Source organism: Ramlibacter rhizophilus (genome assembly GCF_004681965.1).
Lineage (GTDB): Bacteria > Pseudomonadota > Gammaproteobacteria > Burkholderiales > Burkholderiaceae_C > Ramlibacter > Ramlibacter rhizophilus.
In genome coordinates this window covers 169,147-224,096 of sequence record NZ_SMLL01000009.1, presented here as the reverse complement: position 1 = coordinate 224,096, position 54,950 = coordinate 169,147, and the positions used below count along the sequence as shown (strand labels likewise).

Here is a 54,950-nt window from a genome sequence, read left to right as displayed (position 1 = left end):
GCTTCAAGATGGTGCTGGCCGGCCGCGCGATCTACGGCGAGGAGATCCAGGCGCTGCGCCGCGCGATGGAAGGCGAACCGCCGGCCCCGGCCGAGCCCGGCAAGGTGCGCAACATCAACGTGCTCGCGCCCTACCGCGACCGCATCGTCTCGGACGTGAAGCTCGCCCGGCCAGTGAAGATCGTGGTGGACTGCGGCAACGGCGTGGCCGGTGCCTCGGCCCCGGCCATCTTCCGCGCGCTGGGTTGCGAGGTGGTGGAGCTCTTCTCCGAGGTGGACGGCAACTTCCCCAACCACCACCCCGACCCCAGCAAGCCCGAGAACCTGCGCGACCTGATCGCGGCGCTCGCCTCCACCGGCGCCGAGCTGGGCCTGGCCTTCGACGGCGACGGCGACCGCCTGGGCATCGTCACCCGGGGCGGCAACACCATCTATCCGGACCGGCAGATGATGCTGTTCGCGCGGGACGTGCTCTCGCGCGTGCCCGGCGGCACCATCGTGTTCGACGTCAAGTGCACCCAGCGCCTCGCGCCCGCCATCCGCGAGGCCGGCGGCACGCCGCTCATGTTCAAGACCGGCCACTCCCTCATCAAGGCGAAGATGAAGGAAATCGACTCGCCCCTGGGCGGAGAGATGAGCGGGCACATCTTCTTCAAGGAGCGCTGGTTCGGCTTCGACGACGGGACCTATGCGGGCGCCCGCCTGCTGGAAATCCTTTCGCGCGAGCAGGACCCCAGTGCCGTGCTGGATGCGCTCCCCACCAGCCACTCCACGCCCGAGCTGAACGTGCGCTGCGAGGAAGGCGAGCCGCATGCGCTGGTGGACAAGCTGGTGGCCAGCGCCCGCTTCGACGCGCCGGCCGAGGTTTCCACCATCGATGGCGTGCGGGTGGACTGGCCCGACGGCTTCGGCCTCATCCGCGCCTCCAACACCACGCCGGTGCTGGTGCTGCGCTTCGAGGGCCACACGGCCGAGGCGCTGGAGCGCATCCGCGGCGACATGCTGGCGCTGCTTCGCAGCGTCAAGCCCGACGCGCAGATCGCCGAAGCGGCGCATTGAGCCTGCAGGCGAATGCCTTGCGCATCCTGATCGTCAAACTCTCTTCGCTGGGCGACGTGGTGCACGCCATGCCGGCCGTGCAGGACATCCGCCGGGCGCTGCCGCAGGCGCGCATCGACTGGGTGGTCGAGCGCAGCTTCGCGCCGCTGGTGGAGCGCTGCGAAGGCGTGCGGCGGGTGGTGCCCTGCGAGCTGCGCAAATGGCGGCGGTCGCCGCTGTCGGGCGAGACGCGGCGCGGCTGGCGCGAGCTCAAGCAGGCGCTGCAGCGCGAGCCCTACGACGCCGTGATCGACCTGCAGGGCCTGACCAAGTCGGCCCTGGTCGCGCGCTGCGCCCGCCTGGCCGAAGGCGGGCGCCGCTATGCGCTGGCCAACCGCACCGAGGGCTCCAGCTGGGAGGCGCCCACGCGCTGGGTGGCCGACGTGGTGGTGCGCATCGAGCCGCGCATCCACGCAGTGGCGCGCTCGCGCGAGCTGTGCGCGCGGGCGCTGGGCTACACGCTGCAAGGCGAGGAGCGCTTCGGCCTGGTCGCCGCCGCCCCGCCGGCCGCCGACGGTGACGAGGTCGCCTTCGTGCACGGCACCTCGCGCGTCGACAAGCTCTGGCCGGAGCCGCACTGGATCGAGCTGGGGCGCAGGCTGCTCGCCGAGGGATTTCGCATCGGCCTGCCGCACGGCAGCGAGATCGAGCGTGACCGCGCCGAGCGGCTGGCCTCGGCCATCGGTGAAGGCGCGCAGGCCTGGCCGCGGCTGGACCTGGGGACGCTCACCGACCGGCTCGCGGCCGGCGCCGGTGTCATCGGCGTGGACAGCGGCCTGTCGCACATCGCCACCGCGCTCGACCGGCCGCACGTTCAGATCTACAACGTGGACACCGCCTGGCGCACCGGGCCGGTGGACCGCCCGCGCCAGCGCAGCGTCTTCGCCGAACCCACGCCCACGGTGGAGGCGGTCGAAGCGGCCTGGGCGCAGGTGCGCCGGGCATGATCCGGGGCCTGTATTCGCTGCTCATGTCCGGTGCGCAGCCCCTGCTGCGCCGCAAGCTCCGGCGCCGTGGGCGCGAGGAGCCGGGCTACCTCGAGGCGGTGGAGGAGCGCTTCGGCCGGTACCGTGTGCGCGCCGAGCCGGGCGCCCTGTGGATCCACGCGGTGTCCCTGGGCGAGACGCGCGCGGCCGGCATCCTGGTCGACGCCCTGCGCCGGCTCGACCCCTCGCTGCGCCTGCTCGTCACGCACGGCACCGCCACCGGCCGCGCCGAAGGGCAGGCCCTGCTGCGCGAGGGCGACACGCAGGCCTGGCTGCCCTGGGACACGCCGGAGGCCGTCGCGCGCTTCCTGGACCACTTCCGGCCCCGCGTCGGCGTGCTGATGGAGACGGAGGTCTGGCCCAACCTGGCGCTCGCCTGCGCCGAGCGGGGGCTGCCGCTGGCGCTGGCCAACGCGCGCCTGTCGGACAAGTCCCTGCGGCAGGCGCAGCGCCTGGCCTGGCTGTCGCGGCCGGCCTATGCCTCGCTCGCGGCCGTGTGGGCGCAGAGCGAAGCCGACGCGCAGCGCCTGCGCGAAGCCGGCGCGCGCGTCAGCGGCGTGCTGGGCAACCTGAAGTTCGACGCCGAGCCCGATGCGCAGCGCCTGGCCCAGGGACGCGCCTGGCGGGCGGCCACGGGTGCCCCGGTCGTGATGTTCGCGAGCTCGCGCGAGGGCGAGGAGCGCGAGTTCCTGCGCGTGCTGCGCGCGCAGCTGGACATGGCGCGCTCCGGCCGCGGCCGCCGCAACACCGACCGACTGCTCGCCGAACGACCGGTGCAGTGGCTGATCGTGCCGCGCCATCCGCAGCGCTTCGAGGAGGTGGCGGGCATCGCGCGCGCGCACGGCTTCAGCGTCTCCTGCCGCAGCCAGTGGACTGACGAGGGCCCGGCGGCGGCCGAAGTCTGGGTGGGCGACACCCTGGGCGACATGGCCCTGTACTACGGCCTGGCCGACGTGGCGCTGCTGGGCGGCAGCTTCGCGCCCCTGGGGGGCCAGAACCTCATCGAGGCCGCGGCCTGCGGCTGCCCGGTGGTCATGGGCCCGCACACCTTCAACTTCGCCGAGGCCGCCACCGCCGCCGAGGGCCAGGGCGCGGCCCTGCGCGCCAACTCCATCGAGGACGCGCTGCGGCACGCGCTGGTGCTGGTCGCCGACGAGGCGGGGCGGCGTTGCATGGTCGAACAGGCCGGGCAGTTCGCGCAGGCGCATCGCGGCGCGGCCCTGCGCTGCGCGCAGGCGCTGCTGGCGCTGGGGCCGCCGGACGGGTGATCGGATTCGAATCGACGACGAGGGAGGAGGAAAGAAATGCAAGCCAGTTCATCGATGCACCGCAGCCCCGGTCTGGCACCCCGCGGCCCGGGCCGCGAGCGCAAGCAGTCCGCGGCGGACCGCAGCGGTGGCTCGCCCAGCCTCATGGAACGTGAGGGCTTCCATGCCGCGCACGAGGGTGCGCAGGAAGCGTCGCAAGCCGCTTTCGCGCTGCTTCGGCAGCGTCGCGCGCAGGCGCTGGCCTGCCCCGCGAAGACGGCCCGCGCGGCCATGCTGGCGCGGGCGGCGACGGGGCGGACCGCGAGCACGGGGCGGACTTCGATGTCGCCGGGTCTGCTGTCGCCCGCCTCCATCGAGGGCCGTCTCACCGGCAGCGGGGGCTCGGACCGCAAGGTGCTTCCCACACCGAGACCGGTAAAGCCGATTTCCCTTGTCGGCAGCACCGCCCTTGCGCCAGGGCCGAGCCCCGAAACCGCAGACCGGCCCCGGGTTTCGATCGCGGCCCTGCTCCACGCCAGGGCGGACGGCGTTTGCAATGAGGAACTCGCCACCGTGGCCCAAGCCCTGGTGGAGGCCGAAAGTCGCGGTGCGGACGAGGCTTTCTTTGCGGACCTGGGTGCAGCCCTGATGGAGCATGTCGGCGTGCGCCTGGCTTCGCGCGCCGAAGCGGCGGAACTGATCTCCGGCGCCCTGCGGGCGCTGGAGAGTCAGGGTGGGCAGATCGGCGGGTTGATCCGCGGCGCCTGCGTCGCGGCCGTCAGATCCTGGCATGAGGACGAACTTGGCGAGTCCTTCGCGCCGACCGGCGCCGACCTGCTGCTCGACCGGATCGAGGCCCTCTTCACGGCGCTGGGGAAGGCCAAGATGTCCGCCCCAAGCTTGGCGCAGCTCCTGGCCTGCCTCGAAGACCTGGGCGCCTTTCTCCCGGACGAATCGCCGGGTTTGCCGCCCGAGCTGCACGAGCGCCTGGGCGCACGCATCGGGCGCCTGCTCGGTGGGCGTCGCCTGCCCGCGCGATTGCGGCAGCAGGTGCTGGCCCACGTGCTGTCCCCGCGGCGCCCGCTGGACGAAACCCGTCGCAGCCACGAGCTGTTCGGCGTGCTCGTGGCCTGCGAGGCGTGGGACTGGGCCGTGGCGGAGCACCAGGCGCTGATGAAGGCCATCGCCACCGCGGGACTGCCGGCGGATGCCGTCGGCGCGCTGGCCTGGAGCCTGGGCCTGAACTGCCTGTGCCGATCGCCGGAGGAGGCGGGATGGCTGAAGCATGGCGACCACCTGGTGCTGGACTCGCAGGCCGACCCGCAGGCCGTGTTCACCGCCGTCCTGCGTCGTGCGGCGCACCTGGAGGACACGAGGGTGGTCGAGCGCTTGGTCGAAGGCCTGCACACGGTCGCCGAGATGCTGGGGGCCGGAGCCCCGGAGACCGACAGCCCCGTCCGCGCGCTGCGTGCCGCCATGCGCGCCTGCGCGCCGGCGTCGGCCGCCCCGAAGCGCCTGGAGGCGCTGGCCCAGGCGCTGGTCCGCGCTGATTCGCGGGGGGAAGCGGCGGGTGAGGTGGCGCGCTTCTGCGCCCTGGAGTGGGACGACTGAACAGCCGGCCCGGACCCCCCGTCTTTCCACATGACCCACCCAGCTGCAGGAGCCGCATGAGCGAAGCCATCAGGAAAAGCCTGTTCGTCGGAGGACCGCACGCGCCGAGTCGCGCGGCGGAAAGTGCCATGCGACCACCGCCCGGACCTTCGAGCCGGGCGCGGTGCGCCGGCCAGGCTGCCGCCCCCAGCGGCAAGCCGCTGTCGCAGCGCCGCGTGCAGGTGCCGGGCGCGCGTCCACCGGCCCAGGAGGCAGCGCCTCGCCCTGGCATGTCCCGGCTCTTGAGCGGGTTCGGCGAGCTGGAGGCGCGCACCTACGTGAACCTCCAAGGCGGCTGGCGTATCCGCGACGCAAAGACCTGCACGGCGCTCCTCCCGGCCCTGCTGGAGGACGTGCTCGAGCGCGTGCACCGCGACAGCTGGGGCCGCATCGGCGAGGCGGTGGCCCTGAAGCTGGGCGGCTGCGCCATGCCGTCCACGCTTCGCATCGCCGCTTCGCGGCTGCTGCTCGCGCAGCCGGGCGATGCCTGGTTCCTGCCCACGGGGGCGGTGCGCCTGATGGCCGGCTTCATGAGCGGTGCGTGCAAGGAGAAGGACGACAAGAGTCACCATGAGCTGGTCACGGCGATGTTCGAACTGGTCGTGAGCGACCTCCCCGACGCGCGGCCGGCTTCGCGCGAACGCCTGCACGAGCAGATCCGGACGGTGGCACTGGCCGGCCTTCATCCGCGCTACCAGGCCAACACCCGCTGGGTGGAGCGCGGGCCGGTGCGCGACGTGTCGTCCTGGATCGATGGCGTCGCCAGGCTGCATGCGGTGCTGCGGCGTGACCGTCGCCTGGGCGAGGAAGACCCGGCACGGGCCCTGGCTTCCGTGTGCGAGGGCGCCGGCGGTGCCGTCATCGAAAGCGGCTGCCGGGAGCAGCTCCTGGCCTATGCCGCTGCCGGCGGCGGCGAGCTGAGCGCGCATGCGCGCGGCCTCATGGCCTATCACCTCGCCCTGGCGAGCCGCCTGTTCGAACGCCCGGGTGAATCCGAGGCCTGGCTGCTGCCGCTGGCGCGCGGCGCGGGGGGCGACGTGGAGGCACTGGGCATGATGGCCTGGGGCATCGGCCTGCACCTGTGCGACGAAGACCCCTTCATGGAGGACTGGCATGAGAACGACCGGCACCTCCTCACCGACAGCGAGGCGCCGCGCCAGGAGGTGATCACGGCGCTGGTGCGCCACATCCGCCCGCTGCCAGCGGACTGCCGCGAACGCCTGTTTGCGGGGCTGGAGAAGGTGGCTGCGCTCCTGCCTGCACGGGAGGGGAAGGCCGGCGAGGGCGCGGCGCCATCGGGTGCGGAATGCTTGAAGAGTGCCTTGGCTGCTGGTGAAGCGTGCGAGGCGACGGAGGAGTCGGATGAAGACTCGCCGCGTTCAAGCGAAGCGCGGGCTGCGGGCGCAGCCCCCGCGCTGGCGTCGCAAACCTCCGCCCCTCGAGGGTGATGACGGCGCACGGTGCGCCGAGCGACCGGTGCGCCTCAGCGCCCCGTGCCGTCCACCACCCTCAGGTCATCCGGCGTCAAGGTCCCGCTCGCCTGCCGCAGCCGCAGCTTGCCGAGGAGCACGTTGTAGCGGGCCACGGCCATGTCGCGCTTGGTCTGGAACAGCTGGCTCTGGGCATTCAGGACGTCGATGTTGATGCGCACGCCTACCTGGTAGCCCAGGCGGTTGGCATCCAGGGCGCTCTGGCTGGAGGCCTCGGCGGCTTCCAGGGCGCGGACCTGGCCAGTGCCCGAGACCACGCCGAAGTAGGCCGTGCGCGTGGCCTGGGCCACCGAGCGGCGGGCGTTGTCCAGGTCGGCTTCGGCCTTGTCTTCCAGGGACAGGGTTTCGCGGATGCGGTTCTGCGTGGCGAAGCCGGCGAAGAGGGGCAGGTTGAAGGTGACGCCGATCTGGCCGTTGTGCGTGCGCGAGCTCAGGGGCGAGTTGACCGTGCCGCCGGCGTTGTTGGTGCGGTTGGCGCTGGCCGTGAGGTCCAGCGTGGGCTTGTTGCCGGCGCGGGCCTTCTCGGTTTCCAGGCGCGCCACCTCCAGGTTCAGGCGCGCCTGCTCGATGGCGGGGCTGGCGTCCTCGGCCATGCGCACCCAGGCGTCCACGTCGTCCGGCTGCGGCGGCGTGGCCGCCACGGGTGCGGGCAGGGGCTGGGGCTGCGTGTCGCTGCGGCCCACCAGCGTGTCCAGCGCCAGGCGGCGCACGCGCAGGTCGTTCTCGGCGGCAATCTCCTGCGCCAGCACCAGGTCGTAGCGGGCCTGGGCCTCGCGCGTGTCGGTGATGGTGGCGGTGCCCACCTCGAAGTTGCGCTTGGCCGAGGCGAGCTGCTCGCTCACCGCGGCCTTCTGGGCGCGCACGAACTGCAACGTGTCCTGCGCCGCCAGCACGTCGAAGTAGGCCTGGCTCACGCGGATGATGAGGTCCTGGCTGGCCGTCTCCAGCTGCGCGGCGGCCAGGCCCAGTTGCCGGCGGCTCTGCTCCCAGGTGGCGACGTTGGCGGGGCGGTACAGGGGCTGCGCGGCCGAGAGGCTGAGCCCGCGGGTGCCGAAGCTGCGGTCGGTCACGGGGTTGTTGCTGCCGAAGTCCGAGCGATTGAGCACGCCCTGGAGCCCGAGCTGCGGCAGGAGGCCGGCGAGGGCCTGGTCGGCCCGAAAGACGTTGGCGTCGTACTGGGCCCGGGCGGCCTGGAAGGCGGCGTCGTGGCTGCGGGCGAGCTGGTACAGCTCGGGCAGGCTCTGGGCGCCCGCTGCGCCTGCGGCCAGCGTTCCGAGGAGGGCCAGTGATCGCAGGCAGAAGGGCGCCAGGGTGTTCATCGCTCCGTCCTTGCTACTTTTTATGTCGTGCCGGTCAGTATCGCGGCACGTCCGGGTCGCGCTCCAGCGTCCAGGCGTCGATGCCGCCGGCAACGTTCGCCACCTCGTCGAATCCGTTGCGCGCGAGAAACATCGCCACCTGCAGGCTGCGCATGCCGTGGTGGCACAGGCACGCCACGGGGCGCGCCGGGTCGAGTTCGGCCAGGCGCTGCGGGATCTGGTTCATGGGGATGTGCAGCAGCTCGAAGCCCTGCGGCCGCACGCTGGCGCGCTGCACTTCCAGCGGCTCGCGCACGTCCAGCACCAGCGGCTGCTGGCCGGCGTGGGCCTGGAGCCAGTCGTCGAGCTGTCCGGGGCGGATCTGGGGGACCATCTTCAGAACCGGAAGCGCGAATGCTCGGGGAAGTTGCGCAGGCGCGGCGCCACCGTGTCCCAGCGCTGGGTGGTGCTGAAGCTGGACGGTCCGGTGCGGGTGATGAGGGTGGCGCGCATCATGGGCGCCTCGCCGACGATGGCCATGAGGCGTCCGCCCTGGGACAGCTGCTCCATGAGCGCATGCGGCACCTCGGCCACCGAGCCACTGAGCACGATGACATCGAAGGGTCCTTCCCCGGGCAGGCCGCGGGAGCCGTCGGCCTCGCGCACCTCCGCGTTGCCGATGCCGGCGCGCACCAGGTTGTCCCGGGCCATGGCCGCCAGCGCGGGCTCTATCTCCAGCGTGGTCACCTTGAGCGAGAGCTTCCCCAGGAGCGCGGCCATGTGGCCGGAGCCGGCGCCGACCTCCAGCACCTTCTCGTAGGGGCGCGGGTCCACGTCCTGCAGCATGCGGGCCTCCACGCGCGGGGCCAGCATGCAGCGGCCGCTGGCCAGGGCCTCCTCGGTGCCGCCGAGGAGCGGCACCTCCATGTCCACGAAGGCCAGCGCGTGGTGCGCCTCGGGCACGAAGTCCTCGCGCCGCACCTGCGAAAGCAGTTCCAGCACGCGCGGGTCGAGCACATCCCAGGGGCGGATCTGCTGCTCGATCATGTTGTAGCGGGCCAGTTCGCGCGCCTGGGTGTCGGATGGCGAGGGCAGGGACGTGGTCATGGGGTGGATGCGGTGCCGGTGGCGATCAGGACAAACCCGCGATTCTAGGAGCGCTGCCGCGCCGGCCCTTCGGGGGCGCGCAGGCCGGACAGCAGGACTTCGGCCTGCGCATCGACGTAGCGCAGGGGATCGATGGACTCGCTCTCGGGCAGGCAGGCGGCCAGGGAGTGCTTGTTCAGCAGCAGGAAGATCATGGGCGCGATGACCGCATAGACGGCGCAGTCGAGGTCCGGCACCTGGAACTCGCCGCGCGCGATGCCGCGCTCCAGGATGCGGCGGATCAGGTCCTTGCCGGGGGCGATCACCTGCTGCTGGTAGTAGGCCAGGGCTTCGGGGAAGTTCTGCGCCTCGCACAGCATCAGCTTGGTGATGCCCGAGGCCGGCGTGGCGCCGATGCGTTCCCACCAGGAGCGCATGCAGTAGCGCAGCATGTCGGCGCTGCTGCCCTGGAAGGCGTGGAATTCCTCATTCCACTCGACGAATCGGCCGGCGATGTTCTCTCGCACCACGGCCTGGAACAGGTCTTCCTTGGACTGGAAGTACACGAAGAGCGTGCCCTTGGACACACCCGCGCGCTGGGCGATCTCCTCCACGCGGGTGGCGGCGTAGCCCTTTTCCACGAACAGCGCCAGGGCCGCCTCGATCAGCTGGCCGGGGCGGGCGTGCTTGTGCCGGACGCGGCGGCCGGCGGTGGCTTCGGACGGGGTGGCGGGCAAGGCGGGGAGTTGTTGACTGACCGGTTAGTAATGTAGTGCGGCATGGCCGGCGCCGGCAAGGCGCGCGACTGCAACGAGTGATTCAGCGCCAGCGTGCCAGCTGCCAGGCCAGGAATTCCCGCAGGATCTGCCGCGACGCCAGCAGGGCGTGCGCCGACGGCAGCCATTCGACGAAGGCCCGGTCGCGCGGGACGATGAAGCCCGTGGGCGCGGGCAGCACCTCGAAGCCCTGGCGCTGGAACTCCAGCGTCGCGCGCGGCAGGTGCCAGGCGTCGCTGACCAGGGCGATGCGCCGGATGCGGCTGGCCCGCAGCAACGGTGCCAGCCGTTCGGCGTTCTCGCGGGTGTCGCGCGACTGGCCCTCGACCCAGCGGATGTCCACGCCGAAGTCCTGCCGCGCGGCCAGGCGCGCGGCTTCGGCCTCCGTGGCCACGGCCCGGCCGGCCCAGCCGATGCCGCCGCTGAAGGCCAGGGGGAGCTGGGCGCTGCGGGCCAGGCGCACGCCGTAGCGCAGGCGCTCCAGCGTGGGGGCCGAGGGCTGCGGCACGCCGTACTCGCGCGCTTCGGGGATCACCCCGCCGCCGAGCACCACCACGGCTTCCACGCCCGCGCGCCGCAGTTCGACCAGGCCCACCGGCTCGACCTGCGGCAGCAGCCGCCGCGCCAGTTCCACCGTGACGGCATGCGTGCTCAGGACCCACAGCAGCGCGAGGCCGGCCAGGCCCAGCACCAGCCCCGAGCGGCGTCCGCGGCTGGCCAGCAGCAGGCCCAGCAGGGCGAGCAGCAGCGGCCCGGCCGGGGGCAGGACCAGGGTGGCCAGGAGAGTGCGCAGGTCGCCGACTTCCATACGGGGGCGAATGGTAGCGCCACGGTTCGCGGCTACAGTGGCGGGTTCGAGTCGTCGCGAAGGAGAGTGCGAATGAGCGAGTCCCAGACGCTGGTGCTCGGAGGCGGTTGCTTCTGGTGCACCGAGGCCGTGTACGTGAAGGTGCGCGGCGTGACCGACGTGGAATCCGGCTACAGCAATGGCCAGGCCGAGCGCCCGAGCTACGAGCAGGTGTGCACGGGGACCACCGGCCACAACGAGGTGGTCAAGCTGGAATACGACCCGCAGCAGGTCAGCACCCGGCAGCTGCTGGAGATCTTCTTCGTGATCCATGACCCCACGCAGCTCAATCGGCAGGGCAACGACGTGGGCACGCAATACCGCAGCGGCATCTACTTCACCACGCCCGAGCAGCAGCAGGTGGCCGAGGACATGATCCGCGAGATGAGCCAGGACAAGCTGTTCGGCGCGCCCATCGTTACCGAAGTGCAGCCGCTGTCCAACTACTGGCCGGCCGAGGACTACCACCAGGACTTTTTCGAGAAGAACCCGCACCAGGGCTACTGCATGGCCGTGGCCGCGCCCAAGGTGGCGAAGTTCCGCAAGACCTTCGCGGAACTGGCGCGGTGATCCGCACGGGCGGCCTGCGCCTGCGGCATGCGGGGGCGCCCGAGCTGGCCTTCCCCGACCTGGACCTGCCGCAGGGCGGGCTGCTGCTGCTGCAAGGCGTCTCGGGCAGCGGCAAGTCGAGCTGGCTCTCGCTGGTGGCCGGGCTGCGCCTGCCCTCGGCTGGCGCGTTGCTGGTGGCCGGGCAGGACCTCGCGGCGCTGAGCCCGGCCGGGCGGGATGCCTGGCGCGGTCGCCACGTGGGGCTCCTGCCGCAGCGCCTGCACCTGAGCGACGCCCTGGACGTGCGGGGCAACCTGGCCCTTGCCTTCCACGCGCTGGGGCGGCGCGTGGACGAGGCCGCCATCCGCTCGGCCCTGGCTTCGCTGGGCGTGGACGCGCTGGCGGCGCGCCGGCCGGGCCAGTTGTCGGTGGGCCAGGCCCAGCGCGTGGCCCTGGCCCGCGCGGTGCTCATGACGCCGGCCGTGCTGCTGGCCGACGAGCCCACCGCCAGCCTGGACGACGAGGCGGCCGCCGCGGCCCTGGCGGCGCTGGCGCAGGCGCGCGAGCGCTGCGACGCGACGCTGGTGGTCGCCACCCATGACCGGCGCGTGCGCGAGGCCTGGCCGCAGGCCCGCGTGCTGGCGCTTGCCCGGCCTGCGGAGCCCGCGGCGTGAGCACGCTCTCCCTCTCGCTGCGCTACCTGCTGTCGCGGCCGCTCGCGGCCGTGCTCAACCTGCTGCTGCTCACGCTGGGCGTCGCCTCGGTGGGCTTCGTGCTGCTGGTGGGCGAGCAGGTGGATCGCGCCTTCGAGCGCGACTTGGCCGGCATCGACCTGGTCGTCGGCGCCAAGGGCAGCCCGATCCAGCTGATCCTCTCCGGAGTCTTCCACCTGGACGTGCCGCCCGGCAACGTGCCGCTCGCCGACGTGCAGGCCCTGGCGCGGCACCCGATGGTGGGGCAGGTGATTCCGCTGTCCATCGGCGACAGTTTCCGGGGCTTCCGGATCGTGGGCACCGAGCCGGCGTACCTGGACCTGTACCGCCTGCGGGTCGCCGGCGGGGCGGGGGGCGAGGCGGCCTTCGCTCCCATGCAGGCGCTGCTGGGGCATGCGGTCGCGCAGGCCACCGGCCTTGCGCCGGGCCAGCGCTTCATCGGCCAGCACGGCCTGTCCGGCGGCCATGCGCATGGCGACACGCCCTACACCGTGGCCGGCGTGCTGGCGCCCTGCCACTGCGTGGCCGACCGGCTGGTGCTCACCGCGCTGGAATCGGTGTGGCGCGTGCACGAGGACGCGACGGCGGCCGACGCGGAAGACCGCCGCCTGCTGCAGGCCGAGCGCGAGGTCACGATGGCGCTGGTGCGCTATCGCACGCCGCTGGCCGCCGTCACCGTGCCGCGCTGGGTCAACGGCAGCACGCCCATGCAGGCGGCCGCGCCGGCCGTGGAGGTCACGCGCCTGCTGCAGTTGCTGGGGGTGGGCACGCGGGTGCTGCACGGCTTCGGGCTGGTGCTGCTGGCCAGCGCCGCCTTGTCGGTCTTCATCGCCCTGTGGAACGCCGTGCGCGAGCGGCGGGCCGACCTGGCCATGCTGCGCCTGCTGGGCGCGCGGCCCATGCGGGTGGCGGCACTGGTGCTGTGCCAGTCCTTGTGGCTGGCCGTGGCCGCGTGCGCACTGGGGCTGCTCGCGGCTCATGGGGCGGCGGCTCTGGTAGCCTCGCTGCTCGCCGACGGACGCTCGCTTCCGGTCACGGCCTGGGTCTGGGTGCCCCAGGAAGCGTGGGTCGTGGCGGGTGCGCTGGGACTCGCGCTGCTCGCCGCGCTCATCCCGGCCGCCAGCGCCTACCGGACCGACGTCGCCCAGCTGCTGCAATCGAACCCCTGAACGCTTTTCGGATGAAACACCTGCTCATCGCCCTGCTGCTCGCGCCGCTCGCCCTGGCGGCCCAGGACAAGCACTCGAACGAGGACACGCGCAAGGACATCCAGCGCCACCGCGCCATGGCCGCCGCGCACGAGGCGGCCGCGCGCTGCCTGGAGTCCGGCAAGGGCCACGACACCTGCCAGCGGGAATTGCTGGCCGCGTGCAAGGGCCTGGCCATCGGCAAGTACTGCGGCATGCGGCATGAACACTGACCCAGTTCGCGAGTGGGACGCATCCTGCTCCCTCCCCCTCTGGGGGAGGGCTGGGGTGGGGGCTGCGTGCGCCGATGCCGCCCCTTCTCGCGTGGCCCCCATCCCAGCCTTCCCCCAAAGGGGGAAGGAGCGGAAAGGATCCGTCGACATGACCAAGCCCTCCCTCCTCCTCGCCGGCCTGTTTCTCGCCGGCGCCGCGTTCGCGCAGGTCGGAACCCCGCCCGCACCGTTCGGGTCCGGGCCCGGCGTGCACGGTGCCAACAGCCCGATCGCGCCCCTGCCGCAGCGCTCGGACGTGGTGCCCTGGTCGGTGCTCACGGCCGTGAAGAGCCGCACCGAGAAGAACCGCGTGCTGCCGCAGTTCCAGCCGCAGCAGCTCGCGCTGGACGGCACGACGCAGCGCATCCAGGGCTTCATGATGCCGCTGGAGCCGGGCGAGAAGCAGCGCCACTTCCTCGTGAGTTCGGTGCCGCTGACCTGCAGCTTCTGCGTGCCCGGCGGGGCCGAGAGCATGGTGGAGGTGCGCACGCGCACGCCCGTGGCCTACACGCAGGAGCCCGTCACGGTGGAAGGCCGCTTCGCCACCCTGCGTGACGATCCCATGGGCCTGTTCTACCGGCTCACCGACGCCGCGCTGGTCAAGTAGGCCCGATGCGGCTGCGCCTCGCCTGGATCCTCGGCCTCGCGCTCGCCCTGCTGGCGGCGCAGGCCGTGGGACTGGCGCACCGCACGGTCCATGGTCCGCAGCCTGCCGGTGCGGCGCACGCCGCCGCGCAGGCGGACCACGACGGTCACGATCTCTTCGGCCATGAGGCCGGCGGCATCGACTGCCGCCTGCTCGACGCCCTCGGCCAGCCCGGCGTGCCGGGCGCGCCTTCGCTGGTGCTGCCGCTCGCACTGAGCCCCGTCGTCCTGGCCGGTGGTCACGGCGACTTCGTCGCGCGCTGGGTCGCGCTTTTCGACGCCCGCGGTCCGCCCGCGCGGTCCTGATCTTCCCGTCGTCATCGCCGCAGTTCGGGTCCCGGCCCGCCGCGCGCGATCCTGCCTGCGCGCGCCGTGCGGCGCGCGCGGGCTCTCGATCGATCAGAACCGTCCCATGAACCTCCATTTCCTCCGCAGCGCCGTGGGCGCTGCCGCGGGCACGTTGTGCCTGTCCGCTGCCGCGCAGGGCGCCGGCACCTTGCCCGACGTCACCGTCACCGGCAATCCCCTCGGCTCGTCGCAGCGCGTCGCGCCCGTCGAACGCGTGGAGGGCACCGGCCTGCTGCTGCGCGGCCAAGGCAGCCTGGGCGGCGCCCTGGACCACCTGCCCGGCGTGAGCAGCACGCATTTCGGCCCGGGCGTCAGCCGGCCCATCCTGCGGGGCCTGGACGGCGACCGCATCCGCATCCTGCGCAACGGCGCCGCGCAGCTCGATGCCTCGTCCCTGAGCTTCGACCATGCCGTACCCATCGACCCCCTGACCGTGGACCGCATCGAGGTGCTGCGCGGCCCCGCCGCGCTGCTTTACGGCGGCACCGCCATCGGCGGCGTGGTCAACGCGATCGACGGCCGCATCCCGCGCAGCCCCTTGCAGGGCCTGACCGGGCGTGCGGACGCGAGCCTGGCCACCGGCCGCCGCGAGCGTGCCGGCGCGGTGATGCTGCAGGCGGGCACCGGTAACCAGGTGCTGCATGTGGATGCCTTCGGGCGCGACAACGAGGACGTGCGCCTCCCGCTCGCGCTGCCCTGCGCGGGCGGCGTGTCGGACCGCCTGTGCAACACGGCGGGCGAGGCGCGCGGCGCCGCGCTCGGTGGCAGCACCTTCTTCGAGCGCGGCTGGCTGGGCGCATCGGTCTCCACGCACCGCAAGGACTACGGCTCGCCCGCGGACGAGGCGGTGCGCATCGGCATGCGCTCGGACCGGTACGCCATCGAGGGCCAGTGGCGTCCGGCCCCAGGGTGGCTGGAGAACGTGCAGCTGCAGGCGGCGCACACCGACTACGGGCACACCGAGTTCGAGGCCGGCGAGACCGGCACCGTCTTCGCCACCCGCGGCAACGAGCTGCGGCTGCAAGCCAGGCACCGCGCCTTCGGGCCGCTCAGCGGTGTCGTGGGCCTGCAGGCGGAGCACACGCGCTTCTCGGCCCTGGGCGACGAAGCCTTCGCACCCGCGAGCCGCACCCGGCAGCAGGCGGTCTTCATCCACGAGGAGCTGGCGCTGGACTGGGGCCGCCTCAGCCTGGGTGCGCGGACCGAGCGGGTGCGCGTCGCCTCGCAGGGCAGTCCCGGGGTGGACCGCTTCCTCGTCGGCAGCCGCGAGTTCCAGCCGACCAGCTACGCGCTGGGCGCGCTGTGGAAGCTCGCGCCTTCGTGGGAGCTCACCGGGCAGCTCGCGCACAGCGAGCGCGCGCCGCGCGACTACGAGCTTTTCGCCAACGGACCGCACATCGCCACGCAGGCCTGGGAGCAGGGCGACGCCACGCTGGGGCTGGAGCGCTCCAACAGCGCCGAGCTGGCGCTGGCCTGGAAGCAGGGGCCGAACGAGGCCCGCCTGGGCGCCTTTGCCTACCGTTTCTCGAACTACATCGCGCTGCAGACCACCGGCGCGGACCGCGAGGTCGAGCCGGGCGAGACCCTGCCCGAGTTCGCCTACCGCGACGTGCCCGCGCGCTTCCATGGCCTGGAGGCCTCGGGCAACTGGCGGCTGCGCTCGGGGGCACCCCAGCTCGACATCGCCTGGCGCGCCGACCAGGTTCGTGCCACGGACCGCAGCACCGGCGAGCCCCTGCCGCGCATCGCGCCGGTGCGCGCGGGGGCCGCGCTCGTCCTCAAGCGTGGCGAGTGGGGCGGCCGGCTGGGCTTCGACCATGCCGCGCGGCAGGACCGCGTGCCCACGGGGGCGGCGGCCGTGGCCGGCTACACCACCTGGCACGCGGCGCTCACGCGCGAGCAGGCGGTGGGCCAGGGGCAGCTGCTCTGGTACGCGCGGCTGGACAACCTCACCGACACGGTGGCGCGGCCGGCCACGTCCTTCCTGACCCAGACCGCGCCCGAGCGCGCCCTGCTCGCGGGGCGCTCGCTGCGCGTGGGGGTGCGGGCGGAGTTCTGATGAGCGCCTCGCCCTCGGGCCGACGCAGCGGGTGCAAGCCTTGCGCGGCGTCGTCCTACACCCGCCCCGCGGCGGGCCCTTGCCGCCTGCGGCGCACGCTGCCAGCATGCCTTTCGGGGAGGTCGCCATGGGAACGACACCGACTGGACGCCGTCGCCGCCGGGCCGTGCGGGGCATGCTGCTGGCGGGCCTGGCCGCAGGTGCCTGCGGCGCGGCCAGCGCGCAGGACGCGGACTGCCGCATGGAGGGCCCCAGGCAGCACCTGCTGCTGGAGCGCGAGGCCATCATCCAGCGCCTCTCCCGGCTGCCCGATCCCTGCCTCAAGAGCCTGTTCCACGCCTGCTCGGCGGCGGCCGGCGAGAGCCTGCTCGACGGCGCCGATGCGGCCCTGTGCTCGATGAGCTACGAAGCCCTGCTGCGGCGCAGCTTCAACGGTGACTTCCAGGCCCTCCTGGCCTGGTGGCGCAACGAGCGCAAGACGGTGCGCTGACGCACACCCTCCCCCGCTGGGGGAGGGTGGGGTGGGGGCCGCGCGCGCCGGCCACATCCCTTCCTGCGGGCCCCCATCCCTGCCTTCCCCCAGAGGGGGAAGGAGCAAGACTTCAGGGTGCGAGGCGCTCGCGCACCCAGCCGCCGCCCTCGTCCAGCCGATACCGCAGCCGGTCGTGCAGCCGGCTCCGGCGCCCCTGCCAGAACTCCCAGCGGTCGGGCCGCAGCCGAAAGCCCCCCCAGTGCGGGGGCCGCGGCGGCGCGAGCAGGAACTGGGCGCCGTACTTCGCGGCCGCGGCGACCAGCACGCCGCGGCTGGCGATCACCTGGCTTTGCGGGCTGGCCCAGGCGCCGATGCGCGAATCGAGCGGGCGACTGGCGTAGTAGGCGTCGCTTTCCTCCTCGCCGGTCTTCTCGATGCGGCCCTCGATGCGCACCACGCGTTCGAGCTCGACCCAGTGGAACTGCAGCGCCGCCCAGGGATTGCCCGCCAGCTCGCGGCCCTTGCGGCTGTCGTAGTTGGTGAAGAAGACCAGGCCCCGCTCGTCATAACCCTTGACCAGCACCACGCGCGTGCTGGGGCGCAGGTCGCTGCCCACGGTGGCCAGGGTCATGGCATTGGGCTCGGGCACTTCCGCGGCGATGGCCTCCGTCAGCCACTGGTCGAACTGCCGCAGCGGCTCGGCATGGCTGGCGTCTTCGCCCAGCTCGGCGCGTTCGTAGCTCTTGCGAAGCTCGGCGATGCGTTGGGAGGTGCTGCTCATGGGGGCGGATTGTCGCGCGCCAGGCGAAGCAGCCGCTCCAGGTGCCGGTCGCGGATGTTCAGGCGCTGCAGTTCCTCGAAGGTGCGTTCGGCGTATTCGAGCGTGGTGCCGTAGATGCCGCAGGCGCTGCAGAAGATCCGGCGCAGCTCCTCGTCCGCGAGGGTGCCGGTGTGGCTGGGGCTCTTGCGCGAGAGCGTGAAGGCCAGGGCCTGCACGGGGCCGTGGGCGGTGTGGCAGGGGAGCCAGCGCGGGTCGTACACGGCGGTGGCCATCTCGCGCGCCCACAGGCGCGTGAGCACCTCGGCGCCGCTCGCGCGCGGCACGCGGAACACCATGCCCTGGCAGCTGCCGCCCGAGAGCAGGCCGAAGACCAGCCCGGGTTGCTGGGGCGTGCCGCGGTTGATGCGGCTCCACATCTTGAGCGCGCGGTGCCAGCCGTGCACGCGGGCCGGGCGCCGTTCGTCGAATTCGAAGTCGGGACGCCACAGCAGCGAGCCGTAGCCGAAGAGCCAGAGGTCCGAATGGCCGCCCCATTCACGCAACGCGCGTTGCAGCAGGGGCTGGGGATCGCGGTGGGGCAGGAGGCCGGCCGGCGCGAGCGCCGAGGCGGTGGGGGCGAAGGCGAGCGCTGCGTCCGACAAGCTCATGACAGCAGACTGTAGCAATGCGCTTCCCCCGCGCAAAGGTAACGCACCGGTAACCGCGCAATGTGCCCGGGCGAGTGTTGCCGTTAGGATGAATGCCGCCCATCCGACCTCCTTGCCATGAAGCTCCATCCCGTGGTGGCCGCCGTCACCGACCGCATCCGGGAGCGCAGCCGCGACTCCCGCGACACCTACCTGCAACGCCTGGGCGCGCTGGCCGAGCGCCCGCGCGGCGCCGACCGCATGGGCTGCGCCAACGTGGCCCACGCCTTCGCCGGCCTGCCCGCCAACGACAAGCTCAGGATCGTCGCCGAGCGGGCGCCCAACATCGGCATCGTCACCGCCTACAACGACATGCTCTCGGCGCACGCGCCCTACGCGGGCTTTCCGGAGCTGCTCAAGGACGAAGCCCGGCGGCAGGGCGCGACCGCGCAGGTGGCCGGGGGCGTTCCGGCCATGTGCGACGGCGTCACCCAGGGCACGGCAGGCATGGAGCTGTCGCTCTTCTCGCGCGACGTGATCGCGCAGGCCACGGCGGTGGCCCTGTGCCACGACGTGTTCGAGGGCGCGCTCCTGCTGGGCATCTGCGACAAGATCGTGCCGGGCCTTCTGATCGGCGCGCTGCACTTCGGCCACCTGCCCATGGTCTTCGTCCCCGGCGGACCCATGACGAGCGGCCTGTCCAACAACGAGAAGGCCAAGGTGCGCGAGCTCGCGGCACAGGGCAAGGTGGGCCGCGCCGAGCTGCTGGAGGCCGAGCAGAAGGCCTACCACGGCCGCGGCACCTGCACCTTCTACGGCACCGCCAACAGCAACCAGATGCTGATGGAGGCCATGGGCCTGCACGTGCCCGGCAGCGCCTTCATCCACCCCGACACCGGCCTGCGCGAGGCGCTGACCCGCGAGGCGGTGCGCACCGTGCTGGGCATCACGCGCGCCGGCGGCCGCTTCACGCCCATCGGCCGCCTGGTGGACGAGCGCTGCATCGTCAATGCCCTGGTGGCCCTGCTGGCCACGGGCGGCTCGACCAACCACCTGATCCACTGGGTGGCGGTGGCGCGCGCGGCGGGCCTGCGCATCGACTGGAACGACTACGCCGAGCTCTCGGCCGTCGCACCCCTGATCGCGCGGGTCTATCCCAACGGCAGCGCCGACGTGAACCACTTCCAGGAAGCCGGCGGCCCGGGCTTCGTCATCCGCGAGCTGCTGGACGCCGGCCTGATGCACGAGGACGTGCTCACCGTGCGCGAGGCCGGGCTGCGCGAGTACACCCGGGTGCCGCAGCAGGCGGCGATGGCCGTGCAGGGCGCGGCGCCGGCCGGCCAGGCGCTGGCCTGGCGCGACACCGGCCCGAGCGGCGACCTGGCGGTGCTGCGTCCCGCGGCCGATCCCTTCAGCCCCACCGGCGGCCTCAAGCTGCTGCAGGGCAACCTGGGCCGTGCCGTGATCAAGACCTCCGCCGTGCCGCCGGAGCGGCACGTGATCGAGGGGCCGGCGCGCGTGTTCGACGGCCAGAACGCGCTGCTGCATGCCTTCGGCGCCGGCGAGCTGGAGCGGGCCTGCCGCGAGGGCGGGGGCTCGCTGGTGTGCGTGGTGCGCTGGCAGGGCCCCCAGGCCAACGGCATGCCCGAGCTGCACAAGCTCACGCCGCCGCTGGCCGTGCTGCAGGGGCAGGGCTGGCGCGTGGCGCTGGTGACGGACGGCCGCATGAGCGGCGCCTCCGGCAAGGTGCCCGCCGCGATCCATGTCTCGCCCGAGGCGGCGGTGGGCGGCCCGCTGGCGCGGCTGCGCGACGGCGACCGGCTGCGCCTGGACGCCGACGCCGGCGTGCTGCAGGCGCTGGTGGCGGACGAGGAATGGAACGCCCGCGAACCCGCGGCCATGCCGCCGCAGGACATCGAGGACAACGGCCATGGCCTGGGGCGCGAACTCTTCGCGGGCTTCCGCCGCAATGCGCTCACGGCCGAGGAAGGAGCCTGCACATGGCTATGACGAATCCGCCCGCCCTGCTGTCGCCCTCGGCCGTCATGCGCGATGCGCCGGTGATCCCGGTGATCGTGCTGGACGAGGTCCGCCATGCGGTGCCGCTGGCGCGCGCGCTGGTGGAGGGCGGCATCCGCATGCTGGAGGTCACCCTGCGCACGCCGGTGGCGCTGCAGTGCATCGAGGCGATCGCGAACGAGGTGCCCGGCGCGGTGGCCGGTGCCGGCACGGTGCGCAGCACCGCCGAAGCGCAGGCCTGCGTGCGCGCCGGCGCCAAGTTTGCCGTGAGCCCCGGCTACACGACGGCCGTGGGTCGCGCCTGCCGCGACCTGGGCCTGCCCCTGCTGCCGGGCGTGGCCACGGGCAGCGAGATCATGGCCGCCGCCGAGGACGGCTACACGGAACTGAAATTCTTCCCCGCGATGCAGGCCGGCGGCGTGGCCATGCTCAAGGCCTGGGCCGGTCCCTTCATCGACACGCGCTTCTGCCCCACCGGCGGCGTCAATGCCGCCAATGCGCGCGAGTTCCTGGCGCTGCCCAACGTGCTGTGCGTGGGGGGCTCCTGGCTCACGCCGGCCGAAGCCGTGCGTGCGGGGGAGTGGGCGCGCATCACGGCGCTGGCGCGCGAGGCGGTGGGCCTGCGCGGCGGCTGATCACGGCGCGCCCGCCTGCGGCCCTGTCGCGTGCCGCGACGGCGTTCCTGCACAGTCCGGCGCCGCCGTCCTACAGGCCCGGCCCGGGCCACCGAAACAGACTGCCGGCAAACCACTCATTCGAAGGAAACCGGCATGAAAGTCCTGTTCTGGATCGTCCTGATCATCTTCCTCATCGGCCTGGCCGTGGTGCTGGGACTGGGCGGACTGATCTTCTAAGCGCCACGCGGCGCCGGGGCCGGGCGTTTCAGGCCCCGGCCTCCAGCCTTGTCTCCAGCGCCCGCAGCCGGCGCTTGAGTTCCGCGATGCGGGGGCGTGGCGCGTTGAGCTGGATCTCTGCGCGCAGCTCGCGCAGCACCGGGCGCATGGCCGCGCGGCGCTGCGGGCTGCTCGTGGCGGCGGTGACCGTCTCCAGCGCTGTCACCAGCCTGGACAGCACCATGACCTGGCCGCGGCACTGGCGGATCACCGGCTCGAAGGACAGCGACAGCAGGTCCCCGAAATCCGGCGCCGGCGCGATCACCCGCAAGTCCTGGCCCTCGTAGCGCAGCGGGCTGGGAATGGACCGGGCGGCCAGCTGGGCCAGCAGCGCGCCCAGCCGGTCCACGCACATGCAGGCGGTCGCCAGGTCGTTCATCCCGGGCGAGAGCGCCCGCACCGCCACGTCCACGAGCTGGGTCAGGCCGAAGGCCGCGTCCTGCTCGATGGTGCGCATCTCCTCCAGCCGCGCCGTGCCGCGCAGGTGTTTCTGCTCCTTCTCCGGCAGGGCGGCGTGCCCGCTGACGGCGACCAGCGGTGCGCCGGACGCGACGAACTCGCCCACCTGTGCGCACAGGCGAACGGTGCGGCCGCACTCGCGGGCGTACTTCATCAGGCCCTCGCTGTCCACCTGCGCCAGATAGCCGCTGCAGTCGGCCTTCACCTCCACCCACTCGGTCGGGATGCGCCGGTCCACCGGCACGGGCTCGGGCGAATGGCCGAGTTCCTGCGGGAACAGCGTGTCGATCGCCTCGGCGGTGGCATTGCTCACGCGCGCCATGATGGAGGTGGACTGGATGCTCTGGGCCACGTGGTGGATGAAGTAGATGAGCATGGCGATGCCCACCAGGGCATAGAGCAAGCCGCCCAGCGCCGCCAGCGAGGGCACGAAGTCACCGTCATCGGGGCCGCGGATCGTGCGCAGCACGGCCAGGCAGTACGCGAAGATGCCCACGAAAATGCCCAGCACCATCTGCGTGGTGCGGTCGCGCATGAAATTGCGCAGCACGCGCGGCGAGTACTGGGTGGACGTGAGCGAGAGCGTCACGATGGTGATGGAGAACACCACGCCGGCCACGGTGATCATGGAGGTCGCGACCGCCGAGAGCATGGCGCGCGAGCCGTCGGCACTCGCGCCGAACAGGCGCGGCGACCACTGCGCGAGCTTGAACTTGGTGGTGTCTTCCACCTGCACCAGCCCCACCGCCGCCAGCACCGATGCGGCCACCACCAGCGCCGGCACGAACCAGAAGCTGGCCTGCAGGCGGTTCCAGAAGGCGCGAAGGCGGGTCATGGGCGAGAGGCTAGGGGAATTCAGGCTCGTCGGGGGCTTGCGGTTGCCGAGTGTTTTCACGGGGCGGCTTGATCCACCTCAAGCAAGGCGCTGCGCCGGGCGCCTAGCCTCGCGGGATGTCATCTTCCGCCTTGCTCGCTCCCGCGGCACCCCTGGCGCCGCCGGTGCCGCAGGCCGAAGCCGCGCCGCGTGGCTGGGCAGCGCTGGACGATCCGTCCGAGTGGCCGTCCTTCGGCCGGCCGCTGCCGGGGCAGGACGGCCGCTGGGAGTCCTACCTCGCCATCGAGGGCATGCACTGCGCCGCCTGCACGCTGCTGGTGGAAGAGGCCCTGCTGGCGGTGCCGGGGGTCGAGTCGGTGGCCGTGAACAGCGCGGCGCAGACGGCGCGCATCGTCTGGTCCGCAGAACGCGGCCGTCCTTCCCGGTGGCTTGCGGCCCTGCGCCGCGTCGGCTATGGCGCCACGCCCGCCGGGGACCTGCTGGAGGCCGCGCCGCGCCTGAAGGCCCAGCGCCTCATGCTCTGGCGCTGGCTGGTGGCGGGCTTTTGCATGATGCAGGCCATGATGTACGCGGTGCCGATCTACGTCGCCGCGCCGGGCGAGATCACGCCGGACATCGAGGCCCTGCTGCGCTGGGGCGCCTGGATGATGACCGTGCCGGTCATCCTGTTTTCCTGCCAGCCCTTCTTCGCCGGCGCGCTGCGCGACCTGCGGCACCGGCGCGTCGGCATGGACGTGCCCGTGGCCCTGGGCATCCTCATCGCCTTCCTCGCCAGCACGGCGGCCACCTTCGATCCCGCCGGCCCCTGGGGCCGCGAGGTCTGGTACGACTCGGTCACCATGTTCGTGTTCTTCCTGCTGTCCGGGCGCCTGCTGGAGCAGCGCCTGCGGGGCCGTACGGCCGGCGCCCTGAACGCGCTGATGCGCCAGTTGCCCGCCACCATAGAGCGCGAGGGCGCGGACGGCGGCTTCGAGCGTGTGCCCGTGCGCAGCCTGCGCGTGGGCGACCGCATCCGCATCCTGCCTGGCGAGCGCATCCCGGCCGACGGCCGCATCGAAGCCGGCGAAGGCCGCATCGACGAGGCCCTGCTCACCGGCGAGGCCGAGCCGCTGGCGCGCCGCGTCGGTGACGCCGTGGTCGCCGGCAGCCACAACCTCGCCGGCCTGGTCACCGTGCGCGTGGAGCGCCTGGGGCGCGACACGCGCTTCGCGGCCATCGTGTCGCTGATGGAGCGCGCCTCGGTGGACAAGCCGCGCCTGGCCCGGCTGGCCGATCGCATCGCGGCCCCCTTCCTGCTGGCCGTGCTGGCCGCTGCCGTGGCCGCTGCGGCCTGGTGGTGGGACGCCGGTCCGGCACATGCCCTGTCGATCGCCGTGGCCGTGCTCATCGTCACGTGCCCGTGCGCGCTGTCGCTGGCCACGCCGGCCGCCAGCCTGGCCGCCGCCGGCGCGCTCGCGCGCCGTGGCGTGCTGGTGCGCGAACTCGGCGCGCTCGATGCCGCCGCCGGGGTGGACACCGTCGTCTTCGACAAGACCGGCACGCTGACCGAAAGCACGCTGACCCTGGGCGCGGTACGCACCCGGGACGGACTCGATGCCGAAGCGGCCGTGGCCGCCGCGGCGGCCCTGGCGCAGGCCTCGCTGCATCCGCTCTCGCGGGCCCTGGTGGCGGCCGCGCCCGAGGCGCCCGGCGCGGTGGCGGACGTGCAGGAACGCGCAGGCGCCGGCCTGCAGGGGCGCGTGCTCGAAGGCCCGCTGGCCGGCCGCACGCTCAAGCTCGGCTCGGCCGGCTTCTGCGACCTCCTGCAGCCGCCGGCCGAAGGCCCGCAGGTCCACCTCGCCGACGAGCAGGGCTGGCTCGCGAGCTTCGAATTCGACGAGGCGCTGCGGCGCGACGCGGTCGAGGCCGTGGCCGAACTGCGCCGCCGGGGCCTGGACGTGCAGCTCCTCTCCGGCGACCGCATCCCGGCGGTGCGGCGCCTGGCCGCCCGCGCCGGCATCGCCCACTGGCACGCCGGCTGCACGCCCGAGGACAAGCTGGCCCACCTGCAGGCGCTGCAGCGCCGCGGCCGCCGCGTCTTCATGGTGGGCGACGGCCTGAACGACGGCCCCGTGCTGGCGCGCGCCGACGTGTCGGCCGCCATGGGGCAGGGCGTGCCGCTCGCGCAATCGAACTCGGACTTCATCGTGCAAAGCGGGCGCATGGCGGACGTGGGCGGCCTGCTGGCCCTCGCACGCCGCAGCCGCCGCATCGTGCGCCAGAACCTGCTCTGGGCCGCCGCCTACAACGCGGCCTGCGTCCCGCTGGCCATCGCCGGCTTCATGCCGCCCTGGCTCGCCGGGCTGGGCATGGCGGCCAGTTCGCTGCTGGTGGTCGGCAACGCGGCGCGCCTGTCGCGCGGCTAGGAAGCCCCATGGACATCCTCTTCATCCTCATCCCCCTGTCGATCGCGCTGTCGCTCCTGATCCTGGGCGGCCTGGCCTGGGCCGTCTGGCGCGGGCAGTTCGAGTCGGTCGATGCGGAGGGCGAGCGCATCCTCGCGAACGACTGAAGGCGCGCGGGCCCGGCCGCGCGCGGGGTGTTGCAGAGCCACCCGGCACCCGTCGGAACCCACGACGCGATTGACCTGCATCAAGGGTCCACCGGCAGCCGCACCGGACACTTTCAGGAACATCCAACAAGGTGCTCCATGACGACTGCCTCCAGTGCTCCTGAAGTCCGCTACCACGACACGGTGGTGCGGCAGTTCTCGCTCATGGCCGTGGTGTGGGGGGTGGTGGGCATGCTCGTGGGCGTGTTCATCGCGGCCCAACTCGCCTGGCCCGAGCTCAATTTCGGCATCCCCTGGCTCAGCTACGGGCGGCTGCGACCCCTGCACACCAATGCCGTGATCTTCGCCTTCGGCGGCTGCGCGCTCTTCGCCACCAGCTACTGGGTGGTGCAGCGCACCTCGCACGTGCCCCTGTTCGCGCCCAAGCTCGCCGCCTTCACCTTCTGGGGCTGGCAGGCGGTGATCGTGGCCGCGGCCATCAGCCTGCCCCTGGGCTACACCTCGGGCAAGGAGTACGCCGAGCTGGAGTGGCCCATCGACATCCTCATCACGCTGGTGTGGGTGTCCTATGCCATCGTGTTCTTCGGCACCATCGGCGTGCGCAAGGTGCGCCACATCTACGTGGCCAACTGGTTCTACGGCGCCTTCATCCTGGCCGTCGCCATCCTGCACCTGGTCAACAGCGCCGCCATCCCGGCCGGCTGGATGAAGTCCTACTCGGCCTACGCCGGCGTGCAGGACGCGATGATCCAGTGGTGGTACGGCCATAACGCGGTGGGCTTCTTCCTCACCGCCGGCTTCCTCGGGATGATGTACTACTTCATCCCCAAGCAGGCCGAGCGGCCGGTCTACAGCTACCGCCTGTCCATCGTCCACTTCTGGGCGCTGATCTTCACCTACATGTGGGCGGGCCCGCACCACCTGCACTTCACGGCGCTGCCGGACTGGACGCAGTCGGTGGGCATGCTGTTCTCGCTGATCCTGCTGGCCCCCAGCTGGGGCGGGATGATCAACGGGATCATGACGCTCTCGGGCGCCTGGCACAAACTGCGCGACGACCCGGTGCTGCGCTTCCTGATCGTGTCGCTGTCCTTCTACGGCATGAGCACCTTCGAGGGGCCCATGATGTCCATCAAGACGGTGAACGCGCTGTCCCACTACACCGACTGGACCGTGGGCCACGTGCACTCCGGCGCGCTCGGCTGGGTGGGCCTGATCTCCATGGGCTCGCTCTACTACCTGATCCCGCGCCTGTATGGCCAGAAGAAGATGTACAGCGTGCCGGCCATCGAGCTGCACTTCTGGATCGCGACGCTGGGCATCGTGCTGTACATCGCCGCCATGTGGATCGCCGGCGTGATGCAGGGCCTCATGTGGCGCGCCATCAACCCCGACGGCACCCTGACCTACACCTTCGTGGAGTCCGTCAAGGCCACCTACCCGTTCTACGTGATCCGCGTCCTCGGCGGCGTCCTGTACCTGGCCGGCATGCTGGTCATGGCCTGGAACACCTGGATGACGGTGGCCGGTGGTCGCTCGGTGCGGATGCCCGTGCCGATGCCGGCCCACGCCTGAGGGACGCGAAGGAAACCGCATCATGAGCAACGCCCAATCGAACCCCCCGAGCACCGGCTTCTCGCACGAGAAGGTCGAGACCAGCAACTTCCTGATGATCGTGCTGATCCTGCTGGTCGTCGCCATCGGCGGACTGGTGGAGATCGTTCCGCTGTTCTTCCAGAAGTCCACCACCGAGGCCGTGCAGGGCGTCAAGCCCTACACCGCGCTGCAGCTCGCGGGCCGCGACATCTACCTGCGCGAGGGCTGCTACAACTGCCACTCGCAGATGATCCGGCCCTTCCGCGCCGAGACGCTGCGCTACGGCCACTACTCGGTGGCCGGCGAGTTCGTGTACGACCGCCCGTTCCAGTGGGGCAGCAAGCGCACCGGCCCCGACCTGCACCGCGTGGGCGGCAAGTACAGCGACGAGTGGCACCGCATCCACCTGGTGAACCCGCGCGACGTGGTGCCGGAGTCGAACATGCCCGCCTATCCCTGGCTGGAGAAGAACCGGCTCGACCCGGTCCAGGTGCAGCGCAGCCTGCGCGCCCTGCGCACGGTCGGCGTGCCCTACACCGACGAGGAGATCGCCAAGGCGCCCGAGGCCGTCAAGGGCAAGACCGAGATGGACGCCCTGGTGGCCTACCTGCAGGGCATGGGCCTGGCGCTCAAGTGAGGACGACTTCCATGGACATCACCACCCTGCGCATCGTGGCCACGCTGGTCTCGCTTGCCACCTTCCTCGCCATCGCGGGCTGGGCCTATGCCCGCCGCAACCGCGGCCGCTTCGACGAGGCGGCGGCACTTCCCTTCCAGAACGACGAATAGAGGTAAGCCATGAGCGATTTCACCGGCAACGCCTGGTCGGTCTTCGTGGCCGGCTTCACCGTGGTCAGCATCCTGGCCTGCCTGCTGCTGCTGTGGGTCACCGCGCGCAAGAAGGTGGCCGCCGACGAGGACAACACCACCGGCCACGTGTGGGACGGCGACCTGCGCGAGATGAACAACCCGCTGCCACGCTGGTGGATGTGGCTGTTCGTCATCACCATCGTGTATTCGCTGCTGTACCTGGTGGCCTACCCGGGCCTGGGCAGCTACGGCGGCCAGCTCGCCTGGACCAGCGCCGGCAACTACCAGAAGGAGGTGGAGAAGGCCCGCGTGCAGCTGGAGCCGCTGTACGCGCAGTTCACGGCCCGCAAGCCCGAGGAACTGGCGGGCGACCCGAATGCCATGGCCATCGGCGAGCGCCTCTTCATGAACAACTGTGCCCAGTGCCACGGCTCCGATGCGCGCGGCAGCAAGGGCTTTCCCAACCTGGCCGACCACGACTGGCTCTGGGGCGGCGAGCCGGCGAAGATCGCCGAGACCATCCACCAGGGCCGCACGGGTGCCATGCCGCCGATGGCGGCGGCCGTGGGCGGTGCCGACGACGTGAAGAACGTGGCGCACTACGTGATGAGCCTGTCCAAGGGGCCGCACGACTCGCTGCGTGCGCAGCTGGGCAAGGCCAAGTTCACCGCCTGCGCCGCCTGCCACGGCATGGACGGCAAGGGCAACGCCGCCCTGGGCGCGCCCAACCTCACCGACGACGTGTGGCTGCACGGCTGGGGCGAGCAGGCCATCATCAACATCATCAACACCGGTCGGAACAACCAGATGCCCGGCCAGCAGGGCAAGCTGACCGACGCGCAGATCCATGTGCTGTCGGCGTATGTGTGGGGCCTGTCGAACAAGGCGGTGGTGGGGAAGCCTTGAGTGATCGCTTTGGGCGGTGGGCTTCGACAGGCTCAGCCCGAACGGAGTGGGGCGGCGAGGGGCTTCGACAGGCTCAGCCCGAACGGTGTGGGGTGGGTGGTAATCAGGAGGTGAGCCACTCCCTTTCGCGTTGAGCCTGTCGAAACGCATCGCCCAGGTCTCGCCCCCACTTGATCCACCGCAAACGGATCTTGCCGCCCACCCCGGATGATCCCTCCACCGTGAAAGTCATCCCCATCGTCCCCGCGCCGCCCGACCCGCCGCCGCCCGGCGAGACCCGGTCCCTCTACGAAGCGCACCAGAAGCTCTATCCGCGCAGCGTCTCCGGCCGCTTCGCGAGCTGGCGCTGGGCCTTCGTGTTCCTCACGCAGCTGGTGTTCTACGGCCTGCCCTGGCTGCAGTGGGGTGAGCGGCAGGCGGTGCTGTTCGACCTCGCGGCGCGCCGGTTCTATCTCTTCGGGTACGTGCTGTATCCGCAGGACTTCATCTATCTCACCGGCCTGCTGGTGATCAGCGCGTTGTCGCTGTTCCTCTTCACCGCCGTGGCCGGGCGCCTGTGGTGCGGCTTCGCCTGCCCGCAGACCGTCTATACCGAAATCTTCCTGTGGATCGAGCGCCGGCTGGAGGGCGACCGCACCGCCCGCATGAAGCTGGACGCCGGCCCGTGGACCGGCGAGAAGTTCCTGCGCAAGGGCGGCAAGCACCTGGCCTGGCTGCTGCTCGCGCTGTGGACCGGCACCACCTTCGTCGGCTACTTCACCCCGATCCACGAGCTGGGGCGCGAGCTGATCGCCTTGCGCATGGGCTCCTGGGAAATCTTCTGGGTGCTGTTCTACGCCTTTGCCACCTGGGGCAACGCCGGCTTCCTGCGCGAGCAGGTGTGCAAGTACATGTGCCCGTACGCGCGTTTCCAGAGCGCCATGTTCGACAAGGACACGCTCATCGTGAGCTACGACGCCGGCCGCGGCGAGCCGCGCGGCGCGCGCAGCCGCAAGACCGACTACCGGGCCGCGGGCCTGGGCGCCTGCGTGGACTGCACACTGTGCGTGCAGGTGTGCCCCACCGGCATCGACATCCGCAAGGGCCTGCAATATGAATGCATCGGCTGCGCCGCCTGCGTGGACGTGTGCGACGGCGTCATGGACAAGCTGGGCTATCCGCGCGGGCTGATCCGCTTTACCACCCAGAACGCGCTGGCCGAGGGCTGGACGGGCCGCGCGCTGCTGCGGCGCGTGCTGCGGCCGCGCGTGCTGGTGTACACGGCCATCCTGGGCGCCATCGCCCTGGCGCTGGCCATGAGCCTGGCCCTGCGCACGCCGCTGAAGGTGGACGTGGTGCGCGACCGCGCCGCGCTCGCCCGCATCGTCGCGGGCGGCCACATCGAGAACGTCTACCGGCTGCAGATCATGAACGCGACCGAGCAGGCGCAGACCTACCGCATCGAGGTCGAAGGGCTGCCCGGCCTGGTGGTCGCGTCCGATGCGCGCTTCGAGGTCGGCCCCGCGCAGTCGCGCTGGGTGGCCGTGCGCCTGCAGCTGCCCTATGGCGGCGCCGAGCCCGGCTCGCATCCCATCCGCTTCCTGGTGGGCACCGCCTCGGGCGATGCGCACGTGAGCGAGAAGGCCGTGTTCCTGATGCCCCGCTGAACCCGCAGACCGGAGACCTGCCATGACCCTTCCTTCTTCCCCTCCTGAATCCCGCAGCGCCGCGCCCTGGTGGCACCATGGCCATGTCTGGCTGGTGATCGCCGGGCCGGTGACCGTGATCCTGGCCGGCATCGCCACCGTCGTCATCGCCGTGCGCCAGCCCGACCCGCTGGTGGCCGAGGACTACTACCGCCGCGGCATCGAGATCAACAAGACGCTGGCCGAGGAAGGCGCCAAGGCCCTGCTGCCGGCCCTGCAGGGCCGCAACCACGCCGCCTCGCCGGCGCCGGCGCGCTGACCGCCATGGCCGACCACGACGCTTCCGTCTGGAGCCGGCTGCTCATGGCCGTGGCCTGGCCGGCCTTCCTGGCCGCCTGCCTGCTGGAGCTGGTGGTCTTCGCGCTGGTGGACCCGCTGGAGCTGTCCTGGGCCGGCGGACCGCTGGGCTGGTCCCGCCAGGCGGTCTATACGGCCGCCTTCTTCGCCTTCTGGACGGTGTGCGCGCTGTCCAGCGGCGTGGCGTTGTGGCTCGCACGCGGGAGCGTCCTGCGGCCCCTGGCGACGGCCGAATGAGGGATGCGGGCGCCGCGCTGTGCTGTAATTCCGCGGTGCCCTTTTCCCTCCTGAGCGATGCCGATGCAGCGGGCCGGCTGGCCGCCCTGCTGGACTCGGCCATGGACGCCATCATCAGCATCGACGAGCGCGAGCGCATCGTCCTGTACAACCGCGCGGCCGAGCAGACCTTCGGCTGGCGCAGCGACCAGGTCATGGGCCAGCCCCTGTCCATGCTGCTGCCCGAACGCTTCCGCGCCGGCCACGCCGCGCACGTGAAGCACTTCGCCGCCACGGGCGTCACCTCCCGGCGCAAGGGCGAGGGCATGGTGCTCTACGGCCTGCGGGCCGATGGAAGCGAGTTCCCCATGGATGCGTCCATCTCGCAGATCGACACCGCCGAGGGCAAGGTCTTTTCCGTCATCCTGCGCGACGTGACCGAGCGCGTGAAGGCGCGCCAGGACCTGGCGCGCTTCGCCACCGAGGCCAGCGCCATCCGCGAGCAGGAGAAGACCCGCGTGGCCCGCGAGCTGCACGACGAGCTGGCGCAGTCGCTCACGGCGCTCAAGATGGACGCGATCTGGGTGCGCGACCACCTGGAGCGCGATCCGGCGGCGTCGGCGCAGAAGCTCGCGGACATGCTGGACATGCTGGACGAGAGCGTCGCGGCCACGCGGCGGATCTCGGCGGACCTCAGGCCGCTGGTGCTGGACGACCTGGGCCTGGTGCCGGCCATCGAGTGGCTGGTGCAGAACTTCACGCAGCGCCACGGCGTGCCCTGCGCGCTGGACATCGACCAGAGCCTGGACCTGGGCGAGCCGCATGCGACGGCGGTGTTCCGCATGGTCCAGGAGTCGCTGCAGAACGTGGCCAAGCACGCGCGGGCCCACCGCGCCTGGGTGCGCGTGGCGCGCGAGCGCCGCGAGATCGTGCTGGAGGTGCGCGACGATGGCGCCGGCTTCGAGACGCAGGCCGCGCGCAAGCCGCAGTCGCTGGGCCTGGTGGGGCTGCGCGAGCGCGCGCAGCTGCTCGAAGGCACGGTGCGCATCGATTCGCAACCCGGCCAGGGCACCCGTGTCCAGGCCCGCATTCCGCTGCCGGGGGCCGACGCATGATCCGCGTTGTCATGGCCGACGACCACGCCATCGTGCGTGAAGGCCTCAAGCGCATCATCGCAAGCGCCCCGGACTTCCAGGTGGTGGGCGAGGCGGCTGACGGCACGGAGGTGCTGCGCCTGGCACGCGAGCTGGACTTCGACCTGCTGGTGCTGGACCTGTCCATGCCCGGGCGCAGCGGCATGGAGCTGATCAAGCTGGTCAAGGCCGAGAAGCCGCGCGTGCGCATCCTGGTCCTGAGCATGCACCAGGAGTCGCAGTACGCGGTGCGCGCGATCAAGTCGGGCGCGAGCGGCTACCTCACCAAGGAAAGCGCGCCGGCCCTCCTGGAGCAGGCCCTGCGCAAGATCGCGCAGGGCGGCGCCTGGGTCAGCGCCGACGTGGCGCAGCAGCTGGCGCTGGCGGCCATGCCGGGCGGCGAGGCCGCCGCGGCGCCGCACGAGTCGCTCTCCACGCGCGAATTCGAGGTGTTCCGGCTGCTGGTCTCGGGCCTGTCGGTGACCGACATCGCGCACCGCCTCAGCCTCTCGGTCAAGACCGTGAGCAGCCACAAGGCCAACCTGATGCACAAGCTGGGCGTGGACAACGCGGCGGACCTGGTGCGCTATGCCATGCGGCACGGGCTGGAGGAGTAGGTTTTTTTCCCTCCCCCAGAGGGGGAAGGAGCTTCAGACGAACAGGTCCAGGTTCGATCCGCCGGGCTCGCGCGCCTTGAGCGCGGCGCTCGGCCTTTCCACCTCGCCGGCCCGCGCGAGCTTGCCCACGCGCACCCCCAGCAGGCGCAGGCGCTGCTCCAGCCCCACCCGCTTGAGGCATTGCCCCGCTGCCTGGCGGATGGTGCGCGCGTCGCTGGTGAAGTCCTCCAGCGTCACGTCGCGCGTGGCGGTGCGGAAGTCGTCGTAGCGCAGCTTGATGCCGATGGTGCGGCCCACGTAGCCCTTGCGCTGCAGGTCGCCGGCTACGCGCTCGCACAGCTCGGTGAAGATGGCGCCCAGCTCGGCGCGATCGCGCACGGGGTGCAGGTCGCGCTCGAAGGTGGTTTCGCGGCTCATGGAGACGGGTTCGCTTTCGGTGACCACCGGCCGGTCGTCGCGGCCCCAGGCGGCGTCGTGCATCCAGGCGCCGGTGGCGCGGCCGAAGTGCCCCACCAGCCATTCGCGCTCGCAGGCCGCGATGTCGCCGATGGTGTGCAGGCCCAGGGCCTGCAGGCGCGCGTCGGCCTTGGGTCCGATGCCGTTGATCTTGCGCGCGGCCAGCGGCCAGATGCGCGCCTGCAGGTCGGCCTCGTGCACGATGGAGATGCCATTGGGCTTGTCGAACTCGCTGGCCATCTTAGCGATCAGCTTGTTGGGCGCCACGCCGATGGAGCAGGTCAGTCCCGTGCGCTCGAAGATGGACTTCTGGATCAGTCGCGCGAGCACGCGGCCGCCTTCGCGCTGGCCGCCGGGGACGTCGGTGAAGTCGATGTACACCTCGTCCACGCCGCGGTCTTCCACCACGGGGGCGATCTCGCGGATGGTGGCCTTGAAGGTGCGCGAGAAGCGGCGCACCTCCTCGAAGTCCACCGGCAGCACCAGGGCCTGCGGGCACAGGCGCGCGGCCTTCATCATGCCCATGGCCGAGCCGACGCCGAACTGGCGCGCCGCATAGGTGGCCGTGGTGATGACGCCGCGGCCCACGTAGTCGGCCAGGCGTGGAAAGGCCTCGGGTGGAATCTCGCCGAGCGGGCGGCCCTCGAAGCGCTCGCGCAGCATCTCGTCCACCCGCCGCCGGCCGCCGCCGATCACGACCGGCAGCCCCTTGAGCTGCGGATACCGCAGCAGCTCCACGGACGCGAAGAAGGCATCCATGTCGAGGTGGGCGATACGGCGCTGCCGGCTCATGGGAGGCGATTGTCGCCTTGACCTGGCGCAAGCCCGCGCGGTCAGGGGGCGGTCACCATGCCGGGCCATGAAGACAAGCAGCGCGCCAGCCACTTCCGCCGGGACCGAGGAGGAAGCCGACATCGTGCGCGTGGTGTATGCGAGCCGCGCGCGCCTGGACGGGCCCGCCTCGCAGGCCATGGAGGACATCCGCCGCAGTGCCTTGCGGCACAACCGGCCCCTGGGCATCCACACCGCGCTGCTGTGGCAGTCGCACTGGTTCGTGCAGTGGAAGGAGGGGCCGCGGGCGCCGCTGCGCGATTTGATGGCGCGCGTCTGCCGCGACCCGCGCCACGAGGGCCTGACCATCGTGCACGCGAGCCAGGGGCCGCGCCTGCTGGACGGGCCCTGGTCCATGGCCATCGCCGACGCGAAGGAGCCGCAGGAGGCGATCGCCGGGCGCATCACGGCGCTGCGCCGCGCCGTCGAAGCGGGCGAGCGATTCGAGCCGCAGGACGTGTGGCGGTGCCTGTCCATGCCGGGGCGCCATGAGCCCGCGGCACCGGCGGGCGGCGAGCAGTACCAGCGCTTTCTCGTCGCCTGCACCCTGGGGACCACCGCCTTCGCCTTCGTGCGCTGGCTGGCCGCGTGCCGCCGGGGGCGGGTGGAGCACCGCCGCTTCGCCGGCCTGGACCTGGACGTGGCCACCGAGCTGGTGGATTTCCGCTGCGGCGCGCTGGCGCTGCCCGCGGTGGGCATGGCGCGCAAGGGCCTGAAGCTGCCGCTCACGCGCGCGCTGCTGCGGGGCTATTCGCACCTGGCGCTGCTGCTGTGCCCGGACGAGGCGCGCAACCTGGCGCTGCTGCAGCGCGTGGGCGAGGCCTGCGCCCGGCTGCCCGAGCCGCCCGCGGTCGTCGGCGTCGGGGCCGATCCGCGCGGGCACGCGGCCCTGCACGCCGCGGCCGCGCCGCTGGGTTTGGCCTATCTTGCGGCGCTGGCCGATCCCCGCGACTGCGCGGGGACCTGGCGCGCGCTGCGTCCGCTGATTGCAGGAGCTCAGTAGGTCCCGGGCAGCAGGATCTTGCGGTCCACCTGCCGGATGTCCGTGTGGCCGCAGAAGGCCATGGTCACGTCCAGTTCCTTGTGGATGATCTGCAGGGCGCGGGTGACGCCCGCCTCGCCCAGGGCGCCCAGGCCGTAGAGGAAGGCGCGGCCGATGTAGGTGCCGCGGGCGCCCAGGGCCACGGCGCGCAGCACGTCCTGGCCGGAGCGGATGCCGCCGTCCATGTGGACTTCGATGCGGCTGCCCACGGCGTCCACGATCTCCGGCAGCGCGGAGATGGAGGAGGGTGCGCCATCGAGCTGGCGCCCGCCGTGGTTGGAGACCACCAGCGCGTCGGCCCCGGAGTCCACCGCGAGGCGGGCGTCCTCCACGTCCTGGATGCCCTTGAGGATCAGCTTGCCGCCCCACTGGTTCTTGACCCATTCCACGTCGGCCCAGGACAGGGTGGGGTCGAACTGCTTGTTGGTCCACTCGGCCAGGGAACCCATGTCGGCGATGCCCTTGACGTGGCCGTGGATGTTGCCGAAATGGCGGCGCGAGGTGCCCAGCATGCCCAGGCACCAGCGCGGCTTGGTGGCCAGATTGACGAGGTTGCGCAGCGTGGGCTTGGGTGGGGCCGACAGTCCGTTGATCACGTCCTTGTGGCGCTGGCCCATGACCTGCAGGTCCAGCGTGAGCACCAGGGCCGAGCAGCCGGCGGCACGCGCCCGCTCGATCAGGCGGGACATGAAGTCGCGGTCGCGCATCATGTAGAGCTGGAACCAGAAGGGGTGCCGGTTCGTGGCCTGCGCCACGTCCTCGATCGAGCAGATGCTCATCGTGGACAGGGTGAAGGGAATGCCGAAGGCCTTGGCCGCGCGGGCCGCGAGCATCTCGCCGTCGGCGTGCTGCATGCCCGTGAGGCCCGTGGGCGCGATGGCCACCGGCATGGCCACCTCCTGGCCGACCATGGTCGTGCGGGTGCTGCGCGGCTCCATGTTGACGGCCACGCGCTGGCGGAACTTGATGCGCTGGAAGTCGGTTTCGTTGGCGCGGTAGGTGCTCTCGGTCCAGGAGCCGGAGTCGGCGTATTCGTAGAACATGCGCGGCACGCGCTTCCTGGCGAGCTGGCGCAGGTCTTCGATGGTGGTGATCACGGGCACGGCTTGTTTCCTCGGGTGTGTCGCGCCCGAATGCTAGCCGAGCCGTGGGACCGGTCGCGCGCGCCACGCGCAACGCGTCGGGGCTGACAGGCCGTGCCGTGGGGCGAAAGCGGGCGGATCAGTCCGCGCGGACCTTCTGCAGGAGGGCCAGCAGTTCCTCGGGCGCGACGGGCTTGACCAGGTGCGCGTCGAAGCCGGCTTCCATGCTGCGGCGGCGGTCGTCCTGCTGGCCCCAGCCCGAGACGGCGACCAGGCGCAGCTCGCGCCCCCAGGGCTGGGCGCGGATGCGCTCGCAGGCCTCATAGCCGTTCAGGCGCGGCATGCCCAGGTCCAGCACGATGGCGTCGGGGCGCAGCTCGTCGGCCTTTTCCACGCCCTCCAGGCCGTCGTAGGCGGTGGCCGTCCGGCAGCCCATGATCTCCAGCACCTCGGCCAGGGTATCGGCCGCATCGTGGTTGTCGTCCACGACGAGCACGTGCAGGGTGCCTGAAGCGTCGGAAGAATCGTTCTGTGTCATGGCAGGCGTGATCGCCCTGAGTAAAGCGGATGGTTGATTTTCGCCGGGGTGGGCAGGGGGTCCGGGGGCCTTACACGATGTTGCGGCAGAGCGAGACTTATCCCTCAGCTCAGCCTTTGGCGGTGGCGCGCCACCTGGGCGAGCACCTGGCGCGGCGAGGTGCCGCCCACGATGTCGCGCGCCGAAAGCGAGCCTTGCAGGGACAGCAGCTCGAACACGTCCGCGTCGATGGAAGGATGGAAGGCCTGCAGCTGCGCCAGCGGCAGCTCGGCCAGGTCCACCTGCCGCGCATTGGCCTCCTTCACCGCGTGCGCGACGATCTCGTGCGCGTCGCGGAAGGGCAGGCCCTTCTTGACTAGGTAGTCGGCCAGGTCGGTGGCCGTGGCGTGGCCGCGGCGCGCGGCGCGCTCCATGGCCTCGGGGCGCACCGTGATGCCGCCCACCATCTCGACGAAGATGCGCAAGGTGTCCTGGAGCGTGTCCACGGTGTCGAACAGCGGTTCCTTGTCCTCCTGGTTGTCCTTGTTGTAGGCCAGCGGCTGCCCCTTCATGAGCGTGATGAGGCCCATGAGGTGCCCCACCACGCGGCCGGTCTTGCCGCGCGCGAGCTCGGGCACGTCCGGGTTCTTCTTCTGCGGCATGATGGACGAGCCCGTGGTGAAGCGGTCCGCCAGCGAGATGAAGCCGAAGTTCTGGCTCATCCAGAGGATCAGCTCCTCGGAGAAACGGCTGATGTGCACCATGGCCAGCGAGGCCGCCGCGGTGAATTCGATGGCGAAGTCGCGGTCGCTCACGGCGTCCAGCGAGTTCTGGCACACCCCTTCCATCTCCAGCTCGCGGGCGACGCGCTCGCGGTCCAGCGGGTAGCTGGTGCCGGCCAGGGCGGCGGCGCCCAGGGGCAGGCGGTTCACGCGGCGGCGCACGTCGGCGAAGCGTTCGGCGTCGCGCGCGAACATTTCCACGTAGGCCAGCATGTGGTGGCCGAAGCTCACGGGCTGCGCCACCTGCAGGTGGGTGAAGCCGGGCAGGATCACCGCCGCGTTCTGCTCGGCCAGGCCCACCAGCGCCTGCTGCAGCTGCGTGAGCAGGCCGCCGATCAGGTCGATCTCCGCGCGCAGCCACAGCCGCACGTCGGTGGCGACCTGGTCGTTGCGGCTGCGGCCGGTGTGCAGGCGCTTGCCCGCGTCGCCCACCAGCTGGGTCAGGCGCGCCTCGATGTTGAGGTGCACGTCTTCCAGGTCCAGCTTCCAGTCGAATTCGCCGCGTTCGATCTCGCCCGTGATCTGGGCCATGCCGCGCTCGATGGCGGCCTGGTCCTCCTGCGAGATGATGCCCTGGGCCGCGAGCATGGCCGCGTGCGCGAGCGAGCCGCGGATGTCGGCGCGCCACAGGCGCTTGTCGAAGGCCACGCTGGACGTGTAGCGCTTGACCAGCTCGCTCATGGGCTCGGAGAACAGGGCCGACCAGGCCTGGGACTTGTGATCGAGTTGGTTGGGGGACATGGCTGAGGGAATAATCGGGGGGCCTCAGAAGGCGTGAATGAATCTACTGCGCGGCCCGATCTGGCGCCTGTGCTTCTCGCCGTACCACTGTACGGCTGCGATGCTCGGCGCCACCTCGGACCGCTCGCTACGATTCCTTCACACGTTCGAACATCCAGAACATCCAGACGAAGGTTCGCAGAACCCGCCCACCGATGAGGGACTCGAAGATTCTATCGGCCTTCTCCGAGCTGCCCGGCACCGCGCCTCGCGCGTCGCCGGCCGCCTCGCGCGCTGCGTCCGGGCCGGCCCCGGCGCTGGTCTTCGACACCTGCCATGCCGGCGTGGTGCTGCGCGCGGTGCTGTTCGTGCAGGCCGTGGGCGGCGTGGGCGCGATGTTCGTCTCGCGCAGCCTGGCCGACTGGCTGGGTCGCACGGCCTTCCTGAGCGCGGGCATCCTCGCGGCCGTCCTGGCCTGGCTGGTGGTCACCTGCGGCCTCAAGCGGCTGCTGGCCCGCCTGCCCGCACCGGCGCAGCACGCGGGCGGCATGCTGCTGGGGGCCTTGTCGGGCCTGTATGGCTGCGGGCTGCTGGTGCTGGTCGCGGCGCTGGCCGATCCGCCCTGGGTGGCCTCGGCGGCGGCCGGTGCCCTGATGGCCGGCGTGGTCGGCCTGGCCTTGTCCTGGCGCGCCGAGCAGCGCGCGCCGGCCGACGCGGCGGCACGCCTGTCCGAATTGCAGGCCCGCATCCGTCCGCACTTCCTGTTCAACACCCTCAACAGCGCCGTGGCCCTGGTCCGCCAGGACCCGGCCCGCGCCGAGGCCGTGCTGGAGGACCTGGCCGACCTGTTCCGCCATGCCCTGGCCGAGCCCGGCGAGTCCGTGATGCTGTCCGAGGAGATCGCCCTGGCGCGGCGCTACCTGGACATCGAGCAGGTGCGCTTCGGGGACCGGCTGCGCATCGAATGGGCTATCGACCCGCGAGCCGGCACGGCCCGCGTGCCGCCGCTGGTGCTGCAGCCCCTGGTGGAGAACGCCGTCAAGCATGGCGTGGAGCCCAGCGCCCTGGGGGCCGAGGTGCGCGTGAGCGCCGAGCGGCGCGCCGGCTCGGTGGTCATCAAGGTCACCAACACCGTGCCGGGCGGCCAGGGCCTGCCCGGCCAGGGCGAGGCACAGCGCAACGTGCGCGAGCGCCTGCGCCTCCTGCACGACGTCCACGCGGCCTTCCAGTGCGGCCTGCAGGGCGGGGTGTACCAGGTGCGGCTGGAGGTGCCGGCGTGAGCGTCGGCACGCCGCCCCTGCAGGTGCTGCTGGTGGACGACGAGGCGCTGGCCCGCGCGCGCCTGCGTACGCTGCTGGGCGACTGCCGCGCGCCGGCGGCCTGCGTCGCGGGCGAGGCGTCCCAGGCCGGGCAGGCCTTGGAGCTGCTGCGGCGCGCACGCTTCGACGTGGCGCTGGTGGACGTGCGCATGCCGCAGGTGGACGGCCTGGCGCTGGCCGAGGCGATCCGCAGCGTGCCGGATGCACCGCCGGTCATCTTCGTGACCGCCCACGCCGAGCATGCGGTGCGCGCCTTCGACCTCGAAGCGGTGGACTACCTCACCAAGCCCGTGCGCCTGGAGCGCCTGCAGCAGGCGCTGCAGAAGGTGGAGCGCCTGGCCGCCGCGCGCGCGGGTGCGGCCGGTTCGGCCGCCGAGGCGCTGGTGATCCACGACCGGGGCCACCTCGTGCGCCTGCCCCTGGTCGAGGTCGTGTACTTCAAGGCCGAACTGAAGTACGTGACGGTGCGCACGGCCAGCCGCAGCTACCTGCTGGAGCGGTCCCTGAGCGAGCTGGAAGACAAGTACCGCGAGGAGTTCCTGCGCATCCACCGCAACGCGCTGGTCGCCCGGCGCGCCATGCGCGCGCTGGAGCGGCACGAGGACGCGGAGGAGGGCGAGGGCTGGGCCGTGCGGCTGGACGGCGTGGACGAACCGCTGGCGGTCTCGCGGCGCCAGCTCGGGGCGGTGCGCGAGGCGCTCGCTTCCTGAGCCAACGTAGGCGGCTGTCCCGCTTCCCTCCGGCAGTCGGCTGAGCCTGCTGTCGGTTCCCTTCCATTTTCGTGGCCTGCGCCGCGCCGGCCGCCAAGGCCGGCGGCATGCGGCCTATAGTCCCGACGAAACATGACGTCAGGCGAGGAGCACACCGGGGACTCGGGTTCATCGCACCGGGAACGCCCCATGGATCAGGAACAGCAGGTCGATCGCGTGCTCCAGGAGGTCCCGCCGCCCGAGGCGGTGGACTCCCGGCAGCCCCCGCAGACGGTGCTGCACCCCCACACCGACCCGCGCAGCATCGCCCTGGGCGTGCTCGCGGCGCTGGCAGTGCTCGCGGTGCTGCGCTGGGCCAGTGCATTCTTCGTCCCGGTGATGCTGGGATTCGTCTTCTTCTATGCCCTGTCGCCGCTGGTCGACGCCATGGAACGGGTGCGCGTGCCGCGGGCCGCGGGCGCGGCGGTGCTGCTGTCCGCCGTGCTGGGCGGAATAGGCTTGTTGGCGTGGTCGCTCACCGACGATGCCAACGCGCTGATCAACAAGTTGCCGGATGCGGCCGAGCGCTTGGCCGACGTGGTGCGCAATCGCAGCGACGCCGAGGCGACGCCGCTGGAGACGGTGCAGGAGGCGGCGGCGAAGCTGGAACGCGCCGCCACGGAGGCGGAAGCCAAGGTCCCGCCGCCGGCGCCTGGCGTGCAGCGCGTGGTCGTGGAGGAGCCGCGCTTCAACATCACCGACCACCTGTGGACGGGCACCATCGGCCTGGTGGGCGTGCTGGGACAGGTGGTGATCGTGAGCTTCCTCACCTATTTCCTCCTGGTCTCGGGCGACACCTTCCGCCGCAAGCTGGTGAAGATCGCCGGCCCCACGCTCACCGAGAAGAAGCTCACCGTGCAGGCGCTGGACGAGATCAACTTGCAGATCCAGCGCTACCTGCTGGTGCAACTGCTGGCCAGTGCGCTGGTGGGCGTGGCCACCGCGGTGGCTTTCGCCCTGCTGGGCATGGAGTACGCGGCGGTCTGGGGCGTGGCCGCGGCGGTGCTGAACCTGGTGCCCTATGTCGGCGCCATCATGGTCACCGCGGGCGCCGCGCTGGTGGCCTTCATGCAGTTCGGGGAGCTGGAGCCGGCCTTGACCGTGACCGTGGTGTCGCTGGTGATCAACACCCTGGAAGGCTACCTGCTGGTGCCTTGGCTCACCAGCCGGGCCAACAGCATGAACCCGGTGGCGGTCTTCATCGGCGTGCTGGCCTGGGGCTGGCTCTGGGGCGTGTGGGGTCTGCTGCTGGGCATCCCGATCATGATGGTGATCAAGGCGGTGTGCGACCGGGTGGAGGAGTTGAAGCCGGTGGGGGAGTTGCTGGGGACGCGGGATTGATTTCTGGTTACGGATGAGTACAGTGTCCAAACACAAATAAGCGTTCGGAATTACTTCAGGGGGCTGTTTTCCGCCAGGCCGATGCCTGGAAAGAGGGGCTTCTATGGAAATCAGTCGTGGCGCTGGCCGCACCTTCGACATGCAGCAACTGGATGCGCTCTCGAAGGGTGGAAAGGCCTACACCGACAACACCGGCGGATTCACGGTTCTCGAGCCAGGCAAGGCACCGCCTCGATTCTCCGGTGTGATGGGTGCGCTCACGCCGATGGCGAACAAGCAGCTGTACGCGGCCATGCTCGCGACCGGGCGCGCACGGGGACAGCCGGAGGCAGCGCTCAAGAAGGATCTGGCCGCGGCAATGCAGAAGCTGCGAGCCTTGCGCGCCGAGACAGGGCGCCCACCGCCGACCAACGACGAGCTGATGACTGGCGGCATCGCGAGCATGGCGGCGATGCTGCGCGCGCGCGGTCCGGTCTCCACGCAGGACAGCGTCGCGCTGCACCAGCGCAGCGTCGCGGCGCTTCCTGCCGGATCGGCGCGGTCCGCTGCCGTCGGCTCGGGACCCGCCAAGGCGGCGGTTGTCGACGCCGTCAGAAAGCATATGGAGGAAGCCGAGCTGACCAGCCGCTATGGCGGCGATGTGGCCAGGCTGGCCGAGGAGACCGAGAACCGGCTCAAGGCGGCTAATCCCGCGGGGTGGAGCGACCGAAAGGTGGCGGCTGGCGACATCGAGAACGCCGCGAAAGAGGTGGTGACCCAATTCAACGACTGGGTCACCGGAAAAAACCGGGACCCCCTTGCCAGGCCGGACTTGCACACGCTGGACTGAGCACGCTCACCCCGTATTCCGGAGCCCCGCCGCGATCCCGTTGATGGACATGTGGATGCCCTGGTGCACCTCTTCGTCCCCGTGGCCTTCGCGGTAGCGGCGCACCAGTTCCACCTGCAGGTGGTTGAGCGGGTCGATGTAGGGGAAGCGGTGCCGGATGGAACGTTGCAGCGCCGGGTTGCCGGCCAGGCGCTGCTTCTCGCCGGTGATGGCCTGCAGGGCCTCCACCGTGCGCTGCCACTCGGCCTCCAGCGTGGCGAAGACGCGCTTGCGAAGGCGGGCGTCGCCCACCAGCTGCGCGTAGCGTGAGGCCAGGGCCAGGTCGCTCTTGGCCAGCACCATGTCCACGTTGGACAGCAGGGTGCGAAAGAAGGGCCACTGTCGGTACATCTTCTGCAGCAGCGCCAGGCCCTCCTTGCGCCCCATGTCGCCCAGGAACTGCTCGATGGCCGAGCCGAAGCCGTACCAGCCATTGAGCGTGAGCCGGCACTGGCCCCAGCTGAAGCTCCAGGGGATGGCGCGCAGGTCCTCGATGCGCTGGCTGGCCTTGCGGGAAGCCGGGCGCGAGCCGATGTTCAGTTCCGCGATCTCGCGGATCGGCGTGGCGCCGAAGAAGTACTCGGTGAAGCCCGGGGTCTCGTACACCAGCGCGCGGTAGCTGCGCATGCTGGCCTGGGACAGCTGCTCGGCCGCCTCCATGAAGGCCTGCGGCGCGGTCTTGGTGGGCTGCAGCAGCGTGGCCTCCAGCGTGGCCGCCACCAGCGTTTCCAGGTTGCGCCGGCCGATCTCCGGGTTGGCGTACTTGGAGCCGATCACCTCGCCCTGCTCGGTCAGGCGGATCTGCCCGCGCACCGTGCCGGGGGGCTGGGCCAGGATGGCCTCGTAGCTGGGGCCGCCGCCGCGGCCCACGGTGCCGCCGCGGCCGTGGAACATGCGCAGGCGGATCTTGTGGCTGGCGGCCAGCGTCTCGAACAGCTGCACCAGCGCGATCTCGGCCTGGTACAGCTCCCAGTTGCTGGTGAAGATGCCGCCGTCCTTGTTGCTGTCGCTGTAGCCCAGCATGATGTCCTGCTCGGCGCCGGATCGCTGCACCAGCCGCGCGATGCCCGGCAGGGCGTAGAACTCGCGCATGATGGGCGCGGCGTTGCGCAGGTCCTCGATGGTCTCGAAGAGCGGCACGACGATGAGCCGGGCCAGGCCCGCGTCGTCCAGCGTGCCGGTCATCAGGCCCACTTCCTTCTGCAGCAGCAGCACCTCCAGCAGGTCGCTCACGGTTTCGGTGTGGCTGATGATGTAGTGCTTGATCGCCTGGGCGCCGAACTGCTCGCGCAGGCGGCAGGCGGTTTCGAACACGGCGAGTTCGCGGCGCGCGTGGTCGGAGTATTCGGCGCCGATCACGCGCAAGGGACGCGCGTCGCACAGCAGGCGCAGCAGCACCTCGCGCCGGGCCGGCTCCTCGAGCGCCGCGTAGTCGGGCTCGATCCGCGCCACCGCGAGCAGCTCGGCGAGCACGGCCTCGTGCTGGTCGGAGCTCTGGCGCAGGTCCAGCGTGGCCAGGTGGAAGCCGAAAACATCCACCGCGCGAATCAGCGGGCCCAGGCGCTGCGCAACCAAGGCCTCGCCGTGGCTGGCCAGCAGCGAGTCGCGGATGACGTTCAGGTCGCCCAGGAAGTCCTCGGCGCGCGCATAGGGGTTCTGCGGTGCGAGCACGTGGCGGGCCGCCTCGCCGCCGGTGAACGCGCGCAGGCTGGCAGCCAGCCGCGCGTACATGGCGGTGAGCGCGCGCCGATAGGGCTCGTCCACGCGGTGCTCGCTGGTGTCGGGCGAGCGATCGGCCAGTTCCTGCAGGGCGGGCGTCACGGGCACCAGGGTCGCGGACAGGGACAGCTCGCTGCCCAGGAAGTGGACCTCGGTGAGGTAGTGGCGCAGCGCCACCTCGCACTGGCGGCGCAGCGCCAGCTCCAGGGTGTCGGGGCCGACGTTGGGGTTGCCGTCGCGGTCGCCGCCGATCCACATGCCCATGCGCAGGAAGCTGGCCACCCGGTCGTGCCCGAGGTCGCGTTCCAGGTTGGCGTACAGCCGCGGGATCTCGCGCAGGAAAGTCGCCTCGTAGTAGGACAAGGCGTTCTCGATCTCGTCGGCCACGGTGAGCTTGGAAAAACGCAGCAGGCGCGTCTGCCACAGCTGCATCACGCGGGCGCGGATCTGCGCCTCGTTGGCGGCCAGCTCGCGCGGGGCCAGGGCGTCCCGGGGCAGGGCGCGGGACTTGATCTCGTCCCGCTCGGACAGCAGGCGCGCGATCATCCGCTCGGCGTCCAGGATGCTCTTGCGCTGCACCTCGGTGGGGTGCGCGGTGAGCACCGGGGACACGTAGCTTCCGGCCAGCATCTGCGCCACCGCGCGCGGGGCGATGCCGGCCCAGCGCAGGCGCGCCAGGGCGACCTCGATGCTGCCCTCGTGCGTGTCGCCGGCGCGCTCGTGGATGACGCGGCGGCGGATGTGGTGGCGGTCCTCGGCCAGGTTGGCCAGGTGGCTGAAATAGGTGAAGGCGCGGATCACGCTCACGGCCTGCTCGCCCGAGAGCGACTTGAGCAGCGACTTCAGCGCACGGTCGGCCTCGTGGTCCGCGTCGCGCCGGAAGGCGACGGAGAGCTTGCGGATGCGCTCGACGAGGTCGAAGGCGTCCTCGCCTTCCTGTTCGCGGATCACGTCGCCGAGCAGGCGCCCGAGCAGGCGGATGTCCTCCACCAGCGGCTTCTCGTTGTCGCGGGCGCGGCGGGCGGGCGTCGTTTCGGCCGGGCGCGGCGCGGCAGCGGGAGCGGTGGCGGACATGGGGGAGGGCCCTTTGGAATGTGCTTAATTTTGCGGCAGCGCATGCTAGCATCGCCGGTTGTTTTGCCGGGTGCGGTGCCTGCTTCGAAGCGTGCGGCGCCGCGCCATCTCTCCCCGAAGGTTTCCCTTGAGTCAACTGATCATCGCCACCCGCGAGAGCCGTCTGGCGCTGTGGCAGGCGCAGCACGTGCAGTCGCAGCTGCAGGCGCGCGGGCACCAGGTCGGCCTGCTGGGCATGACCACCCGCGGCGACCAGATCCTGGACCGCAGCCTCAGCAAGGTCGGCGGCAAGGGCCTGTTCGTCAAGGAGCTGGAGGTCGCGCTGGAAGAGGGCCGGGCGGACCTGGCGGTGCATTCGCTCAAGGACGTGCCCATGGACCTGCCCGAGGGCTTCGAGCTGGCCTGCGTCATGGAGCGAGAGGACCCGCGCGATGCGCTGGTCTCCAACCGCTTCGCGAGCCTCGCCGAGCTGCCCGCGGGCAGCGTGGTCGGCACCTCCAGCCTGCGCCGCGTGGTGCTGTTGCAGGCGCTGCGGCCGGACCTGCGCATCGAGCCGCTGCGCGGCAACCTGGACACGCGCCTGCGCAAGCTCGACGACGGGCAGTACGAGGCCATCGTTCTGGCGGCCGCCGGGCTGCACCGCCTGGGGCTCGCGGGCCGCATCCGCGCCTGCTTCGCGCCCGAGGACATGCTGCCCGCGGCCGGGCAGGGCGCCCTGGGCATCGAGATCCGCAGCGAGCGGCGCGAACTGGCCGAGGCCCTCGCGCCGCTGGCGCACACGCCGACCTGGCTGGCCGTGGCCGCCGAGCGCGCCGTGAGCCGCGCCATGGGCGGCAGCTGCTCCATGCCGCTGGCGGCGCATGCCCGCTTCGATGCGCAGGGCCAGGTGCTCCACCTGCGTGCCGCCTGGGGCGATCCGGCCGTGCCCGGCCGGCTGGTGCGGGCCGAAGCCTCGGCGCCCGTGGCGGCGCTCGCGCAGGCCGCGGCGCTCGGGCAGGCGGTGGTGGCGCAGCTTCGCGCCGGCGGGGCCGGCCCGGTCCAATGAGCCCGGCCGCGCGGGTGCTGGTGACGCGACCCGCCCGCGAGGCGCTGCGATGGGTCGCGGCCTTGCAGGCGCGTGGCATCGCGGCGCAGGCGCTCCCCTTGATCGAGATCGGGCCGGCGCCCGACACCGATGCCCTGGCCCAGGCGCGGGCGCACCTCCAGGACTGCGCCGCCGTCATGTTCGTGAGCGCCAACGCGGTCGAAGGGCTGCTGCCCACCCCGGGCCACTGGCCGGCGGGGCCGCGGGCCTGGGCCACGGGGCCCGGCACCGGCGAGGCGCTGGAGCGCGCGGGCGTGCCCCTGCAGGCGATCGAGGTGCCGACGCAGCGCTTCGACTCCGAAGCCCTCTGGGAGCGCGTGCGCGGCAGCGTTCGCGCCGGCGACCGCGTGCTGGTGGTCCGGGGCGCCGATGCCAGTGGCGAGCCGAGCGGGCGCGACTGGCTCGCGCAGCACCTGCAGGCCGCCGGCGCCGAGGTGGCCTTCGTTGCCGCCTACCGGCGCATGCGCCCGACCTGGACCGCCGCCGAGCACGCGGCGATGCAGGCGGCGCCGAAGGCCTGGTGGCTTTTCAGCAGCAGCGAGGCGATCGACAACCTGGGCGCGCTCGCGCCGCACACCGACTGGCCGGCCTCGCGGGCCCTGTGCACGCACCCGCGCATCGCACAGGCCGCGCGGGCGCGGGGCTTCGGCACCGTGGTGCAGACGCGGCCGGAGCTGGAGGCGGTCTGCGCCTTCCTACAATCCGCGCCATGACTGCTCCGTTCCCCGGCGCTGCGCCGCTGCCGCCACCCACCGAGCCCGCGAAGACCGACCCGGACCCGCAGGGGGGCCGCCCCGTGCTCTGGCTGCTGGTGATCCTGGTGCTCGTGGCCTTGCTGGCAACCGCAGCGCTCTGGCAGCGGCTCGGCAACATCCAGGAGCAGCTCGCGCGCCAGAGCGCGGATTCCGGCGCCCAGGCGGTCGAGGCCCGCGCCGCCGCCCGCGAGGCCCAGGACCTGGCCCGCCAGACGGCCGCCCGCCAGGCGGTGACCGAGACCCGGCTGAGCGAGGTCGCCCTGCAGCGCACGCAGCTGGAGGATTTGATGCAAAGCCTCTCGCGCTCGCGCGACGAGAGCCTGGTCGCCGACATCGAGGCGGCGCTGCGCCTGGCGCAGCAGCAAAGCCAGCTCACCCTGAGCGCCGAGCCGCTGCTGGCGGCCCTGCGCGCGGCCGAACAGCGCCTGCAGCGCGCCGCGCAGCCCCGGCTGGGGCGGGTGCTCACGGCCATCCAGCAGGACATCGAGCGCATCAAGGCGGCGCCCGTGGCCAACGTGCCCGCGATGCTCGCGCGCCTGGACGAGATGGCCCGCGGCGTGGACGAACTGCCGGTGGCCAATGCCGTCGGCCCCGACTACCAGCGTCAGGCCCGGCGCAGCGAGGCGGCCGAAACGGGCGCCTGGTGGATGCGCGCGCTGGACGTGGTGCGCGACGAGGCGCGCGGGCTGCTGCGCGTCAGCCGCATCGACGACCCGGACGCGGCGCTGCTCACGCCGGAGCAGTCCTTCTTCGCGCGCGAGAACCTCAAGCTCAAGCTGCTGAACGCGCGCCTGTCCATCCTCGCCCGCCAGCCCGAGCTGGCCCGCGCCGACCTGTTGGCCGCGCGCGCCGCGCTGGGCCGCTACTTCGACGCGGGCCGCCGCACGCAGGTGATGGCGGGCAGCCTGGAGCAGATCCAGTCCCAGCTGCGCAACGTCGAGATGCCGCGCATCGACCAGACGCTGGCCCTGCTCGATGCCACCGCCGCGGCGAGGTAAGTCCATGCGACAGCCCCGACTGCCTGTCTTGCGCCCCCCCGGAGATCCCCGCTGATGCGCGCCGCCCTCTGGCTCCTCGCCCTGTTCGGCGTGGCCGTGGCCATCGCCCTGTTCGCCGGCAACAACCAGGGCACGGTCACCCTGTTCTGGCCGCCCTGGCGGATCGACCTGTCGCTGAACCTGGTGCTGCTGCTGCTGCTGGCCGGCTTCGTCTTCCTGCATGCGGCCCTGCGGGCGCTGTCGGCCCTGTTCGCGCTGCCCCGGCAGGCGCTGCGCTGGCGCAACCAGCAGAAGGAACGGGCCATGCACGCGCTGCTGGTCGATGCCACCGCCCACCTCATGGCCGGGCGTTTCGTGCGGGCGCGCAAGGCGGCCGAAGCGGCGCTGGTGCAGGAACAGTCGCTGGCCTCGGCCGGCGAGAAGGTCGGGCATGCCGGTTCGCTGCGGGCCCTGGCGCACGTGCTGGCCGCCGAAAGCGCGCAGGCCCTGCAGGACCGGGCCGCCCGCGAGCACCACCTGCAGCTGGCGCTGGACCCGACGGCCTTGCGCGACGCGCCGGCAATGCGTGAAGGCGCGCTCATGCGGGCGGCGCGCTGGGCGCTGGACGAGCGCGATCCGCAGGCGGCCGAAGCCTGGCTGCGCGAGTTGCCGCAGGGCGCGGCGCGGCGCACGCTGGCCCTGCGCATGAAGCTCAAGGCCGCGCGCCTTGCGGGACACACCGAAGAAGCCCTGGACACCGCGCGCCTGCTGGCCAAGCACCGCGCCTTCTCACCGGCGGCCGGCCAGAGCATCGTGCGCGGGCTGGCGGTCGATCTCCTGAACAGCGCCCACGACGTGGGCCAGCTCCAGCGCGCCTGGAACGCGCTAGAACCGGCCGAACGCCAGATGCCGGAACTGGCGATCCATGCGTCGCAGCGCCTGCTGCAACTGGGGGGCGAGCCCGAGCAGGCGCGCCAGTGGCTGCTGCCGGTGTGGGAGCGCTACGAGAGCCTGTCCGATGCCGTGAAGGTGCGGCTGGTGCATGCGCTGGAAGACGGACTGGAGTCCATCGACGCGCAGTGGCTGGCCCGCATCGAGTCCGCCCAGCGGGCCGACCCGCGCGATCCGGTGCTGCAGTACCTGGCCGGCATGGCCTGCATGAAGCGCCAGCTCTGGGGCAAGGCGCAGCAGCTGCTCACGCAGGCCGCGCTTGGCCTGCAGGACGCGGGCCTGCACCGCCAGGCCTGGCGCGCCATGGCCTCGCTGGCCGAGGAGCGCGGCGACGCCACGACGGCGGCCGAGGCCTGGAAGCGGGCCGCCAATCCCTAGGCGCGAAGCCCGACGCCCTCCGGTGGGTTGCCGGCGAACGGCGCAGAGACGAGCTTGCATTCACCGCGGCCGAGGCAGTGGGCGAAGGCATGCCGATCAAGCACATCCGTTCGCCTTGAAACCTGTCAAAGGGCTCGCGTGGTGGTTTCGCGCGATGGGCTTCGACAGGCTCGGCCCGAACGGATGGGACCCGACGGGGCGTGAAGTCGCTGTTTGTTGAGGGCTTGTCGAAGCCCATCGCGCGACACCAAATTCCGCCTCGGGCACATCCGTTCGCCCTACGCGTATCGACGAAGGGCAAAGAGTTGCTTCGGACGGGGCGAGCCCTGCAGGCCCTTCACCGCGGCTGCGGCCGCGGTGAAGGCGTGGCTCAGGCCGACGCGCCGGGCTCGTTCGGCGTCTGGAACTGCCGCAGGTCGCGTTTCGTTTCGACCAGCACCAGCGGACCTTCGTCGATCACCACCGGGGCAGGGCGCTCACGCGGCACGTGCACTGGCTGCGGCTCGGCCGCCATCGCGGCCTGGACTGCGGCGACCTTCTGCGCGTCCGAGCTGACCCACTGCAGGCCCGAGCCTTCGGCCACCTGGGCCAGCTCGCCGACCGGCAGCTCGTAGGCCTGCACCTTGGGCAGCGCCGCACCGGCACGGGCGGCGGGGGCGGCCGGCTCGGCCGCAACCGGCGCCGCTTCATCGTCGGCGACGAAGCCGGTGGCGTAGCGCGGACGGCGCGGCTCGACCTCGATGATCAGCTCGCCGGCGGGCGCGGGCGGCTCGTCGGCGGTGGCGGCCTCCTCGCGCGGGGCGCGCTCGGCACGGTCGCCGCGCTCACCGCGTTCACGGCGCTCGCGGCCATAGCGGTCACGCGAACGGCGCTCGCGTCGGACTTCACCGTTGTCGCCGGCGGCGGACGTTTCCGTGGTCTCGCCGGCGGTCTCGGCCGCAGCGGCCTGCGCGACCAGTTCCACTTCGGCCTGGATCAGCGTGGCCTGCTCGGCGGAGTCGATGCCGGCGACCGCGGCCTGCTCGGAGGCGGGCGCTTCGTCGCGTCCACGACCGGGCCGGCGTTCGCCACGCTCGCGCCGACCTTCCCCGCGCTCGCGGCGGCCTTCGCCGCGCTCGCCGCCTTCGCCACGGGGCGCGCGCTCGGCACGCTCGGCCGCGGGCACGGCCTCGTCCAGGGTCTCGGGCGATGCGGCCAGCCCGGTGAGCTCGTCCGCCTGCACGCCGGCTTCGGTTTCGCGGGGCGGGCGGGCTTCGCGCGGCTCACGCGGGCCGCGGCCTTCGCGGGGCTCGCGCGGCTGGCGGGCCTCACGGGGTTCGCGGGCCTCCCGGCCATCGCGGCCTTCGTGGCCCTCGCGCGATTCACGAGCCTCTCGCGGTTCACGCCCCTCGCGCGATTCACGCGGTTCACGCCCCTCACGCGGTTCACGCGCCTCGCGCGATTCACGTGGTTCACGCCCCTCGCGCGGTTCACGCGCCTCGCGGGCCGGGCGGCCCTCGCGCAGGTCGAGCGCTTCACGCCCTTCGCGCGACTCGCGGCCTTCCCTGGGTTCGCGGCCTTCGCGGCCCTCCCTCGGTTCGCGGCCTTCCCGGTCGCCGCGACCGCGGCGGCCTTCGCGCGCCTCGGTGCCGCGGGCGCTCGCCTCGACGGCCTCGCCGGAGGCAGCGCGGGCCTCGCCGGTGCGGCCCTCGGAGCGACCGCGGCCACGACCGCGGCCACGGCCTTCCGAGCGGCCCTCGCCGCGGCCTTCACCGCGCGGCTCGCGCCGTGCTTCCGGCACGCTGGCCGGCGCCGGGGCCTCGGCGGGCGCGGCCGCCGGCGGCGGCGAGATGGCGGCGAACAGGGCCTTGAGCCAGCCCATGAAGCCGTCCACCGGTGCGGCGGCGGGTGCGGGCGCGGGAGCGGGTGCCGGCGCGCGCGCCGCGGCCGGTGCCGCCGTGCGCGTGGGTTCCGGGCGCGGCGGCGCGATCGGCGCCGGTGCGTCGGGCAGCACGCCCTTGATCACCGGCTCCTGCCGGTTGGTGCGCTCCTGCGAGCGGCGGGTGACGGTGGTCGGGTCCTCGACCTCGACGGCCATGTGGTAGCTGGCCACGAGGCTGTCCAGGCGCGGGTCGTCGTGCTTGAGGCGATCCAGCTTGTAGTGCGGCGTGTCCAGGGACTTGTTGGGGATCATGATCACGCTGATCCGCTGCTTCAGCTCGATCTTGGCGATCTCGGTGCGCTTCTCGTTCAGCAGGAAGGAAGCCACTTCCACCGGCACCTGCACGTGCACGGCGGCGGTGCTGTCCTTCATGGACTCTTCCTGAATGATGCGCAGGATCTGCAGCGCCGAGCTCTCCGTGTCGCGGATGTGCCCGTGGCCGCCGCAGCGCGGGCAGGGGATGGACGCGCCTTCGGACAGGGACGGGCGCAGGCGCTGGCGGCTCATCTCCATGAGGCCGAACTTGCTGATGGTGCCGAACTGCACGCGGGCGCGGTCCTGGCGCAGCGCGTCGCGCAGGCGGTTTTCCACCTCGCGCCGGTTCTTCGACTCCTCCATGTCGATGAAGTCGATGACGATCAGGCCGCCCAGGTCGCGCAGGCGCATCTGGCGGGCGACCTCGTCGGCGGCCTCCAGGTTGGTGCGGGTGGCCGTTTCCTCGATGTCGCCGCCCTTGATGGCGCGGGCCGAGTTGACGTCGATGGAGACCAGCGCCTCCGTGTGGTCGATGACGATCACGCCACCCGAGGGCAGCTTGACCTCGCGGGCGTAGGCCGACTCGATCTGGTGTTCGATCTGGAAGCGGCTGAACAGGGGCGCATCGTCCCGGTAGCGCTTGACCTTGGCCGCGTGCTCCGGCATCACGTGCGCCATGAACTGGTGCGCCTGGTCGAAGATGTCGTCGGTGTCGATCAGGATGTCGCCGATGTCGTGATTGAAGTAGTCACGAATGGCGCGGATGACGAGCGAGGATTCCTGGTAGATGAGGAAGGCGCCCTTGCCGCCCTTGGCGGCGCCGTCGATGGCGTTCCACAGCTTCAGCAGGTAGTTCAGGTCCCACTGGAGTTCGGGCGCGCTGCGGCCGATGCCGGCGGTGCGCGCGATGATGGACATGCCGTTGGGATATTCCAGCTGGTCCATCGCCTCCTTGAGCTCGGCGCGGTCATCGCCCTCGATGCGGCGGCTCACGCCACCGCCGCGCGGGTTGTTGGGCATCAGCACCACGTAGCGGCCGGCCAGCGAGATGAAGGTGGTGAGCGCCGCGCCCTTGTTGCCGCGCTCTTCCTTCTCCACCTGCACCAGCAGTTCCTGGCCTTCCTTGATGACGTCGTTGATCCGCGCCTGGGAGACGGGGACGCCCTGCTGGAAGTACTGGCGGGAGATTTCCTTGAACGGCAGGAAGCCGTGGCGGTCCTCGCCGTAATCGACGAAGCAGGCCTCCAGGCTGGGCTCGACGCGTGTCACCACGGCCTTGTAGATGTTGCCCTTGCGCTGCTCGCGCCCTTCGATCTCGATTTCGTAGTCGAGGAGCTTCTGTCCATCGACGATGGCCAGCCGGCGCTCTTCGGCCTGCGTGGCATTGATCAGCATACGCTTCATCGCGTCACCTTCTTGTTGTCAAACATGGTTCACCCGGGGCTGGGAGCCTCGGGTCCACGATGCCAGGTGCGGCTTCGAAGCGAGAGGGAATTGCCTAGAGGGCCCAGCCCGTCGGACGGATGTCCAGGGGGCGTGGCCGGGGCGCGTGGACGGTGGCGAGCGGACGGCGGCCGGGTGGGCGCCCCTGGTGTGCCGCGGGCCGCGCGGCTTTCGCCGGCCCGCCGGGCCCTGCGCACGCGGCGCGGGGCGGCGCGCGCAGGCCCGCGGCCGGGCTCGGGAGCCCGGGCCACAAAGCATGCAGCATCGCCATGAACACAGGTGTCGTCTCGCTTCTGTCCGCCTGGCAGCGCCATGGCTGCCGGGCTTGTATTCCGTATCGGTGCGTTCGAAGTCGTCCCGGGGCTGGGACCCCGCCGGGCCACCGCCAGACTTCGGCTGGCGGCGCTCCCGCGCGTGTGGATTCCAGTGGCATCGACCTTACCGGCGGCCGCGGGCGTGGTGGTGGAATAAACTCCAAGAAAAATCAACCACTTACGTCAGCGCGCCAGTGAAACAGATTATAGGGGGCAGCGGCGGGCCCGGCGCCGCGCAGGCGAGCACCCTGCAAGTGGATGAAGAATCCGCCGGCCAGCGCCTCGACAACTTCCTGGTGCGGCACCTCAAGGGCGTTCCCAAGAGCCACGTTTACCGGATCATCCGCAGCGGCGAAGTACGCGTGAACAAGGGCCGCGCCGCCGCCGACGACCGGGTGGCCGCCGGCGACGTGGTGCGCGTGCCGCCGGTGCGGCTGTCGGCCCAGGTCGGGCTCAAGCAGGAACGGCCGGCGCCCGCGCGCGAGTTCCCCGTGCTCTACGAGGACGAACACCTGCTCGCGATCGACAAGCCGGCCGGCGTGGCCGTGCACGGCGGCAGCGGCGTGAGCTTCGGCGTCATCGAGCAGCTGCGCCAGGCCCGGCCGCAGGCGCGGTTCCTGGAACTGGTGCACCGCCTGGACCGCGAGACCTCCGGGCTGCTGCTGGTGGCCAAGCGCCGCTCGGCGCTGACCCGCCTGCAGGACCAGTTCCGCGAGCGCGAGACCGGCAAGACCTACCTGGCCCTGGTGAGCGGCCGCTGGCCCGCCAGCCGCAAGGTGATCGACATCCCGCTGCACAAGTACCTGCAGGCCGATGGCGAGCGGCGCGTGCGGGTGGTGGCCAGGGACGACCCCGAGGGCATGCGCTCGATCACGCTGGTCAAGGTCGGCCGCGTGCTAGCGTCGCCGCAGCTCGCACGCGCCGGCCTCGCGGAGGCCTCGCTGCTGGAAGTGACCATCAAGACCGGCCGCACGCACCAGATCCGGGTGCACCTGGCGTCCCAGGGCCATCCCATCCTGGGCGACGACAAGTACGGGCAGTTCGAGGTGAACAAGGCGCTGTCGCGCGAAGGCCTGCGGCGCATGTTCCTTCACGCCTGGCGTTTACAGTTCGCCCATCCGGCCAGCGCCGAGCCCATCGCCCTGGTGGCGCCCCTTCCCGCCGAGCTTCACGCCTTCACCGACCCGCACGATGCGTCCCCGCCAGTTTGACCTGATCGCCTTCGACTGGGACGGCACCCTGTTCGATTCCACCGCCATCATCGTGCGCTGCATCCAGCGCGCCGTGGTGGATGTGGGCGGCCGAGAGCCCAGCGAGCGCTCGGCGGCCTACGTGATCGGCATGAGCCTGCACCAGGCCCTCGCGCATGCCGCGCCGGACGTGCCCGCCGACAAGTACCCCGAGCTGGGGGCACGCTACCGCCATCACTACGCCGCGCATCACGACGACCTGTGCCTGTTCGAGGGCGTGCTGCCGATGCTGCAGGCGCTCAAGGCGCGCCATCACCGGCTGGCCGTGGCCACGGGCAAGTCCCGCCGTGGGCTGGACGAGGCGCTGCACTCGGCCGCGCTGGCCGGCGTCTTCGACGGCTCCCGCACCGCCGATGAGACGGCCGGCAAGCCCCACCCGCTCATGCTGCATGAGCTGATGGAGGAGTTCGGCGTGGCGCCTGCGCGCACGCTGATGATCGGCGACACCACGCACGACCTGCAGATGGCCCGCAATGCCGGCTGCGCTGCGGTGGGGGTGAGCTACGGCGCGCATGAGATCGATGGCTTCCACGACCTGGCGCCGCGGTTCATTGCTCACTCGGTGCGCGAACTGCACGACTGGCTTCAGGCGAACGCCTGAGCGGAAAGAGGCGCTGCATGGACGCCATCGCGCTGTGCAACTCCGCCGACCTGGTCGAGGCCGGACCGGCCGTACCTTTCGATGTGATCTACGGCGGCCAGAGCTGCCGCGCCTTTGCCGTGCGCTGGCGCGGGCAGGTGCACGCCTACCTCAACCGCTGCGCGCACGTGGCCATGGAGATGGACTGGCAGCCGAACCGCTTCTTCGACGACAGCGGCCGCTGGCTGCTGTGCGCCTCGCACGGTGCCGCCTACGAGCCCGACAGCGGCCGCTGCGCCGGGGGGCCTTGCCGGGGCGGGCTGGTCAAGATCGCCCTCTCTGAAAGCGAGGGCGTGGTGCGCTGGCATACTGCCTTCAACCTCCAACCGCTGGTGT

Annotated in this window: 53 protein-coding genes (2 of these 53 only partly in view); 39 read left to right on the top strand and 14 right to left on the bottom strand. The window is 71.8% G+C overall.

The window, feature by feature from the left end; genetic code table 11:
- From EZ242_RS21335 to EZ242_RS21315, 5 genes are all read left to right on the top strand, one after another.
- Positions 1-1,058, top strand: the 3' portion of a protein-coding gene (locus EZ242_RS21335; protein WP_135287209.1) for a phosphomannomutase/phosphoglucomutase. The gene continues 325 nt to the left of window position 1, outside the view; 1,058 of the gene's 1,383 nt are visible here — the last part of the coding sequence; its start codon lies off the left edge, out of view; its stop codon occupies positions 1,056-1,058.
- Positions 1,055-2,044, top strand: coding sequence for a lipopolysaccharide heptosyltransferase I (waaC, locus tag EZ242_RS21330; protein WP_240787190.1), 990 nt, complete (start codon positions 1,055-1,057; stop codon positions 2,042-2,044). The genes EZ242_RS21335 and waaC overlap by 4 nt, the downstream gene beginning before the upstream one ends.
- Entirely contained in the window at positions 2,041-3,351 is a 1,311-nt protein-coding gene (locus EZ242_RS21325; protein WP_135287208.1) for a 3-deoxy-D-manno-octulosonic acid transferase, read from the top strand. The genes waaC and EZ242_RS21325 overlap by 4 nt, the downstream gene beginning before the upstream one ends.
- A gap of 36 nt (positions 3,352-3,387) precedes the next feature.
- Positions 3,388-4,941, top strand: coding sequence for a hypothetical protein (locus EZ242_RS21320; RefSeq protein WP_135287207.1), 1,554 nt, complete (start codon positions 3,388-3,390; stop codon positions 4,939-4,941).
- Positions 4,942-5,210: 269 nt separating this feature from the next.
- A complete protein-coding gene (locus EZ242_RS21315) occupies positions 5,211-6,428 on the top strand; it encodes a hypothetical protein (protein ID WP_135287206.1) in 1,218 nt (405 codons plus the stop codon).
- Between the two features lie 35 nt (positions 6,429-6,463).
- Here EZ242_RS21315 and EZ242_RS21310 read toward each other — a convergent pair whose 3' ends face one another.
- From EZ242_RS21310 to EZ242_RS21290, 5 genes are all read right to left on the bottom strand, one after another.
- Entirely contained in the window at positions 6,464-7,789 is a 1,326-nt protein-coding gene (locus EZ242_RS21310) for a TolC family outer membrane protein (protein WP_135287205.1), read from the bottom strand.
- 34 nt (positions 7,790-7,823) lie between these two features.
- The gene (locus EZ242_RS21305; RefSeq protein WP_135287204.1) at positions 7,824-8,162 is read right to left on the bottom strand and encodes a rhodanese-like domain-containing protein; all 339 of its coding nucleotides are present in this window, start codon (positions 8,160-8,162) and stop codon (positions 7,824-7,826) included.
- A gap of 2 nt (positions 8,163-8,164) precedes the next feature.
- The gene (locus tag EZ242_RS21300; RefSeq protein WP_135287203.1) at positions 8,165-8,875 is read right to left on the bottom strand and encodes a protein-L-isoaspartate O-methyltransferase family protein; all 711 of its coding nucleotides are present in this window, start codon (positions 8,873-8,875) and stop codon (positions 8,165-8,167) included.
- 44 nt (positions 8,876-8,919) lie between these two features.
- The gene (locus EZ242_RS21295) at positions 8,920-9,591 is read right to left on the bottom strand and encodes a TetR/AcrR family transcriptional regulator (protein ID WP_135287202.1); all 672 of its coding nucleotides are present in this window, start codon (positions 9,589-9,591) and stop codon (positions 8,920-8,922) included.
- Between the two features lie 82 nt (positions 9,592-9,673).
- Positions 9,674-10,438, bottom strand: coding sequence for a YdcF family protein (locus EZ242_RS21290; RefSeq protein ID WP_135287201.1), 765 nt, complete (start codon positions 10,436-10,438; stop codon positions 9,674-9,676).
- A 72-nt stretch (positions 10,439-10,510) separates the two neighbouring features.
- On the opposite strand from EZ242_RS21290, the gene msrA reads away from it, so the two are divergent.
- The 8 genes from msrA to EZ242_RS21250 all read left to right on the top strand — a co-directional run bounded on the left by msrA (position 10,511) and on the right by EZ242_RS21250 (position 16,740).
- Positions 10,511-11,047 carry a peptide-methionine (S)-S-oxide reductase MsrA gene (msrA, locus tag EZ242_RS21285; protein ID WP_135287200.1) on the top strand — a complete coding sequence of 179 codons (537 nt, stop codon included), beginning with the start codon at positions 10,511-10,513 and terminating at the stop codon, positions 11,045-11,047.
- Entirely contained in the window at positions 11,044-11,700 is a 657-nt protein-coding gene (locus tag EZ242_RS21280; RefSeq protein ID WP_135287199.1) for an ATP-binding cassette domain-containing protein, read from the top strand. Before msrA ends, EZ242_RS21280 begins: the two co-directional genes overlap by 4 nt.
- Entirely contained in the window at positions 11,697-12,908 is a 1,212-nt protein-coding gene (locus tag EZ242_RS21275) for an ABC transporter permease (RefSeq protein WP_135287198.1), read from the top strand. The genes EZ242_RS21280 and EZ242_RS21275 overlap by 4 nt, the downstream gene beginning before the upstream one ends.
- Before the next feature lie 11 nt (positions 12,909-12,919).
- Positions 12,920-13,159 carry a hypothetical protein gene (locus tag EZ242_RS21270; protein ID WP_135287197.1) on the top strand — a complete coding sequence of 80 codons (240 nt, stop codon included), beginning with the start codon at positions 12,920-12,922 and terminating at the stop codon, positions 13,157-13,159.
- A gap of 148 nt (positions 13,160-13,307) precedes the next feature.
- On the top strand, positions 13,308-13,805 hold the full coding sequence (locus tag EZ242_RS21265; protein WP_135287225.1) for a DUF3299 domain-containing protein: 498 nt from the start codon (positions 13,308-13,310) through the stop codon (positions 13,803-13,805).
- A gap of 5 nt (positions 13,806-13,810) precedes the next feature.
- Complete coding sequence (locus EZ242_RS21260; protein WP_135287196.1) at positions 13,811-14,149, top strand: hypothetical protein; 339 nt, start codon at positions 13,811-13,813, stop codon at positions 14,147-14,149.
- A gap of 106 nt (positions 14,150-14,255) precedes the next feature.
- Positions 14,256-16,250, top strand: a complete 1,995-nt coding sequence (locus tag EZ242_RS22570) for a TonB-dependent receptor (RefSeq protein ID WP_135287195.1) — start codon at positions 14,256-14,258, stop codon at positions 16,248-16,250.
- 127 nt (positions 16,251-16,377) lie between these two features.
- The gene (locus tag EZ242_RS21250; protein WP_135287194.1) at positions 16,378-16,740 is read left to right on the top strand and encodes a hypothetical protein; all 363 of its coding nucleotides are present in this window, start codon (positions 16,378-16,380) and stop codon (positions 16,738-16,740) included.
- A 112-nt stretch (positions 16,741-16,852) separates the two neighbouring features.
- On the opposite strand, the gene pdxH is transcribed toward EZ242_RS21250, so the two are convergent.
- Together pdxH and EZ242_RS21240 are read right to left on the bottom strand one after the other, a co-directional pair.
- On the bottom strand, positions 16,853-17,503 hold the full coding sequence (pdxH, locus tag EZ242_RS21245) for a pyridoxamine 5'-phosphate oxidase (RefSeq protein ID WP_135287193.1): 651 nt from the start codon (positions 17,501-17,503) through the stop codon (positions 16,853-16,855).
- Positions 17,500-18,150 carry a gamma-glutamylcyclotransferase gene (locus EZ242_RS21240; RefSeq protein WP_135287192.1) on the bottom strand — a complete coding sequence of 217 codons (651 nt, stop codon included), beginning with the start codon at positions 18,148-18,150 and terminating at the stop codon, positions 17,500-17,502. The genes pdxH and EZ242_RS21240 overlap by 4 nt, the downstream gene beginning before the upstream one ends.
- Before the next feature lie 117 nt (positions 18,151-18,267).
- Between EZ242_RS21240 and edd the strand changes: the two genes are divergently transcribed.
- The 3 genes from edd (at position 18,268) to EZ242_RS22695 (ending at position 21,002) form a co-directional block, all read left to right on the top strand.
- Positions 18,268-20,139 carry a phosphogluconate dehydratase gene (gene edd / locus EZ242_RS21235; protein WP_135287191.1) on the top strand — a complete coding sequence of 624 codons (1,872 nt, stop codon included), beginning with the start codon at positions 18,268-18,270 and terminating at the stop codon, positions 20,137-20,139.
- Positions 20,130-20,783: a bifunctional 4-hydroxy-2-oxoglutarate aldolase/2-dehydro-3-deoxy-phosphogluconate aldolase gene (gene eda, locus EZ242_RS21230; protein ID WP_135287190.1), complete on the top strand. Its 654-nt coding sequence runs from the start codon at positions 20,130-20,132 to the stop codon at positions 20,781-20,783. Before edd ends, eda begins: the two co-directional genes overlap by 10 nt.
- A 135-nt stretch (positions 20,784-20,918) precedes the next feature.
- The gene (locus EZ242_RS22695) at positions 20,919-21,002 is read left to right on the top strand and encodes a small membrane protein YohP (protein WP_476705495.1); all 84 of its coding nucleotides are present in this window, start codon (positions 20,919-20,921) and stop codon (positions 21,000-21,002) included.
- A 28-nt stretch (positions 21,003-21,030) separates the two neighbouring features.
- Here the strand turns inward: EZ242_RS22695 and EZ242_RS21220 are convergent, their stop codons facing one another.
- Positions 21,031-22,335: a DUF2254 domain-containing protein gene (locus tag EZ242_RS21220; protein WP_135287188.1), complete on the bottom strand. Its 1,305-nt coding sequence runs from the start codon at positions 22,333-22,335 to the stop codon at positions 21,031-21,033.
- Between the two features lie 116 nt (positions 22,336-22,451).
- Here EZ242_RS21220 and EZ242_RS21215 point away from each other — a divergent pair, with 116 nt between their 5' ends.
- The 11 genes from EZ242_RS21215 (at position 22,452) to EZ242_RS21165 (ending at position 32,146) form a co-directional block, all read left to right on the top strand.
- On the top strand, positions 22,452-24,740 hold the full coding sequence (locus EZ242_RS21215) for a heavy metal translocating P-type ATPase (protein ID WP_135287187.1): 2,289 nt from the start codon (positions 22,452-22,454) through the stop codon (positions 24,738-24,740).
- An 8-nt stretch (positions 24,741-24,748) separates the two neighbouring features.
- Positions 24,749-24,886, top strand: a complete 138-nt coding sequence (gene ccoS / locus EZ242_RS21210) for a cbb3-type cytochrome oxidase assembly protein CcoS (RefSeq protein ID WP_135287186.1) — start codon at positions 24,749-24,751, stop codon at positions 24,884-24,886.
- A gap of 138 nt (positions 24,887-25,024) precedes the next feature.
- Positions 25,025-26,461 carry a cytochrome-c oxidase, cbb3-type subunit I gene (ccoN, locus tag EZ242_RS21205; protein WP_135287185.1) on the top strand — a complete coding sequence of 479 codons (1,437 nt, stop codon included), beginning with the start codon at positions 25,025-25,027 and terminating at the stop codon, positions 26,459-26,461.
- Between the two features lie 22 nt (positions 26,462-26,483).
- Positions 26,484-27,119, top strand: coding sequence for a cytochrome-c oxidase, cbb3-type subunit II (gene ccoO, locus EZ242_RS21200; protein ID WP_135287184.1), 636 nt, complete (start codon positions 26,484-26,486; stop codon positions 27,117-27,119).
- An 11-nt stretch (positions 27,120-27,130) separates the two neighbouring features.
- Positions 27,131-27,271 (top strand): cbb3-type cytochrome oxidase subunit 3, encoded by a 141-nt coding sequence (locus tag EZ242_RS21195; RefSeq protein ID WP_135287183.1) that lies wholly within the window; start codon positions 27,131-27,133, stop codon positions 27,269-27,271.
- A gap of 9 nt (positions 27,272-27,280) precedes the next feature.
- Entirely contained in the window at positions 27,281-28,198 is a 918-nt protein-coding gene (gene ccoP, locus EZ242_RS21190) for a cytochrome-c oxidase, cbb3-type subunit III (protein ID WP_135287182.1), read from the top strand.
- A gap of 221 nt (positions 28,199-28,419) precedes the next feature.
- Positions 28,420-29,844 carry a cytochrome c oxidase accessory protein CcoG gene (gene ccoG / locus EZ242_RS21185; RefSeq protein WP_240787189.1) on the top strand — a complete coding sequence of 475 codons (1,425 nt, stop codon included), beginning with the start codon at positions 28,420-28,422 and terminating at the stop codon, positions 29,842-29,844.
- Positions 29,845-29,866: 22 nt separating this feature from the next.
- Complete coding sequence (locus tag EZ242_RS21180) at positions 29,867-30,142, top strand: FixH family protein (protein WP_135287180.1); 276 nt, start codon at positions 29,867-29,869, stop codon at positions 30,140-30,142.
- Positions 30,143-30,147: 5 nt separating this feature from the next.
- Positions 30,148-30,417 carry a hypothetical protein gene (locus EZ242_RS21175; RefSeq protein WP_135287179.1) on the top strand — a complete coding sequence of 90 codons (270 nt, stop codon included), beginning with the start codon at positions 30,148-30,150 and terminating at the stop codon, positions 30,415-30,417.
- A gap of 35 nt (positions 30,418-30,452) precedes the next feature.
- Positions 30,453-31,511 (top strand): PAS domain-containing sensor histidine kinase, encoded by a 1,059-nt coding sequence (locus EZ242_RS21170; RefSeq protein WP_240787188.1) that lies wholly within the window; start codon positions 30,453-30,455, stop codon positions 31,509-31,511.
- Positions 31,508-32,146 carry a response regulator gene (locus tag EZ242_RS21165; protein ID WP_135287177.1) on the top strand — a complete coding sequence of 213 codons (639 nt, stop codon included), beginning with the start codon at positions 31,508-31,510 and terminating at the stop codon, positions 32,144-32,146. The genes EZ242_RS21170 and EZ242_RS21165 overlap by 4 nt, the downstream gene beginning before the upstream one ends.
- A gap of 33 nt (positions 32,147-32,179) precedes the next feature.
- Here EZ242_RS21165 and EZ242_RS21160 read toward each other — a convergent pair whose 3' ends face one another.
- Positions 32,180-33,394 (bottom strand): Y-family DNA polymerase, encoded by a 1,215-nt coding sequence (locus EZ242_RS21160; RefSeq protein WP_205960700.1) that lies wholly within the window; start codon positions 33,392-33,394, stop codon positions 32,180-32,182.
- Positions 33,395-33,461: 67 nt separating this feature from the next.
- Here EZ242_RS21160 and EZ242_RS21155 point away from each other — a divergent pair, with 67 nt between their 5' ends.
- Positions 33,462-34,436 carry a BLUF domain-containing protein gene (locus EZ242_RS21155; RefSeq protein WP_167784912.1) on the top strand — a complete coding sequence of 325 codons (975 nt, stop codon included), beginning with the start codon at positions 33,462-33,464 and terminating at the stop codon, positions 34,434-34,436.
- Here EZ242_RS21155 and EZ242_RS21150 read toward each other — a convergent pair.
- The 3 genes from EZ242_RS21150 to argH all read right to left on the bottom strand — a co-directional run bounded on the left by EZ242_RS21150 (position 34,430) and on the right by argH (position 37,597).
- Complete coding sequence (locus EZ242_RS21150) at positions 34,430-35,578, bottom strand: alpha-hydroxy acid oxidase (RefSeq protein ID WP_135287174.1); 1,149 nt, start codon at positions 35,576-35,578, stop codon at positions 34,430-34,432. The genes EZ242_RS21155 and EZ242_RS21150 overlap by 7 nt on opposite strands.
- A 118-nt stretch (positions 35,579-35,696) precedes the next feature.
- Complete coding sequence (locus EZ242_RS21145; RefSeq protein ID WP_135287173.1) at positions 35,697-36,095, bottom strand: response regulator; 399 nt, start codon at positions 36,093-36,095, stop codon at positions 35,697-35,699.
- A gap of 104 nt (positions 36,096-36,199) precedes the next feature.
- Positions 36,200-37,597, bottom strand: coding sequence for an argininosuccinate lyase (argH, locus tag EZ242_RS21140; RefSeq protein ID WP_135287172.1), 1,398 nt, complete (start codon positions 37,595-37,597; stop codon positions 36,200-36,202).
- Between the two features lie 194 nt (positions 37,598-37,791).
- On the opposite strand from argH, the gene EZ242_RS21135 reads away from it, so the two are divergent.
- From EZ242_RS21135 to EZ242_RS21120, 4 genes are all read left to right on the top strand, one after another.
- On the top strand, positions 37,792-38,856 hold the full coding sequence (locus EZ242_RS21135; protein WP_135287171.1) for a sensor histidine kinase: 1,065 nt from the start codon (positions 37,792-37,794) through the stop codon (positions 38,854-38,856).
- Positions 38,853-39,605 (top strand): LytR/AlgR family response regulator transcription factor, encoded by a 753-nt coding sequence (locus tag EZ242_RS21130; RefSeq protein ID WP_240787187.1) that lies wholly within the window; start codon positions 38,853-38,855, stop codon positions 39,603-39,605. The genes EZ242_RS21135 and EZ242_RS21130 overlap by 4 nt, the downstream gene beginning before the upstream one ends.
- Before the next feature lie 189 nt (positions 39,606-39,794).
- Complete coding sequence (locus EZ242_RS21125; protein WP_135287170.1) at positions 39,795-40,985, top strand: AI-2E family transporter; 1,191 nt, start codon at positions 39,795-39,797, stop codon at positions 40,983-40,985.
- A 103-nt stretch (positions 40,986-41,088) separates the two neighbouring features.
- Positions 41,089-41,814: a hypothetical protein gene (locus tag EZ242_RS21120; RefSeq protein WP_135287169.1), complete on the top strand. Its 726-nt coding sequence runs from the start codon at positions 41,089-41,091 to the stop codon at positions 41,812-41,814.
- 6 nt (positions 41,815-41,820) lie between these two features.
- Here EZ242_RS21120 and ppc read toward each other — a convergent pair whose 3' ends face one another.
- A complete protein-coding gene (gene ppc / locus EZ242_RS21115; RefSeq protein WP_135287168.1) occupies positions 41,821-44,646 on the bottom strand; it encodes a phosphoenolpyruvate carboxylase in 2,826 nt (941 codons plus the stop codon).
- A gap of 127 nt (positions 44,647-44,773) precedes the next feature.
- Between ppc and hemC the strand changes: the two genes are divergently transcribed.
- The 4 genes from hemC to EZ242_RS21095 are packed head-to-tail and all read left to right on the top strand — an operon-like array spanning position 44,774 to position 48,791.
- Complete coding sequence (gene hemC, locus EZ242_RS21110) at positions 44,774-45,691, top strand: hydroxymethylbilane synthase (protein ID WP_240787186.1); 918 nt, start codon at positions 44,774-44,776, stop codon at positions 45,689-45,691.
- Positions 45,688-46,443, top strand: a complete 756-nt coding sequence (locus tag EZ242_RS21105) for a uroporphyrinogen-III synthase (RefSeq protein ID WP_135287166.1) — start codon at positions 45,688-45,690, stop codon at positions 46,441-46,443. The genes hemC and EZ242_RS21105 overlap by 4 nt, the downstream gene beginning before the upstream one ends.
- On the top strand, positions 46,440-47,483 hold the full coding sequence (locus EZ242_RS21100; protein ID WP_135287165.1) for a uroporphyrinogen-III C-methyltransferase: 1,044 nt from the start codon (positions 46,440-46,442) through the stop codon (positions 47,481-47,483). The genes EZ242_RS21105 and EZ242_RS21100 overlap by 4 nt, the downstream gene beginning before the upstream one ends.
- A 54-nt stretch (positions 47,484-47,537) precedes the next feature.
- Entirely contained in the window at positions 47,538-48,791 is a 1,254-nt protein-coding gene (locus EZ242_RS21095) for a heme biosynthesis protein HemY (RefSeq protein WP_135287164.1), read from the top strand.
- 370 nt (positions 48,792-49,161) lie between these two features.
- Here EZ242_RS21095 and EZ242_RS21090 read toward each other — a convergent pair whose 3' ends face one another.
- Entirely contained in the window at positions 49,162-52,371 is a 3,210-nt protein-coding gene (locus EZ242_RS21090; protein WP_135287163.1) for an Rne/Rng family ribonuclease, read from the bottom strand.
- A gap of 547 nt (positions 52,372-52,918) precedes the next feature.
- On the opposite strand from EZ242_RS21090, the gene EZ242_RS21085 reads away from it, so the two are divergent.
- The 3 genes in view from EZ242_RS21085 to EZ242_RS21075 are tightly spaced (at most 17 nt apart) and all read left to right on the top strand, a layout consistent with a single transcriptional unit that may run on beyond the window.
- Positions 52,919-53,935, top strand: a complete 1,017-nt coding sequence (locus tag EZ242_RS21085) for an RluA family pseudouridine synthase (RefSeq protein WP_135287162.1) — start codon at positions 52,919-52,921, stop codon at positions 53,933-53,935.
- Positions 53,916-54,575 carry an HAD family hydrolase gene (locus EZ242_RS21080; RefSeq protein WP_135287161.1) on the top strand — a complete coding sequence of 220 codons (660 nt, stop codon included), beginning with the start codon at positions 53,916-53,918 and terminating at the stop codon, positions 54,573-54,575. Before EZ242_RS21085 ends, EZ242_RS21080 begins: the two co-directional genes overlap by 20 nt.
- 17 nt (positions 54,576-54,592) lie before the next feature.
- Positions 54,593-54,950, top strand: partial view of a Rieske (2Fe-2S) protein gene (locus tag EZ242_RS21075; RefSeq protein WP_135287160.1) — the 5' portion only. The gene runs 5 nt beyond the window's last position; the window shows 358 of its 363 coding nt (coding positions 1-358); it begins with the start codon at positions 54,593-54,595; its stop codon lies off the right edge, out of view.

What these genes read in the sequence shown, in the direction of transcription:
- EZ242_RS21290 (WP_135287201.1), bottom strand. Translation starts at nt 10,438, where the DNA reads ATGGAAGTCGGCGACCTGCGCACTCTCCTGGCCACCCTGGTCCTGCCC.
- EZ242_RS22570 (WP_135287195.1), top strand. Translation starts at nt 14,256, where the DNA reads ATGAACCTCCATTTCCTCCGCAGCGCCGTGGGCGCTGCCGCGGGCACG.
- EZ242_RS21215 (WP_135287187.1), top strand. Translation starts at nt 22,452, where the DNA reads ATGTCATCTTCCGCCTTGCTCGCTCCCGCGGCACCCCTGGCGCCGCCG.
- argH (WP_135287172.1), bottom strand. Translation starts at nt 37,597, where the DNA reads ATGTCCCCCAACCAACTCGATCACAAGTCCCAGGCCTGGTCGGCCCTG.
- EZ242_RS21240 (WP_135287192.1), bottom strand. Translation starts at nt 18,150, where the DNA reads ATGAGCTTGTCGGACGCAGCGCTCGCCTTCGCCCCCACCGCCTCGGCG.
- ccoN (WP_135287185.1), top strand. Translation starts at nt 25,025, where the DNA reads ATGACGACTGCCTCCAGTGCTCCTGAAGTCCGCTACCACGACACGGTG.
- EZ242_RS21270 (WP_135287197.1), top strand. Translation starts at nt 12,920, where the DNA reads ATGAAACACCTGCTCATCGCCCTGCTGCTCGCGCCGCTCGCCCTGGCG.
- EZ242_RS21105 (WP_135287166.1), top strand. Translation starts at nt 45,688, where the DNA reads ATGAGCCCGGCCGCGCGGGTGCTGGTGACGCGACCCGCCCGCGAGGCG.
- EZ242_RS21125 (WP_135287170.1), top strand. Translation starts at nt 39,795, where the DNA reads ATGGATCAGGAACAGCAGGTCGATCGCGTGCTCCAGGAGGTCCCGCCG.
- EZ242_RS21145 (WP_135287173.1), bottom strand. Translation starts at nt 36,095, where the DNA reads ATGACACAGAACGATTCTTCCGACGCTTCAGGCACCCTGCACGTGCTC.
- EZ242_RS21320 (WP_135287207.1), top strand. Translation starts at nt 3,388, where the DNA reads ATGCAAGCCAGTTCATCGATGCACCGCAGCCCCGGTCTGGCACCCCGC.
- edd (WP_135287191.1), top strand. Translation starts at nt 18,268, where the DNA reads ATGAAGCTCCATCCCGTGGTGGCCGCCGTCACCGACCGCATCCGGGAG.
- EZ242_RS21315 (WP_135287206.1), top strand. Translation starts at nt 5,211, where the DNA reads ATGTCCCGGCTCTTGAGCGGGTTCGGCGAGCTGGAGGCGCGCACCTAC.
- EZ242_RS21195 (WP_135287183.1), top strand. Translation starts at nt 27,131, where the DNA reads ATGGACATCACCACCCTGCGCATCGTGGCCACGCTGGTCTCGCTTGCC.
- EZ242_RS21100 (WP_135287165.1), top strand. Translation starts at nt 46,440, where the DNA reads ATGACTGCTCCGTTCCCCGGCGCTGCGCCGCTGCCGCCACCCACCGAG.
- EZ242_RS21160 (WP_205960700.1), bottom strand. Translation starts at nt 33,394, where the DNA reads ATGAGCCGGCAGCGCCGTATCGCCCACCTCGACATGGATGCCTTCTTC.
- EZ242_RS21175 (WP_135287179.1), top strand. Translation starts at nt 30,148, where the DNA reads ATGGCCGACCACGACGCTTCCGTCTGGAGCCGGCTGCTCATGGCCGTG.
- ccoP (WP_135287182.1), top strand. Translation starts at nt 27,281, where the DNA reads ATGAGCGATTTCACCGGCAACGCCTGGTCGGTCTTCGTGGCCGGCTTC.
- ccoO (WP_135287184.1), top strand. Translation starts at nt 26,484, where the DNA reads ATGAGCAACGCCCAATCGAACCCCCCGAGCACCGGCTTCTCGCACGAG.
- EZ242_RS21090 (WP_135287163.1), bottom strand. Translation starts at nt 52,371, where the DNA reads ATGAAGCGTATGCTGATCAATGCCACGCAGGCCGAAGAGCGCCGGCTG.
- EZ242_RS21080 (WP_135287161.1), top strand. Translation starts at nt 53,916, where the DNA reads ATGCGTCCCCGCCAGTTTGACCTGATCGCCTTCGACTGGGACGGCACC.
- EZ242_RS21300 (WP_135287203.1), bottom strand. Translation starts at nt 8,875, where the DNA reads ATGACCACGTCCCTGCCCTCGCCATCCGACACCCAGGCGCGCGAACTG.
- EZ242_RS21095 (WP_135287164.1), top strand. Translation starts at nt 47,538, where the DNA reads ATGCGCGCCGCCCTCTGGCTCCTCGCCCTGTTCGGCGTGGCCGTGGCC.
- EZ242_RS21265 (WP_135287225.1), top strand. Translation starts at nt 13,308, where the DNA reads ATGACCAAGCCCTCCCTCCTCCTCGCCGGCCTGTTTCTCGCCGGCGCC.
- eda (WP_135287190.1), top strand. Translation starts at nt 20,130, where the DNA reads ATGGCTATGACGAATCCGCCCGCCCTGCTGTCGCCCTCGGCCGTCATG.
- EZ242_RS21310 (WP_135287205.1), bottom strand. Translation starts at nt 7,789, where the DNA reads ATGAACACCCTGGCGCCCTTCTGCCTGCGATCACTGGCCCTCCTCGGA.
- EZ242_RS21220 (WP_135287188.1), bottom strand. Translation starts at nt 22,335, where the DNA reads ATGACCCGCCTTCGCGCCTTCTGGAACCGCCTGCAGGCCAGCTTCTGG.
- ccoS (WP_135287186.1), top strand. Translation starts at nt 24,749, where the DNA reads ATGGACATCCTCTTCATCCTCATCCCCCTGTCGATCGCGCTGTCGCTC.
- msrA (WP_135287200.1), top strand. Translation starts at nt 10,511, where the DNA reads ATGAGCGAGTCCCAGACGCTGGTGCTCGGAGGCGGTTGCTTCTGGTGC.
- EZ242_RS21180 (WP_135287180.1), top strand. Translation starts at nt 29,867, where the DNA reads ATGACCCTTCCTTCTTCCCCTCCTGAATCCCGCAGCGCCGCGCCCTGG.
- EZ242_RS21250 (WP_135287194.1), top strand. Translation starts at nt 16,378, where the DNA reads ATGGGAACGACACCGACTGGACGCCGTCGCCGCCGGGCCGTGCGGGGC.
- EZ242_RS21325 (WP_135287208.1), top strand. Translation starts at nt 2,041, where the DNA reads ATGATCCGGGGCCTGTATTCGCTGCTCATGTCCGGTGCGCAGCCCCTG.
- EZ242_RS21305 (WP_135287204.1), bottom strand. Translation starts at nt 8,162, where the DNA reads ATGGTCCCCCAGATCCGCCCCGGACAGCTCGACGACTGGCTCCAGGCC.
- ppc (WP_135287168.1), bottom strand. Translation starts at nt 44,646, where the DNA reads ATGTCCGCCACCGCTCCCGCTGCCGCGCCGCGCCCGGCCGAAACGACG.
- EZ242_RS21165 (WP_135287177.1), top strand. Translation starts at nt 31,508, where the DNA reads ATGATCCGCGTTGTCATGGCCGACGACCACGCCATCGTGCGTGAAGGC.
- EZ242_RS21155 (WP_167784912.1), top strand. Translation starts at nt 33,462, where the DNA reads ATGAAGACAAGCAGCGCGCCAGCCACTTCCGCCGGGACCGAGGAGGAA.
- EZ242_RS21135 (WP_135287171.1), top strand. Translation starts at nt 37,792, where the DNA reads ATGAGGGACTCGAAGATTCTATCGGCCTTCTCCGAGCTGCCCGGCACC.
- EZ242_RS22695 (WP_476705495.1), top strand. Translation starts at nt 20,919, where the DNA reads ATGAAAGTCCTGTTCTGGATCGTCCTGATCATCTTCCTCATCGGCCTG.
- EZ242_RS21260 (WP_135287196.1), top strand. Translation starts at nt 13,811, where the DNA reads ATGCGGCTGCGCCTCGCCTGGATCCTCGGCCTCGCGCTCGCCCTGCTG.
- pdxH (WP_135287193.1), bottom strand. Translation starts at nt 17,503, where the DNA reads ATGAGCAGCACCTCCCAACGCATCGCCGAGCTTCGCAAGAGCTACGAA.
- EZ242_RS21120 (WP_135287169.1), top strand. Translation starts at nt 41,089, where the DNA reads ATGGAAATCAGTCGTGGCGCTGGCCGCACCTTCGACATGCAGCAACTG.